The sequence below is a fragment of the Nocardia sp. NPDC005978 genome, from assembly GCF_040614455.1.
Taxonomy (GTDB): Bacteria; Actinomycetota; Actinomycetes; order Mycobacteriales; family Mycobacteriaceae; genus Nocardia.
Genome location: NZ_JBEXUS010000035.1, coordinates 1 through 56,556, shown reverse-complemented (window position 1 = coordinate 56,556; position 56,556 = coordinate 1). Strand labels below are relative to the sequence as shown.

51 protein-coding genes are annotated in these 56,556 nt (G+C 68.8%); 33 read left to right on the top strand and 18 right to left on the bottom strand.

What is annotated here, in order from left to right:
* The first annotated feature begins 136 nt into the window (after positions 1 to 136).
* The 3 genes from ABZ319_RS18070 (at position 137) to ABZ319_RS18060 (ending at position 8,529) form a co-directional block, all read left to right on the top strand.
* Complete coding sequence (locus tag ABZ319_RS18070) at positions 137 to 3,622, top strand: DNA-directed RNA polymerase subunit beta (protein ID WP_354987554.1); 3,486 nt, start codon at positions 137 to 139, stop codon at positions 3,620 to 3,622.
* 137 nt (positions 3,623 to 3,759) lie between these two features.
* Entirely contained in the window at positions 3,760 to 7,713 is a 3,954-nt protein-coding gene (locus tag ABZ319_RS18065) for a DNA-directed RNA polymerase subunit beta' (RefSeq protein ID WP_354987553.1), read from the top strand.
* 219 nt (positions 7,714 to 7,932) lie between these two features.
* The gene (locus tag ABZ319_RS18060; RefSeq protein ID WP_354987552.1) at positions 7,933 to 8,529 is read left to right on the top strand and encodes a Uma2 family endonuclease; all 597 of its coding nucleotides are present in this window, start codon (positions 7,933 to 7,935) and stop codon (positions 8,527 to 8,529) included.
* Between the two features lie 241 nt (positions 8,530 to 8,770).
* Here ABZ319_RS18060 and ABZ319_RS18055 read toward each other — a convergent pair whose 3' ends face one another.
* Positions 8,771 to 8,998: a hypothetical protein gene (locus ABZ319_RS18055; protein ID WP_354987551.1), complete on the bottom strand. Its 228-nt coding sequence runs from the start codon at positions 8,996 to 8,998 to the stop codon at positions 8,771 to 8,773.
* Here ABZ319_RS18055 and ABZ319_RS18050 point away from each other — a divergent pair.
* The gene (locus ABZ319_RS18050) at positions 8,988 to 9,128 is read left to right on the top strand and encodes a hypothetical protein (RefSeq protein ID WP_354987550.1); all 141 of its coding nucleotides are present in this window, start codon (positions 8,988 to 8,990) and stop codon (positions 9,126 to 9,128) included. The two genes, ABZ319_RS18055 and ABZ319_RS18050, sit on opposite strands and share 11 nt — an antisense overlap.
* Positions 9,129 to 9,196: 68 nt before the next feature.
* Here the strand turns inward: ABZ319_RS18050 and ABZ319_RS18045 are convergent, their stop codons facing one another.
* Together ABZ319_RS18045 and ABZ319_RS18040 are read right to left on the bottom strand one after the other, a co-directional pair.
* Positions 9,197 to 9,871, bottom strand: a complete 675-nt coding sequence (locus ABZ319_RS18045) for a hypothetical protein (RefSeq protein ID WP_354987549.1) — start codon at positions 9,869 to 9,871, stop codon at positions 9,197 to 9,199.
* Positions 9,872 to 10,157: 286 nt separating this feature from the next.
* Positions 10,158 to 11,138 carry a YafY family protein gene (locus tag ABZ319_RS18040; protein ID WP_354987548.1) on the bottom strand — a complete coding sequence of 327 codons (981 nt, stop codon included), beginning with the start codon at positions 11,136 to 11,138 and terminating at the stop codon, positions 10,158 to 10,160.
* Between the two features lie 91 nt (positions 11,139 to 11,229).
* On the opposite strand from ABZ319_RS18040, the gene ABZ319_RS18035 reads away from it, so the two are divergent.
* Positions 11,230 to 12,390, top strand: coding sequence for an epoxide hydrolase (locus tag ABZ319_RS18035; protein WP_354987547.1), 1,161 nt, complete (start codon positions 11,230 to 11,232; stop codon positions 12,388 to 12,390).
* A gap of 109 nt (positions 12,391 to 12,499) precedes the next feature.
* Here the strand turns inward: ABZ319_RS18035 and ABZ319_RS18030 are convergent, their stop codons facing one another.
* Positions 12,500 to 13,480, bottom strand: coding sequence for a DMT family transporter (locus ABZ319_RS18030; protein ID WP_354987546.1), 981 nt, complete (start codon positions 13,478 to 13,480; stop codon positions 12,500 to 12,502).
* A gap of 38 nt (positions 13,481 to 13,518) precedes the next feature.
* On the opposite strand from ABZ319_RS18030, the gene ABZ319_RS18025 reads away from it, so the two are divergent.
* Positions 13,519 to 14,049 (top strand): CGNR zinc finger domain-containing protein, encoded by a 531-nt coding sequence (locus tag ABZ319_RS18025; protein WP_354987545.1) that lies wholly within the window; start codon positions 13,519 to 13,521, stop codon positions 14,047 to 14,049.
* A 15-nt stretch (positions 14,050 to 14,064) separates the two neighbouring features.
* Here the strand turns inward: ABZ319_RS18025 and ABZ319_RS18020 are convergent, their stop codons facing one another.
* Positions 14,065 to 14,751 carry a TetR/AcrR family transcriptional regulator C-terminal domain-containing protein gene (locus ABZ319_RS18020; protein WP_354987544.1) on the bottom strand — a complete coding sequence of 229 codons (687 nt, stop codon included), beginning with the start codon at positions 14,749 to 14,751 and terminating at the stop codon, positions 14,065 to 14,067.
* Between the two features lie 145 nt (positions 14,752 to 14,896).
* Here ABZ319_RS18020 and ABZ319_RS18015 point away from each other — a divergent pair, with 145 nt between their 5' ends.
* The 3 genes from ABZ319_RS18015 to ABZ319_RS18005 all read left to right on the top strand — a co-directional run bounded on the left by ABZ319_RS18015 (position 14,897) and on the right by ABZ319_RS18005 (position 17,657).
* Positions 14,897 to 15,415: a hypothetical protein gene (locus tag ABZ319_RS18015; RefSeq protein ID WP_354987543.1), complete on the top strand. Its 519-nt coding sequence runs from the start codon at positions 14,897 to 14,899 to the stop codon at positions 15,413 to 15,415.
* Positions 15,416 to 15,551: 136 nt separating this feature from the next.
* On the top strand, positions 15,552 to 17,060 hold the full coding sequence (gene mqo, locus ABZ319_RS18010) for a malate dehydrogenase (quinone) (protein ID WP_354987542.1): 1,509 nt from the start codon (positions 15,552 to 15,554) through the stop codon (positions 17,058 to 17,060).
* Positions 17,061 to 17,186: 126 nt separating this feature from the next.
* Positions 17,187 to 17,657, top strand: a complete 471-nt coding sequence (locus tag ABZ319_RS18005) for a DUF4442 domain-containing protein (protein ID WP_354987541.1) — start codon at positions 17,187 to 17,189, stop codon at positions 17,655 to 17,657.
* A gap of 393 nt (positions 17,658 to 18,050) precedes the next feature.
* Here ABZ319_RS18005 and ABZ319_RS18000 read toward each other — a convergent pair whose 3' ends face one another.
* On the bottom strand, positions 18,051 to 19,058 hold the full coding sequence (locus ABZ319_RS18000) for an aldo/keto reductase (protein ID WP_354987540.1): 1,008 nt from the start codon (positions 19,056 to 19,058) through the stop codon (positions 18,051 to 18,053).
* A 101-nt stretch (positions 19,059 to 19,159) separates the two neighbouring features.
* Between ABZ319_RS18000 and ABZ319_RS17995 the strand changes: the two genes are divergently transcribed.
* Complete coding sequence (locus ABZ319_RS17995) at positions 19,160 to 20,002, top strand: helix-turn-helix transcriptional regulator (protein ID WP_354987539.1); 843 nt, start codon at positions 19,160 to 19,162, stop codon at positions 20,000 to 20,002.
* A gap of 357 nt (positions 20,003 to 20,359) precedes the next feature.
* On the opposite strand, the gene ABZ319_RS17990 is transcribed toward ABZ319_RS17995, so the two are convergent.
* Genes ABZ319_RS17990 through ABZ319_RS17980 form a run of 3 tightly spaced genes read right to left on the bottom strand, consistent with a single transcriptional unit; the run spans position 20,360 to position 22,140 of the window.
* Positions 20,360 to 21,346 (bottom strand): pirin family protein, encoded by a 987-nt coding sequence (locus ABZ319_RS17990; RefSeq protein ID WP_354987538.1) that lies wholly within the window; start codon positions 21,344 to 21,346, stop codon positions 20,360 to 20,362.
* Positions 21,343 to 21,654 carry a GNAT family N-acetyltransferase gene (locus ABZ319_RS17985; protein ID WP_354987537.1) on the bottom strand — a complete coding sequence of 104 codons (312 nt, stop codon included), beginning with the start codon at positions 21,652 to 21,654 and terminating at the stop codon, positions 21,343 to 21,345. Before ABZ319_RS17985 ends, ABZ319_RS17990 begins: the two co-directional genes overlap by 4 nt.
* A 3-nt stretch (positions 21,655 to 21,657) precedes the next feature.
* On the bottom strand, positions 21,658 to 22,140 hold the full coding sequence (locus ABZ319_RS17980) for a carboxymuconolactone decarboxylase family protein (RefSeq protein ID WP_354987536.1): 483 nt from the start codon (positions 22,138 to 22,140) through the stop codon (positions 21,658 to 21,660).
* Between the two features lie 131 nt (positions 22,141 to 22,271).
* Between ABZ319_RS17980 and ribA the strand changes: the two genes are divergently transcribed.
* On the top strand, positions 22,272 to 22,892 hold the full coding sequence (gene ribA / locus ABZ319_RS17975) for a GTP cyclohydrolase II (protein ID WP_354987535.1): 621 nt from the start codon (positions 22,272 to 22,274) through the stop codon (positions 22,890 to 22,892).
* 276 nt (positions 22,893 to 23,168) lie between these two features.
* Here the strand turns inward: ribA and ABZ319_RS17970 are convergent, their stop codons facing one another.
* Complete coding sequence (locus ABZ319_RS17970) at positions 23,169 to 24,179, bottom strand: aldo/keto reductase (RefSeq protein ID WP_354987534.1); 1,011 nt, start codon at positions 24,177 to 24,179, stop codon at positions 23,169 to 23,171.
* A complete protein-coding gene (locus ABZ319_RS17965; RefSeq protein WP_354987533.1) occupies positions 24,176 to 24,625 on the bottom strand; it encodes a MerR family transcriptional regulator in 450 nt (149 codons plus the stop codon). The genes ABZ319_RS17970 and ABZ319_RS17965 overlap by 4 nt, the downstream gene beginning before the upstream one ends.
* 169 nt (positions 24,626 to 24,794) lie before the next feature.
* Between ABZ319_RS17965 and ABZ319_RS17960 the strand changes: the two genes are divergently transcribed.
* Positions 24,795 to 24,995 carry a hypothetical protein gene (locus ABZ319_RS17960; protein ID WP_354987532.1) on the top strand — a complete coding sequence of 67 codons (201 nt, stop codon included), beginning with the start codon at positions 24,795 to 24,797 and terminating at the stop codon, positions 24,993 to 24,995.
* Positions 24,996 to 25,017: 22 nt separating this feature from the next.
* Here ABZ319_RS17960 and ABZ319_RS17955 read toward each other — a convergent pair whose 3' ends face one another.
* On the bottom strand, positions 25,018 to 25,509 hold the full coding sequence (locus ABZ319_RS17955) for a histidine phosphatase family protein (RefSeq protein ID WP_354987531.1): 492 nt from the start codon (positions 25,507 to 25,509) through the stop codon (positions 25,018 to 25,020).
* Between the two features lie 229 nt (positions 25,510 to 25,738).
* On the opposite strand from ABZ319_RS17955, the gene ABZ319_RS17950 reads away from it, so the two are divergent.
* Positions 25,739 to 27,409 (top strand): FAD-dependent oxidoreductase, encoded by a 1,671-nt coding sequence (locus tag ABZ319_RS17950; protein WP_354987530.1) that lies wholly within the window; start codon positions 25,739 to 25,741, stop codon positions 27,407 to 27,409.
* Positions 27,410 to 27,826: 417 nt separating this feature from the next.
* Here ABZ319_RS17950 and ABZ319_RS17945 read toward each other — a convergent pair whose 3' ends face one another.
* Both ABZ319_RS17945 and ABZ319_RS17940 read right to left on the bottom strand, forming a co-directional pair.
* Positions 27,827 to 28,372, bottom strand: a complete 546-nt coding sequence (locus ABZ319_RS17945) for a hypothetical protein (RefSeq protein ID WP_354987529.1) — start codon at positions 28,370 to 28,372, stop codon at positions 27,827 to 27,829.
* Positions 28,373 to 28,485: 113 nt separating this feature from the next.
* Positions 28,486 to 29,259, bottom strand: coding sequence for an acyl-ACP thioesterase domain-containing protein (locus ABZ319_RS17940; RefSeq protein WP_354987528.1), 774 nt, complete (start codon positions 29,257 to 29,259; stop codon positions 28,486 to 28,488).
* A 183-nt stretch (positions 29,260 to 29,442) separates the two neighbouring features.
* Between ABZ319_RS17940 and ABZ319_RS17935 the strand changes: the two genes are divergently transcribed.
* The 9 genes from ABZ319_RS17935 to ABZ319_RS17895 all read left to right on the top strand — a co-directional run bounded on the left by ABZ319_RS17935 (position 29,443) and on the right by ABZ319_RS17895 (position 40,832).
* Positions 29,443 to 31,599, top strand: a complete 2,157-nt coding sequence (locus tag ABZ319_RS17935) for a protein kinase (RefSeq protein ID WP_354987527.1) — start codon at positions 29,443 to 29,445, stop codon at positions 31,597 to 31,599.
* A 604-nt stretch (positions 31,600 to 32,203) separates the two neighbouring features.
* Positions 32,204 to 33,178: an NADPH:quinone oxidoreductase family protein gene (locus tag ABZ319_RS17930; protein WP_354987526.1), complete on the top strand. Its 975-nt coding sequence runs from the start codon at positions 32,204 to 32,206 to the stop codon at positions 33,176 to 33,178.
* 51 nt (positions 33,179 to 33,229) lie between these two features.
* A complete protein-coding gene (locus ABZ319_RS17925; protein WP_354987525.1) occupies positions 33,230 to 34,342 on the top strand; it encodes a winged helix DNA-binding domain-containing protein in 1,113 nt (370 codons plus the stop codon).
* A 480-nt stretch (positions 34,343 to 34,822) separates the two neighbouring features.
* A complete protein-coding gene (locus tag ABZ319_RS17920; RefSeq protein ID WP_354987576.1) occupies positions 34,823 to 36,187 on the top strand; it encodes an amidohydrolase family protein in 1,365 nt (454 codons plus the stop codon).
* 117 nt (positions 36,188 to 36,304) lie between these two features.
* On the top strand, positions 36,305 to 37,087 hold the full coding sequence (locus tag ABZ319_RS17915; RefSeq protein WP_354987575.1) for an ABC transporter ATP-binding protein: 783 nt from the start codon (positions 36,305 to 36,307) through the stop codon (positions 37,085 to 37,087).
* Complete coding sequence (locus tag ABZ319_RS17910; RefSeq protein WP_354987524.1) at positions 37,087 to 37,929, top strand: ABC transporter permease; 843 nt, start codon at positions 37,087 to 37,089, stop codon at positions 37,927 to 37,929. The genes ABZ319_RS17915 and ABZ319_RS17910 overlap by 1 nt, the downstream gene beginning before the upstream one ends.
* A 58-nt stretch (positions 37,930 to 37,987) precedes the next feature.
* Entirely contained in the window at positions 37,988 to 39,151 is a 1,164-nt protein-coding gene (locus ABZ319_RS17905; protein ID WP_354987523.1) for a nitrate ABC transporter substrate-binding protein, read from the top strand.
* Between the two features lie 23 nt (positions 39,152 to 39,174).
* Positions 39,175 to 40,161 (top strand): 2-oxoglutarate and iron-dependent oxygenase domain-containing protein, encoded by a 987-nt coding sequence (locus ABZ319_RS17900; protein WP_354987522.1) that lies wholly within the window; start codon positions 39,175 to 39,177, stop codon positions 40,159 to 40,161.
* Positions 40,162 to 40,187: 26 nt separating this feature from the next.
* A complete protein-coding gene (locus ABZ319_RS17895; protein ID WP_354987521.1) occupies positions 40,188 to 40,832 on the top strand; it encodes a GntR family transcriptional regulator in 645 nt (214 codons plus the stop codon).
* A gap of 162 nt (positions 40,833 to 40,994) precedes the next feature.
* Here the strand turns inward: ABZ319_RS17895 and ABZ319_RS17890 are convergent, their stop codons facing one another.
* The gene (locus tag ABZ319_RS17890; protein WP_354987520.1) at positions 40,995 to 41,513 is read right to left on the bottom strand and encodes an Lrp/AsnC ligand binding domain-containing protein; all 519 of its coding nucleotides are present in this window, start codon (positions 41,511 to 41,513) and stop codon (positions 40,995 to 40,997) included.
* A 138-nt stretch (positions 41,514 to 41,651) separates the two neighbouring features.
* On the opposite strand from ABZ319_RS17890, the gene hppD reads away from it, so the two are divergent.
* The 7 genes from hppD to tuf all read left to right on the top strand — a co-directional run bounded on the left by hppD (position 41,652) and on the right by tuf (position 48,833).
* Positions 41,652 to 42,866: a 4-hydroxyphenylpyruvate dioxygenase gene (gene hppD / locus ABZ319_RS17885; protein ID WP_354987519.1), complete on the top strand. Its 1,215-nt coding sequence runs from the start codon at positions 41,652 to 41,654 to the stop codon at positions 42,864 to 42,866.
* A gap of 117 nt (positions 42,867 to 42,983) precedes the next feature.
* A complete protein-coding gene (locus ABZ319_RS17880; protein WP_354987518.1) occupies positions 42,984 to 43,514 on the top strand; it encodes a DUF3558 domain-containing protein in 531 nt (176 codons plus the stop codon).
* Positions 43,515 to 43,522: 8 nt separating this feature from the next.
* Complete coding sequence (locus ABZ319_RS17875; RefSeq protein ID WP_354987517.1) at positions 43,523 to 44,098, top strand: DUF3558 domain-containing protein; 576 nt, start codon at positions 43,523 to 43,525, stop codon at positions 44,096 to 44,098.
* 310 nt (positions 44,099 to 44,408) lie between these two features.
* On the top strand, positions 44,409 to 44,783 hold the full coding sequence (gene rpsL, locus ABZ319_RS17870) for a 30S ribosomal protein S12 (protein ID WP_019049359.1): 375 nt from the start codon (positions 44,409 to 44,411) through the stop codon (positions 44,781 to 44,783).
* A gap of 1 nt (position 44,784) precedes the next feature.
* Entirely contained in the window at positions 44,785 to 45,255 is a 471-nt protein-coding gene (gene rpsG, locus ABZ319_RS17865) for a 30S ribosomal protein S7 (RefSeq protein ID WP_030525248.1), read from the top strand.
* Between the two features lie 162 nt (positions 45,256 to 45,417).
* Positions 45,418 to 47,523, top strand: a complete 2,106-nt coding sequence (gene fusA / locus ABZ319_RS17860) for an elongation factor G (protein ID WP_354987516.1) — start codon at positions 45,418 to 45,420, stop codon at positions 47,521 to 47,523.
* Positions 47,524 to 47,642: 119 nt separating this feature from the next.
* Complete coding sequence (gene tuf, locus ABZ319_RS17855) at positions 47,643 to 48,833, top strand: elongation factor Tu (protein WP_354987515.1); 1,191 nt, start codon at positions 47,643 to 47,645, stop codon at positions 48,831 to 48,833.
* Positions 48,834 to 48,923: 90 nt separating this feature from the next.
* On the opposite strand, the gene ABZ319_RS17850 is transcribed toward tuf, so the two are convergent.
* The 3 genes from ABZ319_RS17850 to ABZ319_RS17840 all read right to left on the bottom strand — a co-directional run bounded on the left by ABZ319_RS17850 (position 48,924) and on the right by ABZ319_RS17840 (position 51,536).
* Complete coding sequence (locus ABZ319_RS17850; protein WP_354987514.1) at positions 48,924 to 49,280, bottom strand: hypothetical protein; 357 nt, start codon at positions 49,278 to 49,280, stop codon at positions 48,924 to 48,926.
* Between the two features lie 142 nt (positions 49,281 to 49,422).
* Positions 49,423 to 50,214 (bottom strand): aspartate/glutamate racemase family protein, encoded by a 792-nt coding sequence (locus ABZ319_RS17845; RefSeq protein WP_354987513.1) that lies wholly within the window; start codon positions 50,212 to 50,214, stop codon positions 49,423 to 49,425.
* 134 nt (positions 50,215 to 50,348) lie between these two features.
* Positions 50,349 to 51,536 carry an FAD/NAD(P)-binding oxidoreductase gene (locus ABZ319_RS17840; RefSeq protein WP_354987512.1) on the bottom strand — a complete coding sequence of 396 codons (1,188 nt, stop codon included), beginning with the start codon at positions 51,534 to 51,536 and terminating at the stop codon, positions 50,349 to 50,351.
* A 151-nt stretch (positions 51,537 to 51,687) separates the two neighbouring features.
* Here ABZ319_RS17840 and ABZ319_RS17835 point away from each other — a divergent pair, with 151 nt between their 5' ends.
* From ABZ319_RS17835 to ABZ319_RS17820, 4 genes are all read left to right on the top strand, one after another.
* Positions 51,688 to 52,041 carry an SPW repeat protein gene (locus ABZ319_RS17835; RefSeq protein WP_354987511.1) on the top strand — a complete coding sequence of 118 codons (354 nt, stop codon included), beginning with the start codon at positions 51,688 to 51,690 and terminating at the stop codon, positions 52,039 to 52,041.
* 5 nt (positions 52,042 to 52,046) lie between these two features.
* Complete coding sequence (locus tag ABZ319_RS17830; RefSeq protein WP_354987510.1) at positions 52,047 to 52,664, top strand: helix-turn-helix domain-containing protein; 618 nt, start codon at positions 52,047 to 52,049, stop codon at positions 52,662 to 52,664.
* A 118-nt stretch (positions 52,665 to 52,782) separates the two neighbouring features.
* Positions 52,783 to 53,997: a lipase family protein gene (locus ABZ319_RS17825; RefSeq protein ID WP_354987509.1), complete on the top strand. Its 1,215-nt coding sequence runs from the start codon at positions 52,783 to 52,785 to the stop codon at positions 53,995 to 53,997.
* Positions 53,998 to 54,149: 152 nt separating this feature from the next.
* On the top strand, positions 54,150 to 56,492 hold the full coding sequence (locus ABZ319_RS17820) for a hypothetical protein (protein WP_354987508.1): 2,343 nt from the start codon (positions 54,150 to 54,152) through the stop codon (positions 56,490 to 56,492).
* Positions 56,493 to 56,556: the final 64 nt, after the last annotated feature.

Below are 56,556 nucleotides of genomic sequence, written 5' to 3'. Positions count from 1 at the left end.
CCTCGATCGCATCGTCGAAAGTTCCACCTTCCGGTGTTACTTCCGCTGCTTGCTGTTCGGGTTTCGTTCGGGTAGTCACCAGCGGAATTCGTAGCAGACAAGCGACGGTCGCGGACCACCACGCGACGCGCGTGAGGTGCTGGAAGGACGCATCTTGGCAGTCTCCACCCAGACCAAGGCCGGTATTCCCGGAGCCCCGAAGCGGGTGTCTTTCGCGAAGATTCGTGAGCCCCTCGAGGTTCCGGGTCTTCTCGATCTACAAACCGACTCGTTCGCCTGGCTGATCGGTTCACCGGTATGGCGGGAAAAGGCGATCGCTCGTGGCGATGTCAACCCGTTCGGTGGGCTCGAGGAGGTGCTCGAGGAGCTCTCGCCGATCGAGGACTTCTCCGGTTCCATGTCCCTGTCGTTCTCCGACCCGCGCTTCGAAGAGGTCAAGGCCTCCATCGAAGAGTGCAAGGACAAGGACATGACCTACGCGGCGCCGTTGTTCGTCACCGCGGAGTTCATCAACAACAACACCGGTGAGATCAAGTCTCAGACGGTCTTCATGGGCGATTTCCCGATGATGACCGACAAGGGCACGTTCATCATCAACGGCACCGAGCGCGTCGTCGTTTCGCAGCTGGTTCGTTCGCCGGGCGTGTACTTCGACGACACCATCGACAAGAGCACCGAGAAGACGCTGCACAGCGTCCGGGTGATCCCGTCGCGTGGCGCGTGGCTGGAGTTCGACGTCGACAAGCGCGACACCGTCGGTGTGCGTATCGACCGCAAGCGCCGGCAGCCGGTCACCGTGCTGCTCAAGGCGCTGGGTCTGACCGCCGAGGAGATCGTGGAGCGCTTCGGCTTCTCCGAGATCATGATGTCCACCCTGGAGAAGGACAGCACTCCGGGTCAGGACGAGGCACTCCTCGACATCTACCGCAAGCTGCGTCCGGGCGAGCCGCCGACCAAGGAGTCCGCGCAGACCCTGCTGGAGAACCTGTTCTTCAAGGAGAAGCGCTACGACCTGGCCCGCGTCGGCCGCTACAAGGTCAACAAGAAGCTGGGCCTGAACCTGGACAAGCCGGTCACGGGTTCGGTGCTGACCAAGGAAGACATCGTCGCGACGATCGAGTACCTGGTCCGTCTGCACCAGGGCGATCGCATGATGACCGCGCCGGAGGGCCGCGAGGTTCCGGTCGAGGTCGATGACATCGATCACTTCGGCAACCGTCGTCTGCGCACGGTGGGCGAGCTGATCCAGAACCAGATCCGGGTCGGCCTCTCGCGTATGGAGCGTGTCGTGCGTGAGCGCATGACCACCCAGGACGTCGAGGCCATCACGCCGCAGACCCTGATCAACATCCGTCCCGTCGTGGCCGCGATCAAGGAGTTCTTCGGAACCTCCCAGCTGTCGCAGTTCATGGACCAGAACAACCCGCTCTCGGGTCTGACCCACAAGCGCCGCCTGTCGGCGCTGGGCCCGGGTGGTCTGTCCCGTGAGCGCGCCGGCCTGGAAGTTCGCGACGTCCACCCGTCGCACTACGGCCGCATGTGCCCGATCGAGACCCCGGAAGGCCCGAACATCGGCCTGATCGGTTCGCTCTCGGTGTACGCGCGGGTCAACCCGTTCGGCTTCATCGAGACCCCGTACCGCCGGGTCGTCGACGGCCGCGTCACCGATGAGGTCAAGTACCTCACCGCCGACGAGGAAGACCGCCACATCCGCGCCCAGGCGAACTCGCCGGTGGATCTGGACGGCCGCTTCCTCGAGGAGCGCGTGCTCGCTCGCCACGGCAACGAGGAGATGGAATACGTCGACGCGTCCGCGGTCGACTTCATGGATGTCTCGCCGCGCCAGATGGTGTCGGTCGCGACGGCCATGATCCCGTTCCTCGAGCACGACGACGCCAACCGTGCCCTCATGGGCGCGAACATGCAGCGTCAGGCCGTGCCGCTGGTCCGTTCCGAGTCGCCGCTGGTCGGCACCGGTATGGAGCTGCGCGCCGCGGTCGACGCCGGCGATGTGGTCGTGAACCAGAAGGCCGGTGTGGTGGAAGAGGTTTCGGCCGACTTCATCACCGTCATGCACGACGACGGCACCCGCCGCTCGTACCGCATGCGCAAGTTCGAGCGCTCGAACCAGGGCACCTGTGCCAACCAGCGTCCGATCGTGGACGAGGGTCTGCGGGTCGAGGCCGGGCACGTGCTCGCCGACGGCCCCTGCACCCAGAACGGTGAGATGGCCCTGGGCAAGAACCTGCTCGTGGCGATCATGCCGTGGGAGGGCCACAACTACGAGGACGCGATCATCCTGTCGCAGCGCCTCGTGGAGGATGACGTGCTCACCTCGATTCACATCGAGGAGCACGAGATCGACGCGCGCGACACCAAGCTGGGCGCCGAGGAGATCACCCGGGACATCCCGAACGTCTCCGACGAGGTCCTGGCCGATCTCGACGAGCGCGGCATCGTCCGCATCGGCGCCGAGGTCCGCGACGGCGACATCCTGGTCGGCAAGGTCACCCCGAAGGGCGAGACCGAGCTGACCCCCGAGGAGCGCCTGCTGCGCGCCATCTTCGGCGAGAAGGCCCGCGAAGTTCGCGACACCTCGCTCAAGGTGCCCCACGGTGAGTCCGGCAAGGTCATCGGCGTGCGCGTGTTCTCGCGTGACGACGACGACGATCTGCCCCCGGGCGTCAACGAACTGGTCCGCGTGTACGTGGCGCAGAAGCGCAAGATCCAGGACGGCGACAAGCTCGCCGGCCGCCACGGCAACAAGGGCGTCATCGGCAAGATCCTGCCGCAGGAAGATATGCCCTTCCTGCCGGACGGCACGCCGGTCGACATCATCCTGAACACCCACGGTGTGCCGCGTCGTATGAACATCGGTCAGGTGCTGGAAACCCATCTGGGTTACATCGCCAAGACCGGCTGGCAGGTCGAGGGTGAGCCGGAGTGGGCCAAGCGCCTGCCCGAGGAGATGCTGGGTCAGGTCGCCGACACCAATATCGCCACGCCCGTGTTCGACGGCGCGCGCGAGGAGGAGCTGACGGGTCTGCTGGCCTCGACGCTGCCGAACCGCGACGGCGAGAAGATGATCGACGACAACGGCAAGGCGGTGCTGCTGGACGGCCGCTCCGGTGAGCCGTTCCCGTACCCGGTCTCGGTCGGCTACATGTACATCCTGAAGCTGCACCACCTGGTGGACGACAAGATCCACGCGCGTTCGACGGGTCCGTACTCGATGATCACGCAGCAGCCCCTCGGTGGTAAGGCCCAGTTCGGTGGTCAGCGCTTCGGTGAGATGGAGTGCTGGGCCATGCAGGCGTACGGCGCCGCCTACACCCTGCAGGAACTGCTCACCATCAAGTCGGACGATGTCGTCGGCCGCGTGAAGGTGTACGAGGCGATCGTCAAGGGCGAGAACATCCCGGAGCCGGGTATTCCGGAGTCGTTCAAGGTTCTGCTCAAGGAACTCCAGTCGCTGTGCCTGAACGTCGAGGTGCTGTCCTCGGACGGCGCCGCGATCGAGATGCGCGACGGCGATGATGAGGACCTGGAGCGCGCCGCGGCGAACCTGGGCATCAACCTGTCCCGCAACGAGGCTGCGACGGTCGACGACCTGGCGCAGTAAGAGCGATCGGTCCGGGTGGGTAATTCGTTGAATCACTCACCCGGGCGGACCTTTTCGAGCGACCCGCACACGGTCGCCACGAGATGGATATAGCGACTTTTGCTCATACTCAACCCGTACAGGGGAAAGGAAGTTACGTGCTAGACGTCAACTTCTTCGATGAACTCCGGATCGGCCTGGCTTCCGCCGAAGACATTCGTCAGTGGTCGTTCGGCGAAGTGAAGAAGCCGGAGACCATCAACTACCGCACGCTGAAGCCCGAGAAGGACGGCCTCTTCTGCGAGAAGATCTTCGGTCCCACCCGGGACTGGGAGTGCTACTGCGGTAAGTACAAGCGCGTCCGCTTCAAGGGCATCATCTGTGAGCGCTGTGGCGTCGAGGTCACTCGCGCCAAGGTGCGCCGCGAGCGGATGGGCCACATCGAGCTGGCCGCGCCGGTCACCCACATCTGGTACTTCAAGGGCGTGCCTTCGCGCCTGGGTTACCTGCTCGACCTGGCGCCGAAGGATCTCGAGAAGATCATCTACTTCGCCGCCTACGTCATCACCGAGGTGAACGAGGAGGCTCGCCACAACGAGCTGTCCACCCTCGAAGCCGAGATGGACGTGCGCAAGAAGGTCGTCGCCGATCAGCGTGACGCCGACCTGGAGGCCCGCGCCCAGAAGCTCGAGGCCGACCTGGCCGAGCTCGAGGCCGAGGGCGCCAAGTCCGATGTGCGCCGCAAGGTCAAGGACGGCGGCGAGCGCGAGATGCGTCAGCTGCGCGACCGCGCCCAGCGTGAGCTGGACCGGCTCGACGAGGTCTGGACCACGTTCACCAAGCTGTCGGTCAAGCAGCTCATCGTGGACGAGATGCTGTACCGCGAGCTGCAGGACGAGTACGGCGAGTACTTCACGGGTCACATGGGCGCCGAGGCGATCCAGAAGCTCATGGAGCAGTTCGACATCCCGGCCGAGGCCGAGAACCTGCGTGAGATCATCCGGACGGGCAAGGGCCAGAAGAAGCTTCGCGCGCTGAAGCGTCTCAAGGTCGTCGCCGCGTTCCAGATGAACGGCAACTCGCCCATGGGCATGGTGCTGGACGCTGTCCCGGTGATCCCGCCGGAGCTGCGCCCGATGGTTCAGCTCGACGGTGGCCGCTTCGCGACCTCGGACCTGAACGACCTGTACCGCCGCGTGATCAACCGCAACAACCGTTTGAAGCGACTGATCGATCTGGGTGCGCCCGAGATCATCGTGAACAACGAGAAGCGCATGCTGCAGGAGTCGGTCGACGCGCTGTTCGACAACGGCCGTCGTGGCCGTCCGGTCACCGGTCCGGGTAACCGCCCGCTGAAGTCCCTGAGCGATCTGCTCAAGGGCAAGCAGGGTCGTTTCCGTCAGAACCTGCTCGGTAAGCGCGTGGACTACTCGGGCCGTTCGGTCATCGTGGTCGGTCCGCAGCTCAAGCTGCACCAGTGCGGTCTGCCGAAGCTGATGGCGCTCGAGCTGTTCAAGCCGTTCGTCATGAAGCGTCTGGTCGATCTCAACCACGCGCAGAACATCAAGTCCGCCAAGCGGATGGTCGAGCGTCAGCGTGCGCAGGTGTGGGACGTCCTCGAAGAGGTCATCTCCGAGCACCCGGTGCTGCTGAACCGCGCGCCCACCCTGCACCGCCTGGGTATCCAGGCCTTCGAGCCGCTGCTGGTCGAGGGCAAGGCCATCCAGCTGCACCCGCTCGTGTGTGAGGCGTTCAACGCCGACTTCGACGGTGACCAGATGGCCGTGCACCTGCCGCTGTCCGCGGAGGCGCAGGCCGAGGCCCGCATCCTGATGCTGTCCTCGAACAACATCCTGTCGCCCGCCTCGGGTCGTCCGCTCGCCATGCCGCGTCTGGACATGGTGACCGGCCTGTTCTACCTGACCCGCCTCGAAGAGGGTGGCAAGGGCGAATACCGGGCCGCGACAAAGGATTCCGCCGAGTTCGGCGTGTACTCCTCGCCGGCCGAGGCGCAGATGGCGGTGGACCGCGGTGAGCTCACCGTGCGTTCGCTGATCAAGGTCCGCCTGACCGAGCAGCGCCCGCCGAAGGACACCGAGGCCGAGCTGTTCCCGAACGGCTGGCAGCGGGGCGACGCGTGGACGGTCAAGACCACGCTGGGCCGCGTCATCTTCAACGATCTGCTCCCGGCGGACTACGCGTTCATCGACGAGCCGATGCCGAAGAAGCGGCAGGCGGCGATCATCAACGATCTCGCCGAGCGCTACCCGATGATCGTGGTCGCCCAGACGGTCGACAAGCTGAAGGACGCGGGCTTCTACTGGGCCACCCGTTCCGGCGTCACCGTCTCGATGTCGGACGTTCTGGTTCCGCCGAACAAGTCCGAGATCATGGCGCGCTACGACGAGCAGGCCAATCAGATCGAGAAGAAGTACCAGCGTGGCGCTCTCGATCACCAGGAGCGCAACAACGCCCTGGTCAAGATCTGGCAGGAAGCGACCGAAGAGGTCGGCCGCGCGCTGCGCGACCACTACCCGGCCGACAACCCGATCATCACGATCGTCGACTCGGGCGCGACGGGTAACTTCACCCAGACCCGTACCCTCGCGGGTATGAAGGGCCTGGTGACGAACCCGAAGGGTGAGTTCATCCCGCAGCCGATCAAGTCCTCCTTCCGTGAGGGCCTGACGGTTCTGGAGTACTTCATCAACACGCACGGCGCTCGAAAGGGTCTGGCCGACACCGCGCTTCGTACCGCGGACTCGGGCTACCTGACCCGTCGTCTGGTCGACGTGTCGCAGGACGTCATCGTTCGCGAGACCGACTGTGGCACCGAGCGTGGCATCGTGGTGCCGATCGCGGAGAAGCAGGCCGACGGCTCGCTCATCCGGGACGCGCACGTGGAGACGAGCACCTACGCTCGTACCCTCGCCACCGACGCGCTGGACGCCAACGGCAATGTCGTCATCGAGAAGGGTCACGATCTCGGTGACCCGGCGCTGGACGCGCTGCTCGAGGCCGGCATCACCGAGGTGAAGGTCCGCTCCGTGCTGACCTGCACCACCGGCACCGGCGTGTGTGCGACCTGCTACGGCCGCTCGATGGCGACCGGCAAGCTGGTCGACATCGGTGAGGCCGTCGGTATCGTCGCCGCGCAGTCCATCGGTGAGCCCGGTACCCAGCTGACCATGCGTACCTTCCACCAGGGTGGTGTCGCGGGCGATGACATCACCGGCGGTCTGCCCCGCGTGCAGGAGCTCTTCGAGGCTCGTGTGCCCAAGGGCAAGGCGCCGATCGCGGAGGTCTCGGGTCGCGTGCGGCTCGAGGACGACGACCGCTTCTACAAGATCACGATCATCCCGGACGACGGGTCGGACGAGGTCCTGTACGACAAGCTGTCGAAGCGTCAGCGTCTGCGGGTGTTCAAGCACGAGGACGGCTCGGAGCGCCTGCTCGCCGACGGCGATCACGTCGAGGTCGGCCAGCAGCTGCTGGAGGGTTCGGCTGATCCGCACGAGGTGCTGCGCGTGATGGGCCCCCGTCAGGTGCAGATCCACCTGGTCCACGAGGTCCAGGAGGTCTACCGCTCGCAGGGTGTGTCGATCCACGACAAGCACATCGAGGTCATCGTTCGCCAGATGCTGCGTCGCGTCACCATCATCGACTCGGGTGCGACCGAGTTCCTGCCCGGTTCGCTCGTCGAGCGTGCCGAGTTCGAGAACTCGAACCGCCGCGTGGTCGCCGAGGGTGCCGAGCCGGCGTCGGGTCGTCCGGTGCTGATGGGTATCACCAAGGCGTCGCTCGCGACCGATTCGTGGCTGTCGGCGGCCTCCTTCCAGGAGACCACCCGCGTGCTCACGGACGCCGCGATCAACTGCCGCTCCGACAAGCTGATCGGCTTGAAGGAGAACGTGATCATCGGCAAGCTGATCCCGGCCGGTACCGGTATCAACCGCTACCGCAACATCCAGGTCCAGCCCACCGAGGAGGCCCGTCAGGCCGCGTACGCGGTGCCGTCCTACGACGACACCTACTACACCCCGGACGGCTTCGGCACCACGACCGGTGCCGCGGTTCCGCTGGACGACTACGGCTTCAGCGACTACCGCTAAAGCTTCGGTCCAGGAACAACATTCGGCCCCCGCTCTCCGGAGCGGGGGCCGTTTGCGCTTTTGGGAACTTGCTCCCCCCGCGAGGCCGGCGCGAGAGTTCAAGTCGAGATTTCATGAGACTGGCGTGGTGAGGTAAGGCACCTGGTACAGAATTGGCCGGAGGAGGCCGCCAGGCGGCATTACCTACTCGCATAACGTTATGCAGGTACGCTTCCTGGTATGACCGCCGCTCAGCACATCGATGAGCCGATTCGGAGTCGGCTGGTGTCGCTGCCTATGCCACCTGCGGGTGGATTCACCGCGGTAGACCTTCCTCGTCTGATAGAAGTGGTCGATGGCCGGTTCGAGCTGCTGGACGGTGACGTCGTGATGATGGCTCCCGCCACGCACTGGCACAACGAAGTCATCGATATTCTGAAGCACTCGCTACGTGCCATCGCGCCCGAGGCGTACGTCATCGCGTCGGAACAGGGCATAGATCTGGGTGCCAGTGTGCCGGAGCCGGACGTTCTGGTGGTCTCGCGATCCGCGGTGCGCTCGGACAGCCTGGTGTTCGCCCCTGCGGATGTGCATCTGGCGATCGAGGTCGTTTCGGCCCGGACCAAGACCAAAGATCGCAAATTGCGCCCGTTGCAGTACGCGGAAGCCGGGGTCAAGTGCTTCTGGCGGGTGGAAAACGAGAACGACGCCATGGTCGTCTACACCTTCGAGCTGCTGCCCGAAGGCGGCTACGCCCCGACCGGAGTTCATCGAGTCCGGGTCAAGGTCGATCGCCCGTTCCCCATCGATATCGAGCTTCCCGCCGTCACTTGGTGATTCCGCGGTAGCGGGTAATAGGTTCGGTGAGACCGGCTCGTGGGCCGTGCGAACCTCGTCGATCGAATATCGGTATCTACCTCGAGTGATAGCGTAAAGCTCTGGATCGGTGCTGCGCGAAGGGGTTCCCGATGGTGGCTGGGCGTCGTGTACTTGCCGTAATGCTCTGTGCCGCCGCGTTATCGGTGGGCTCGGCCGGGATCGGCGCCGCCGCGCCGTCGGAGGCGGGGTTGGGCGGGTGCTACCGGGGGAACGTGTTGACCGGGGCGCTGGTGCCGGGGTCGGGGAGCGCGGGGCAGGGGGTGCGGCGGACGGCGGAGGTGTGGGATTGCGTCAGTCCGTTGTTGCCGGGGGTGGTGTCCGGGAGGTTCGAGGCCGAGTTGCCGTGGGTCGGGTTCGGGTCGCGGTCGCAGGCGCGGTTCATCTGGTCGGACGGGAGCGTCAGTACCGCGAGCGGATTGCCCAACACCCTGTGGACGATTGTGGACGGTCCGGCGGCGGGGCATATTTTGCGATTCCAGTTGGCGGGCAACAGGGACGGCGACTGGTACTACCTGACCGGTAGCGCGCAGATCGAGTCGCTGACCTTCATGCGCTAGCCGCGACCGGGATTCGAACACGGTTCATCGATCCCGATGAACTGGTTTTCTGGCTACGGTTCGAGGTGTCAGCGTGGCGGCGGGAGGGCCTCGAAGGCCGGGGCCAGGGCCTGGGAAGCGCCGGGGACCAGGGAATTCGCGTAGGCCAGGGCCGCGTCGACGGCCGGCTGACCGCCCGCCTGCTGGAGGCCGATCGCGCCGCCGAGCAGGGCGCCGACCACCGTCAGGATCGGGACGGTGATGATGTCGAAGACGAAGAGCCCGGCGGGGAAACCGATCAGGAAGCCGATCGCGCCGCCGATGGCCGCGCCGGTGGCGACGGCCGGCAGGTGTGCCTGGACGACGTCGAAGAAATGCTGCTGGGCGTTGACGTCGCGCAGCGCTACCGGGGACGCGGCCTTGGGCGTCAGGGTGAGGCGGCGGCCGTCCTCGTCGATGACCGGCGCGAATTCCAGGTTCTTCCCGGAGATCTTGTATGTCAGTGGGACGGTGGCCAATTCGAGCCCGTCGGCGTCGGTGGCGACGACCGCCTGCCCGTCCCAGGTGGCCAGGAAGCGCCCGGCCGCCAGGGTGCTGACCGTGGCGCGCTTGTCCGCGGACAACTCCACCCGGTAGTCCACGCCGTGATCGGTGCCGCTCACCTGCACGGCGGGCGCCGCTCCGGCCGGATCCGCCACCGCGGGTGTGCTCGCGACGACCGTCGCCGTGAGGCAGAACAGTGTCGGCGCAATGATCCTGGTCATGCCCATGGTGGTGCCCCTAGCGCTGCGAAACGGGTTGTGGCGTGATCTTGCGCAACGACCGTACCGGGCAGCGCGGGGGATAGGAACCCCGCGTCGCATATGCGACGGGCCCGGATGCCGGCGCGGGTGCGCACGCTCGCCGTCGTGGCGACGCTCGAAGTCCGCGCTTCGGAAGCCTGGTGCGACATGCCCGTCGGCGCATGGCGATCCGGGGTCGGCCGCATCGTCGCGGCGATGCCCCTGCTCGCCGGTCCGGCCGAGGGCGTGCCGATGTCGGGACGGGCGCTCAGTTCTCCGATCCGGCGGGCGCGGCCAGGGCCCGGGCGATGCGATCCGCCGCCGCGCGCAATTGCGCCGCCAGTTCTGGAGATTCGCGGACTTCGTACTCGACGCCGAGGGTGATGAGCCGCCCGGCCAGCCACTCGACCGAGTCCTCGCGAATGCCCCGCAGGCGAGAGGTATCGGCATCGACGGCGTTCAGCTCGCCGGGGCTCTCGCCGAGACCGCCGGAAATCCGGTGCAGGGGAGCGTGAATGGTCACATCGACGGCGAAGGGCGTTATGCCCCAGTCGGTGCGAGCGCCTGCCACGTAGGCGGCCGCGTGTTCGGCGGGCAGCTCGCGCGGGGTGAATCGGGCGGCGGTGGGCTGCGGCGCGGTGACGCGGTCGACGCGAAAACTGCGCCAGGCGTTGCGATCCACGTCGTAGGCGACCAGGTACCAGCGTCCACGGGTGGCGCTCAGGCCGTTGGGTTCGACGTTGCGGCGCGATTCGGCCCCCGCGGCGTCGCGATAGGTGAAGCGGACGCGTTCGTGATTGGTGATGGTGGCGGCCAGGGTGGCCAGCACCTCGGGGTCGGCGGTCGGCCCGGTGCCGGTGAACACGGCGGTGGCCGCGCCCAGCACCCGCACGCGGCGGCGGAGTTTGGCGGGCAGCACCTGTTCGAGTTTGGCCAGGGCCCGGACCGAGGATTCCTCGATGCCCGCCACGGCCTGCCCGGCGGCCGCTCGCAACCCGACGGCGATGGCCACGGCCTCGTCGTCGTCGAGCAGCAGCGGCGGCAGTGCCGCTCCGGCGGCCAGCCGGTAGCCGCCGGTCACGCCGAGCGTGGCCTCGACCGGGTAGCCGAGGTCGCGCAGGCGGTCGATGTCGCGGCGCACGGTGCGGTCGCTGACACCGAGCCGTTCGGCCAGTTCGCTGCCCGGCCATTCGCGCGGGGTCTGCAGCAGCGACAGCATGCGCAGCAGTCGCCCGGGTGTGTCGTTCATGCTCGACATCCTCTCGCACAACTAGGCCGCGACCTGTCCTAGATGCTTCCTAACGTGGTCCTCGGTTCGAACGACGACACGAGGAGTTCCCATGACCGCCATCCGCCCCTTCCGCATCGACATCGCGCAGGCCGACCTCGACGACCTGCGGGATCGGCTGGCCCGGACCCGCTGGTCCGCGCAGCTGCCGGGGCAGGACTGGGAGCGCGGCGTGCCGGTCGCCTACCTGCGTGAGCTCGCCGAGTACTGGCGCACCGAATTCGATTGGCGGGCAGTCGAAGCCGAGCTCAACGCCTTCCCGCAGTTCCTGACCGAGATCGACGGCCTGGACGTGCACTTCCTGCACGTGCGCTCGCCCGAGCCGCACGCGGTGCCGCTGCTGCTGACCCACGGCTGGCCGAACTCGTTCGTCGAATTCACCGACACCATCGGCCCGCTGACCGATCCCCGCGCGCACGGCCTCGACCCCGAGCCGGCCTTCCACGTGGTCGTGCCGTCGGTTCCGGGTTTCGCGTTCTCGCAGGCGCCCGGCGCGACCGGTATGACGGTGCGCCGGGTGGCGACCATGTTCGCGGCCCTGATGGACCGCCTCGGCTACGACCGGTACGGCACCCAGGGCGGTGATCTGGGCGCGTACGTCGCTCCCGAAATCGCCTTGGTCGCACCGGAACACGTGATCGGCGTGCACGTCGACGGCGGCCTCGGCATGCCCACCGCGGCCGATGTGCCGGACATGTCGGCGAGCGAGCTGGCCGACTGGGACATGATGCGGGGCTGGATGACCGGCGGCACCGACCATCACTCCCTGCTGCGCGCCGCGCCCCAGTCCCTCGCCCACGCGTGGACCGATTCCCCGGCCGGCCTGCTCGGCTGGTTGATGCAGAAGTTCCACGAGTTCAGCCCGATGGCCGATCACCCCGAGGATGTCATGAAGCGTGACCACCTGCTGACCAACGCCGCCCTGTACTGGTTCACCAACACCGCCGCCACCTCCTCGTGGCCGATGTACGACGGCCTGGTCGACGGCGGCTTCGCCATGCCCAAGGGCCAGAACCTGGTCCCGACGGGCCAGTACGGCGGCGGCATGCCCCTGATGCGCCGCCTGGCCGGCGACCACAACGACATCGTCCACTGGCCCGAGGGCAACCCCGGCAACCACTTCGTGGCCATGGAACAGCCCGCCGCCCACGTGGCCGACATCCGCGCCTTCTTCACGCTGCTGGCAGACCGCCCGGTCGAGCCGGTCGCCTGATCTCGGGTCGCCGAGCCGCGAGTTCCGTTGCCCGCTGCGGCGTCTCGGGGCTGTGCTCCCGGCTCGAGCCGGTGAGTGGCTGTCTCCGCAGTCGGTTCGGCGGGCCGGCTCAGGCCGTGGTCGCCGAGGCCGTGGCCGAGGTGGCGACCGTGGGCCGGGTGGCCGGCTCGCCGAGGCGGACCACCACCACGCCCGCGAGAATCAGTGCGCCGCCGAGCAATTGGATCGGGCCGGGGGTTTCGCCGAGCAGCAGCCAGGCGAAGCCGATGGCGGCCACGACCTCGGTGAGGGCGGCGAAGGAGGCCAGGCGGGAGCCGAGCAGGCGGGTGGCGGCGATCCCGGAGAGGTAGGCCAGGGCCGCGGTGATCACGCCCAGCGCGAGCAGGGGCGTCCACCAGGGGGTGGTGAAGTCGTCGAAGGCCACGGGGTTCGCGGTGATGCGCAGCGGGACGATGCCGAGCAGGCCCGCGGCGAGAATGCCGAGACCGCCGATCAGCAGGCCGCCGGTGGCCAGCACCGCGCCGGGCAGCGCCTCGCCGCTCTGGCCCGACAGCACGAAGTACACGGCGGCGCCGGCCATCGCGCCCAGCGCCCAGAGGATTCCGATCCAGCTGGTGTCGGCCCCGGAGCGCAGATCCAGGACCAGCAGCAGTCCGGCGATGCCGATGACGGCCCCGAGAACCGTTGCGCGCCCGGGCTGCTGGCGGTGCCGCAACCACAGCCACAGCACCACCGCGATGGGCGCGGTGTACTCGATGAGCAGGGCGACGCCGACTTCCATGTGCGCGACGGCGTTGAAGTACGCGAGCTGCGCACCGGCGACGGCGGCCAGGCCGTACATGACGAGCAGCGGGGCGTTCTGCCGCAGCAGTTCCCAGCGCCCGCGTAACTGCACCAGCGCCACCGGCAGCAGCACCAGCGCGCCGAGCAGCACGCGCACGATCACCGTCGAGGCCGGGCTCCACCCCGCGTTCATCATGCCGCGGCCGAGGCTGCCCGAGAGGCCGAAGGAGGCGGCCGACAATGCCGCGAGCAACAGGCCGTTCCGGATCCGGCTCGGCACCGCGGTGTCATGAGTCAAAGTCGCCATGACTAATGACGCTAAGGCTCGTGCGGTAATGTGTCAACATGTCTTTTGCTCATGACACAGTGGCGTCGATGGCCGCCGCGGTCGAGCTGGTGAATTCGGCCGAGGCGCCGGACACGATGACCGATGCCGAGCAGCTCGCGGAGTTCTTCGACCGCCACGGCTACACCGGCGTCCGCACGGGCGACGCGCGGGAACTGGCCGCGGTGCGTGCCCAGCGCGCCCCGATGCGCGAGCTGCTGACCGCCGATCGCGACACCGCGGTGACCCTGGTGAACGAGATCCTGGCCCGCCACCGCGCGGTCCCGCGCCTGGTGCGTCACGACGCCCTGGACTACCACGTGCACGCGGTCCCGCCGGACGCTCCGCTGGATGTGCGCATCGCCGTGGAGACGGCCATGGCGATGATCGACCTGATCCGCGCCGACGAGCTCAGCCGCCTGGCCCTGTGTGCCGATGAGACCTGCGACGGCATCGTTCTGGACCTGTCCCGCAACAGGTCTCGCCGCTACTGCAGCGTGGCGTGCGGCAACCGCAATGCCGTCGCGGCCTATCGCGCTCGGAAGAAGTGATCGGATCGTGAAGCGCTACGGCGTCTCACGATCGGCGAGCTGATCCTGCAACCCCTGTAGCAGCGCGGCCAGCCCGAACTCGAAGCTGCTGTCCGGCGCGGCGTTGTAGTCGGTGGCGGCCTGGCGCTCGATGCGGGCGCGCAGTCGCGGGAACTCCATCGCGACCGCGGTGGCCTCGGACATCGCTTCGCCCAGTTTGGCTTCCGGGTCGCCGCCGTTGCGGCCGAGCCGCCGCTCGATCGAGATGTTCGCCGCGGCGCCGACCGCGTTGCCGAGCACGAACATGAACACGGTCGCCGCGGCCCGGTCGGCCGCGTCGTCGTCGAAGCCCGCGCGCTCGTACACCGTGAGCACGTGCTCGTCGTGGCGAGATTTGTTGGGGCCGTAAAGCAGATAGCCGGCCTGCGCCTGCACGATCCACGGGTGCCGGTTCAGCATCGTGTACATCCCGGTGGCCAGGAGCTCGGCCGCCGCGCGCCAGTCGAGGGCGTCCAGGTCGGGTAGTTCGATCTCGGCCCACACCTCGTCGGTGGCCAGGCGCACCAGATTGTCCTTGTTCCGGACGTGCCAATACATGGCGGTGGCGGCGGCGTCGAGCCGTTTGCCCAGTTCGCGCATGTTCAGTCCGTCCAGGCCCTGTTCGTCGAGCAGGTCGATGGCGGTCCCGATGATCTGTTCGCGGGTGAGCGTTTCGCGCGGCATGCCCCGACTCTAGGTGCTCACCAGGCACTTTCACAAAGTTCAAGAAACTACTTGCACTTAGTTCAAGTATCCGGCTATGGTTCCCTTGTACTTAGTTCAAGTCGGACCCGCCGAGACCGCGGGCCGCGAAGCAGGAGACCGAAACATGAACGCCGTCATCGCCACCAGCGCCCTCGCCATCGCCGCCGCCTTCGTGAGCATGCCGATCGTGCGCAGCCGCTACGGCAAGCCCGCCATGGCCCGCGCCGAGGCCGAACTGGCCCGCCAGGGCGTGCGCACCAGCGTGCTGCGCGAGAACGGGATGCGCTTCGACGCGAGCGGCCACGAGAGCGCGGCCCCGATCGGCATCGCGGCGATCATGATCGCGCTGGCCGGGCTCAACTTCGCCGGCGCGGACCTGGCTCGCCCGCTGAACTGGGTGCTGCTGACCCTGGTGCTGCTCGGCAACGGCGTGATCCTGTACAGCAACCTCACCGCGGTGCAGTCGGTGCGCGCGGCCTTCGCGAAGAAGGGCGACCCGATGCTGGCCCGCATCGACGTCCCCGCCCTGCTGAAGGAGGCCGAAGCGGGCTTCCCGGACTGGACCTGGACGCTGCAGAACATCCGGCACGTGCTGGTCTTCGGCGGCGCCGCCCTGGGCCTGGTTCTCACCGCCCTGATCTGACCGGGTACCCCGGCGCACGCGAGTCGATGCGCACCTGTGGGATAGGGCACCGATCCGGATCCCGCCCCTGCACACGAAGGGGAATCCGGTGCTAGCGTGCCTACGTTCCAGAAGTCCTATGGGGGTCGAGCGGGTAATGACGAAAACGCAAGCGTCGCTGCGGCCCTATGACGTGGTACTGGTCGGCGGCGGAATCATGAGCGCGACCCTGGGTCTGCTGCTCAAACATCTGGAACCGACCTGGACGATCGCGGTGTACGAGCGACTACCCGAATTGGCGGGCGAGGCCTCGGACCCCTGGAACAACGCAGGTACCGGCCATTCCGGGCTGTGCGAACTGAATTACACCGCCGAACTGCCGGACGGCTCGATCGATATCGGCCGGGCGCTCACGGTCAACGAGCAGTTCCAGCAGAGTCGCCAATTGTGGGCGGCGCTGGTGGAGGCCGGAATCCTCGGCAAGCCGGAGACTTTCATCAATCCGGTGCCGCATATGACGCTGGTGCACGGCAAGACCGATGTCGATTATCTCCGGCGCAGATTCGAAACCCTCTCCGAGAACGCTCTTTTCGGCTCCATGAGATTCAGCGACGATCCCGCCGTCATCGGCGAATGGGCCCCGCTGCTCGCGCAATCGCGTGACCCGGGCGAGCCGATCGCCGCCACCCGGGACGTGACCGGCAGCGACGTGAACTTCGGCGCACTCTCCAAACAGATCTTCACCTACCTCAAGAGCGTCGACGTCTCGATCAATCCGCGCTGCGAGGTCCGGGGGATGCGCCGCAACAACGACGGCTCCTGGCAACTGCGCATTCATCAGCACACCGACAACGACCGCTTCACGCACAAGGTCGACGCGCGTTTCGTCTTCGCCGGCGGTGGCGGCTGGGCGCTGAAACTGCTGCAGAAGGCCGGCGTGCCCGAAGCGCGCGGGTACGGGCTGCTTCCGGTGAGCGGGCGGTTCCTGCGCTGCGACAATCCGGAGATCATCGCGCGGCACGACGCGAAGGTGTACGGCAAGGCGCCGGTCGGGGCGCCGCCGATGTCCATGCCGCACTTGGATACTCGTGTCATCGACGGGGAGCGGGCGCTGTTGTTCGGCCCCTACGCGGGGACGAACCCCAAATTCCTGAAGAACGGTTCGATCCTGGACGCGCCGGGTTCGCTGCGCCCGCACAACATCGGGCCGCTGACCTCGATGCTGGCGAGCAATCTGCCGCTGGTCTGGCTGCTCACCAAGCAGCTCACCGCCACGCGCAAGAAGAAGCTGGCCGCGCTGCGCGAATTCGCGCCCGAAGCGGTCATGGACGACTGGACCATGATCACCGCCGGTCAGCGCGCGCAGATCGTCAAGGGGGAACCCGGCCGCCGCGGGGTGCTGGAGTTCGGTACCGAAGTCGTTGCCGCGCACGATGGTTCGATCGCGGCCGTCCTGGGCGCGTCGCCGGGGGCGTCGACCGCACCGGCGATTCTGCTGGAGGTGCTGGCCCGGTGCTTCCCGTCGTATCAGCGCTATTGGGCGCCGAGCCTGCGCGAACTGATCCCCACCCTGGGCTCGAGTCTGGCCGGTGACGCGGCTCTGGCACGGCACACCACCTCCCGCACCGCCGAGATCCTGGGATTGACCGCGCCGCTGCGCGACTGAGGCCGCGCCCGGCGCGACCGAACACGGCAGGTGCCTGCCATCGTGCCGCCGCACCGTGGACAAGCCCCGCCGCACGCGGTATGAAAATGGAACACGTTTCATTTTTCGCGGTCGACAGGAGATGCGATGGACAGCGCCACCATGGGTGATCTGGTGATGGCCGGCTTCAAGAAGCTGGGCTTCATCCAGTTCACCGGTATCGACGCGGTGGACTTCGCCGTCGGCCGCAATGTGGTGAGCATGGCTCCCAAACCGGAGCACCTCAACCACAACGGCGACATCCACGCGGCCCTGCTGTTCGGCATGGCCGAGACCGCCGCGATGGGCGCGTCCATCTCCGGCATCGTGGATCTGATGGGCGACACCTTCATCGTCGCCCGGGACGGGAAGATCGAATACCTGGCCCGCGCGAAGGGCGAGGCCGGGCCGTTCCTGGCCACGTCGGAACTGAGCCCGGAGATCGTCGCGCAGACCCGCGCCGACATCGCGGCGGGCGTGGAGATCGAACTCGTCGTCCCGGTGACCATCACCGACACGACCGGAAAGGCCGTCGCCTCGGCGGCTTTCACCGCCGTGATCCGCCCGCGCCGCAAGTAGTCGGCACGCCGCTGTGCGGTGCACCGGTCTCGAGCCGCCCATCGTGACGGGGCCGGTGGGCGTCGGGCCGAGCCCGCTCGGCGGGTAGCCCCGGGTGCGCTCGGCGAGCGTCGGTCCCCGCAGTGGACTGCTCGTCGGTGCACGTGCCCGCCTCGCAAATTGTTCCGCACGCTGCTGTGCGGTGCGCCCGACCCGGGCAGCGCACTGCGGCCGGGTCGATCAGCGCGTCGGTGCTGATCCCACCCGGCCGCTAGCCCCATTGATCGCCAGGCCCACCTAGTAGTTCGCCGGGTGCGTGGCAAACACCGCCTGAGTCAACGGGTTTGCCCCGTCGCCCTGCGTTGCCGGGTCTGCTGCCCGCGGGCCGCAGGGTCCGCCGCGCGTCGGACGAAGTCAGCGCTCGCTGTCCAGCATCGCCAATTGCGCCGCGGCATAACGATCTCCGGCGACCCGATCGGCCGGCGCCGCGCCCTCGATGGCGGCCAACTCCGCGGCGGTGAGCCGAATATCCAGTGCGCCCAGGGCTTCGGCCCAGCGCTCGGGCCGGCGCGCGCCGATCACCGGCACGATGTCGGAGCCCTGCGCGAGCACCCAGGCGATGGCCAGCTGGGCCACGCTCACCCCGTGCCGTTCGGCGACGGCGGCGAGTTCGGCGACCAGGCGCAGGTTCGCGTCCAGGTTCTCGCCCTGGAAACGCGGGCTGTGCGCCCGGAAGTCGTCGGCGGCCAGCGGTGCGCCGGTGCGCAGCGAATCGCTCAGCAGCCCGCGTGAGAGGACGCCGTAGGCGGTGATGCCCACGCCGAGTTCCCTTGCGGCGGGCAGGATCTCGGACTCGATCCCGCGCGAGATGAGCGAGTACTCAATCTGCAGGTCGGCGATGGGATGCACGGCGGCGGCGCGCCGCAGCGTCTCCGCGCCCACCTCGGAGAGTCCGATGTGCCGCACGTACCCGGCCTCGATCAGCTCCGCGATGGCCCCGACGGTCTCCTCGATGGGCACATTCGGGTCCAGCCGCGCGGGCCGGTAGATGTCGATGTACTCCACGCCCAGTCGCTGCAGCGTATAGGTGAGGAAGTTGCGGATGGCCTCGGGCCGGGTGTCCACGCCCCCGAATCCGCCGCCCGGCGCGCGCAGCGCGCCGAATTTCACGCTCAGCGCGTAGTCCTCGCGCTTGCGCTCCTCCAGCGCGGTCCGCAACAGCTGCTCGTTGTGCCCCGCGCCGTAGAAGTCGCCGGTGTCGATCAGGTTGGCGCCCGAGTCCAGCGCTGCGTGCACGGTGGCGATGGAGACGGCGTCGTCACTGGCCCCGTACATGCCGGACATACCCATGGCCCCGAGCCCGAGGCGGGAGACGGTGGGCCCGGTGCTGCCGAGCCGGACGGTGTCGATGTGCTTGGTCATGGGAACAACTCTGCGCCCGCACGCCCCGGACCGGCAGAGACGCGCTATCGGGGGATAGCGGGTCCCTGGCTGGGGTGGCGCGGGAGGAGGACAGTGGGGGAGTGAACCGCGACGAACTCGCCGACTTCCTGCGCCGCCGGCGCGAGGCCCTGCAACCGGCCGCCGTCGGGCTGCCGCCGGGGCTGCGGCGGCGCACCCCCGGCCTGCGCCGGGACGAGGTCGCGCTGCTCGCGGGCATGTCCACCGACTACTACACGCGTCTCGAGCAGGCGCGCGGCCCGCGCCCGTCCACCCAGGTGCTGGCCGCCCTCGCGCGCGCCCTGCGGCTGTCCGACGGCGAGCGCGACCACCTCTATCACCTGGCCGGGCAGCAGCCGCCCGCCCGCGGCGGCGACACCCACGTCGGGCCCGGCATCCTGCACGTGCTGACCAAGCTGGACGACACCCCCGCCTGCGTCATCTCCGATCTCGGCGAGGTCCTGGTCCAGAACCGGATGCACACCCTGCTCTCCGGGGATTTCTCGCACCGCCGCGGCCTGGACCGCTGCCTGCCCTGGCTCTGGTTCACCGCGCCCGACGAGCGGGGCCGATTCCCGGCCGAGGACCACGACGCCATGGGCCGCCACCACGTGGCCGGCCTGCGCGAGGCCGCCGCCCGCCGCGCGGGCGACGCCGACGTCACCGAACTGGTGACTCGCCTGCACGCCACCGGCCCCGAGTTCGAAGCGCTGTGGAACGAACACGAGATCCGCGATCCGGGCGGCTATGTCAAACGCATGATCCACCCGGAGGTCGGCCTGCTGGAGCTGGTCTGCGAACCCCTGCTCACCCCGAGCTCCACCCGCCAGCTCCTGGTCTACTACCCGAAACCCGGCACCGACACCCAGCAGAAACTCGACCTGCTCCGCGTGATCGGCACCCAAACCCTCACCACCCGAACCTGATTCGACCCGGGCCGCGCCGATGCCGAAGGCTGCTCCGGCGTGTGCGCCCAATCTGACCTGTGCATCCGGTTGTCGCGTGCAAGCAGCCGGTAGGCCGGTTGCGTGAACGTGGCCGAGCACAGTCGTCGCGCCCGTCGTGGAGCGCAGCGACCCGCGCGGCGGCGGCACTTTCCGACGCCTGGCGAGAGTCGAGTCCGCACGGGAGAACACGTGAAGCTCCGGGGCGTGGCATCCCGCACCCGACCTATGTCGGAATTCGCACGATACCTCGCGACGGTGATCGAGCCTGCTTGCGGCGGAACGCATTCGGCCCCGGAGCGCTGCTCCGGGGCCGAAATTTCTTACGCGAGCCAACTCTCAGTCGTGTCGCACGCCCGTGTGCCGCTTACGCGGCTTCAACCGCCCGCCGGGCAGGGGCGGGGCGGGGATCCGCTCATCGGGGGTGTGCCCCGCGATATCGGGGAATCGCCCGAGATCGTGGTTCTCCCAGTCGTTTCGGGCCGCCTCGATCTCATCGTGACTGCGCCCCACGAAGTTCCACCACATGACCAGATCCTCGGCCAGGGGCTCGCCGCCGATCAGCAGCAGGCGCGCGCCCTCGGTCTCGTGCAGCCGCACCTCGGTGCGGTCGCTGCCCAGGTACAGCAGCGCGCCCGGCTCGGCCCGGCTGTCCTGCACCAGCAGCCCGCCCTCGACCACCAGGACCGCGTACTCGAACTCCGGGTTCAGCGGCAGCCGCACGTCCGTGTCCGGGGCCACGCGCAGGTCCGCGCCGACGATCGGGGTGTAGGCGATGGCGGGGGAGGTGACCGCGCCGAGGGTGCCGATCAGCACCGTGCCCCGCACGCCCGGCAGCTCGAACTCCGGCAGCTCCCGATGCTGTTCGAAATGCGGTGCCACCCAGCGACTCTCGTCGGGCAGCGCGATCCACAGCTGCAGACCCGCCCCGGACTCGTGCCCGGCCACCCGGTACTCCGAGTGCGCGATGCCGCGGCCCGAGGTCATGATGTTCAGCTGCCCGGGCGCGATCTCCACATCCGATCCCACCGAATCGCGGTGCCGGATGCGGCCGTCCAAAGGCCAAGTGACCGTTTGCAATCCGATGTGCGGATGCGGTTCGATGTCGTGTCCCGCCGGATTGGCGGCGGAACCGGAGCCGAAATTGTCCAGGAAGCACCACGCGCCGACGGTGGGCAGATCCCGCTGCGGCAGCGTCCGGAACACGGTGACCCCGCGCACCCCGCCGAGCGGAACCTCGCGCGCGGGAAAGAATTCCGCGCGCGGACCCGGCCGCCCGGACGCCTCGCACAGCGCGGCCTCCGGATTCGGCTCCAGGTCACTCATCGTTTGATGCCCTTGCCGACGACGTGCGCGTCGTACTCCGGATGCTTGTCCAGCCACGCCTTGATGAACGGGCAGCGCGGCACGATGACCCGCCCGCGCGCGATCACGTCCTCGATGGCGTCGTGGGCCAGGACGCTGCCCAGTCCCTTCCCGCCGAACGCGGGGTCGATCTCGGTGTGGATGAAGACGGTGTCGTCATCGCGCTCACGGTATTCGGTGAACCCGGCGAGCGAGCTCCCGTACCACACCTCGTATCGGTGTTGTGATTCATTACGGACGACGGCGGCCGCCACGGCCTGTTCGCTCATTGTTCAGTTCTCCTTCCGCACCCGCACCGGATGTTTGCTCAGAATCGATACGCGATTGAACGCGCCGATGGTCGTCGCGGCCCAGATGAGGACAGACATCTGGTCATCCGACAAATGTTGCCGCGCAGCAGCATACTCATCGTCGAGGACTTCCTCGGCCGGTAACGAAGTCACGGTTTCGGAAATGGCGAGCGCCGCGCGCTCCTGCTCGGTATACAGGTGCGGACTGCGCCGCCACGCGGCCAGCACCGACAATTGCTGCGGGGTGACGCCCGCCTCGAGCGCGGCCCGGGAATGGACGTCGAGGCAGTAGGCGCAGCCATTGAGCTGGGATACCCGCATATTCACCAGCTCCATCACCGCCCGCCCCAATTCGACCGCCGCGGCGGCATTGCGGACCGCCACCGCGACGCTGTTCAACGCGTGAAAGACCTCGGGCGTCTGCTTGTCCAGCCAGACGCGGTCGTGAAGTACAGGGGACTGCATAGTGGGGGAATCGTAAGCCGAGAAGCTGAACCGTGCCCTCCGGTCTGGAAATTGCGCGTGGCGTGGAATATCGGCGGTCGCCGCGCGGTTGCGAACCGAACGGAATGACTCACTCTCAGTTCGGAGCGGACATGGGCCCCTTCTCGACCGGTGACGCGCAGGTCCGCACGCGGGTACGCATACCGCTGACCTTCGCGGACGGCTACGCCACCACCGCCGAGGCGGTGACTTTCCGGGGGCTGGCCGACGATCGCGAACACCTCGCGCTCGTGCTGGGCGAGTCCGCCGAGACGCCGCTGGTGCGCCTGCATTCGGAATGCCTCACCGGCGACGTGTTCGGCTCGGCGCGCTGTGACTGCGGACCGCAGTTGCGCGAGGCCGTGGAGTTGATCAGCACGCGCGGCGGCATCCTGCTGTACCTGCGCCAGGAAGGCCGCGACATCGGGCTGTACAACAAGCTCGACGCGTACGCGCTGCAGGATCAGGGCCTGAACACCTACGAGGCCAACGCCGCGCTGGGCCTGCCCGAGGACGCTCGCGACTACACCGCCGCGGCGCAGATGCTCGCCGCGCTCGGTGCCGGCGAGCTGGATCTGCTCACCAACAACCCGGAGAAGGCGCGCCAGCTGCGCGCCCTCGGGGTGGCGGTCCGCGAGACGGTCCCCACCGGCGTCCACGAGACGCCGGACAACCTGCGCTACCTGCGCGCGAAGATCGAGCACACCGGGCACACGATCAGCCTGGCGGGCTGAACACCGCATCGCGCCGCGAGCCCGCCCCCGCCGGAAACGGCTGGGGGCGGGCTCGATTCGTGGGTGCGGTGCGGTGTGGAGGATCGGTGAGGCGAACCGCAGTTCGGCGTGTTGTCGCGATGGACGGCCCATGCCGCCGCAGCCACAAGGCGGCCCGCCTGCTCGACGCGGTCATACGTGACCGGGCGGTCATGCGCGACCGACCGGCGAAGTGGGGGACCGGGCGGCCACGCGCGACCGTGCCCCGCTCAGCCGGTCAGCGCCCGGCGCACAACGCTATTCGCGTCCGGCGGAGGTGAAGCTCATGTCCGCGTAGCGATCTCCAGCGACCTGCCCGGCGATCGGCTCCAGGGCCGCGAGCTCGCCGGCCGTGAGGACGACCGTCGCCGCGCCCACGTTCTCCGCGACGCGGGTGCGGCTGCGGGTGCCCGGGATCGGCACCACGGGGAGCCCGTGCACCCGCGCGCGCGAGTGCACCCAGGCCAGCGCGACCTGTGCCGGGGTGATCCCCTTCGCCTCGGCGATCGCCCGCAGCGGGGCCAGCAGCTCGAAGTTGCGCTCCGCGTTCTCCCCCGCCAGGCGCGGGAAGATCCGGCGGATATCACCCTGTGCCAGTTCACCGTTGGTGGACACCCCGCCGGTGAGGAAGCCGCGCCCGAGCGGCGAGTACGGCACGAAGGTGACCCCGAGCTCGGCGGCCGCGGGCACCACGGTGTTCTCCACGTCGCGGGAGAACAGCGACCACTCCGACTGCACGGCGGCGATCGGGTGCACGGCGTATCCCTCGCGCAGTTCCGCGCCGGTCACCTCGGACAGGCCGAGCTGACGCACCTTGCCCGCCGCGACCAATTCCGCCAGGACGCCGACGGTGTCGGCCACCGGCACGCCGTCCTGCTTGCGGTGCATGTAGTACAGGTCGATCACGTCGACGCCGAGCCGGCGCAGGCTCGCGTCGACGGCCCGGCGGATGTAGTCGGGGGAGTTGTCGACACCCCGGTAGGCGGGGTCGTCGGCCTTGCGGACGATGCCGAACTTCGTTGCCAGCGTGATCTTCTCGCGATTCGCCGCGACGAAATCGGCGAGGAATTCCTCGTTGTGCCCGCTGCCGTAGATGTCGGCGGTGTCGAACAGCGTCACCCCGAGCTCCAGGGCCCGCTCCAGGGTGGCCCGGGCCTCGGCGGCGTCGGTGGGTCCGTAGAACTCGCTGATCCCCATGGCGCCGTAGCCCTGCGCGCCGACCTGGATCTCGCCGAGGGCGGTGGTGGGCAGAATCTGGGTGTCGGTCATGCCGGTTTCCCTTCGCTAGCGCGCGTTGCCGTCACGGTCCGCCAGTCGGCTCCGGGATTGCCCTCGTAGAGGGCGATCTTGCAGTCGAGGACGGCCACGGTCTGTCGGAGTTCCTCGATCCGGTCGAGCACCTCGGCCCGGGTGCGCCGGAACATGTCCAGGCGTTGCGGGAAGGTGTGATCCCCGGCGCGCACCAGCTCGGCGTAGGACACCATGTCCGCCACCGGCATTCCGGTGCGGCGCAGCTTCCCGATGAGAGCCAGCCAGTCCAGATCGCGCGCGCTGAAGCGGCGCTGCCCGGAATGATCGCGGCCCACGTAATCCATCAGGCCGATGCGCTCGTACCAGCGCAGGGTGTCCCGGGTGAGCCCGCACCGCTCGGAGACCTCTCCGATGGAATACCGCGGTCGCTCGTAGTCGGGGGCTTCCCACGCTGGTGCGTTCACCGGTCTCGCCTTTCTCTCGGAACAACAACGACGCTAGCCACCTGGAGTGCACTCCAAGCAAGCCCGATTCTGCCGAGATTTCCGCGCCGTGGCGACCCGCCGGGGCAGCGGGGGTGCGAGGTTCTCCTGTGCACGGCTGTGGATGGATTCCGCGCCTACTCTGGTGAACATGTCCAAAGAGATTGATCGGGTCCGGGCGCGATCGGCGCTGGCGACCGTCAAGGAACAGCCGGTCATCGCCGCCATCGCGGCGCTACCGGTCGTGGTTGTCCTGGGTGTGGTGTGGGCGCTGCTGGGGTTCTTCCCGGCGCTACTGCTCCTGCTCGTGTTCGGCGGCGTGGTCGTGGTGCGCGGCAAGCTGCTGAAGTAGCCCGGCCCGTGTCCGGCGTGCGCTAGCGCGCGATGTGGAAGCGCACCAGCTCGCCCGTGCCCGGGTCGATCGCTGCCCAATCACGGTCGAATTCCAGGACCGCCAGCGCGGAGGTGGGGAACTTCCGGCTCAGCTCCTCGGCGGCCGCGGAGTCGCGATTGCTCGCCAATTCCCATGCCGTCCACGGCATTCCGGGGGAGTGGCCGACGATCAGCAGCGTCTGCACCGCCGGATCGGTGAGCTGCGCCAGTTCGATGAGCGTGTGCGGGGACGCCTCGTAGATGGACTCCTCGAACGTCACCGGGGCGTCGATGCCGGTGGCCGTCAGGGTTTCGCGCGTGCGCTGCGCGGTCGAACAGCACACCGCGTCGATACGCGGCTGGGTCTCGCGCAGCCAGTCGCCCGCGATCGCCGCCTCGCGCAGCCCGCGCGGAGCGAGCGGCCGCTCATGGTCCGCCACGCCCTCCGGGTAGCCGGATTTGCCGTGACGCATCAGGATGAGGGTCCGTGCCATGGCCACAACGGTAAGCCCACCCGCGCGGAGTCCGGCCGAGACGGGGCCAGGAACACCGGATTCCGCTCCCGGCGAGAGACGGGACTCACACTCGAGGCACACTAGGGGAGGCGTCACACCTAGTGCGTACTGGCGCTCAACCCCCGCATATATTAGAACGTGTTCTACCCGCCCTGCTCGAACCCCGAGCGGAGTAGCACCACGCGACTGTTTCGAGGATCTGCGAGATATGGCCTATGTGATCACGCAGCGTTGTTGCAACGACGCCAGCTGCGTTCCCGAGTGTCCGGTCGATTGCATTCGTCCCACTCCCGAGCAACGGGAGTTCGCGTCGACCGAGCAGCTCTATATCGACCCCGATACCTGTATCGACTGTGGCGCGTGTGTGGACGCCTGCCCGGTCGACGCGATCTTCTCGGAAGATGATCTGCTCTCGTCTCTGGCCCGGTTCCGCGACATCAACGCTTCCTACTTCGTCCGGCATCCGCTGGAGTCGAACTTCGAGCCCCTGGTGCCGCCCACCCGCGCGCCCAAGGATCGCGGCACCCTGCGCGTCGCCATCGTCGGCGCGGGCCCGGCCGCCTGCTACGCGGCCGAGGAACTGCTGCGCCGCGCCGACGTCGAGGTGGAGCTGTTCGACCGGCTTCCCACCCCGTACGGCCTGGTGCGCGCGGGCGTCGCGCCGGACCACCCGGGCACCAAAGCGGTAGCGGGCCTGTTCGAGTCGGCGTTCCGGCGCGACGCGCTGCAGTACCGGCTGAACGTCGAGGTCGGCAAGCACATCAGCCACGACGAGCTGGTGGCCCATCACCACGCGGTGATCTACGCGCACGGCGCGTCCACCGATCGCCGCCTGAACGTGCCCGGCGAGGATCTGCCCGGTTCGCACTCGGCCACCGAGTTCGTGGCCTGGTACAACGGGCATCCGGATTTCGCGGATCGCGAATTCGACCTCTCGGGCGAGCGCGCGATCATCGTCGGCAACGGCAACGTGGCGCTGGACGTGGCGCGCGTGCTCACCGTCGATCCGGATGTGCTGGCCAAGACCGACATCGCCGATCACGCCCTGGACGCGCTGCGCCGCAGCAACATCCAGGAGGTGGTGGTGCTCGGCCGCCGCGGCCCGCTGCAGGCGGCGTACACCTCGCCGGAGTTCCTGGCGCTCGCGCACCTGAAGAACGTCGACATCATCGTCGATCCGGACGAGCTGGCGCTGGATCCGTCCAGCCAGGCCGAGCTGGACGATCCCGAGGTCGAGCCCTCGCTCCAGCTCAAGTACACCCTGGCGCAGGAGTACGCCGCCCTCGCGCCCACCCCGGGCCGCAAGCGGATCGTGTTCCGGTACCTGGTCTCGCCGACCGCCGTCACCGGCGACGGCAAGGTCGAGGGCCTCGAGTACGTGCACAACGAGCTGGTCGAGGAGAACGGCCGCCCGGTGGCCTACGCCTCCGAGCGCACCGGCAGCCTGGACGCCTCGCTGGTGCTGCGCTCGATCGGCTACAAGGGCAAGGCCATCGCCGACATCCCGTTCGACGAGAGCAACGGCGTGGTGCCCAACGAGCACGGCCGGGTCGTCGACGCCGACGGGCAGCCGCTGCAGGGCATCTATGTCTCCGGCTGGATCAAGCGCGGCCCGCGCGGCGTGATCGGCTCCAATCGGGTCGATTCCCAGGAGACCGTGGATCAGCTCATCGCCGACTTCTCGGCGGGCACGCTGGCCGCGCCCCAGGCGGATCGCGCCGCCCTGGACGCGCTGCTGGCCCAGCGCCAGCCCGAGGCCATCGGCCGCGACGGCTGGAAGGCGATCGACGCGGCCGAGCGCACCGCGGGCAAGGCCGCCGGCCGCCCCCGCGTGAAGTTCACCAGCCTCGAGGATCTCCTCAAGGCCGCCAAGGGCTGACGCCCCCGGCACGAACACGACTGTGGCCCACCGGTTTCCCGGTGGGCCACAGTGCTGTCCGCGCTCGCCCCGAAATTTCGCCCGCCCGGCGGCCGCCCCATAGAACGGCCGTGCCCATCGGCCGCGGACTCGAGATGCCCTGCCGAACCACGGGTTTCGGTTGGACCCGAGACGCGGTCGGCAACCGGCCGACGCGGGGATCCGGCCGATCTCGGGCCTCGGCCGCCGCAAGCGACCGATCGATCGAGCCGGCATTTCCGGTCGAACTGGGTCTAGGCAGCCGCGGGTGACCGATCAACCTGCGGTTTCGGACGAGCCCGAGGCGCGGGCGACCCGAGGGATCCGACCTGACCGCGAACCCGGTTGACGGCGCGACGAAGGCCACCGAACCTGGCGCGCCGCAGGGGAGTTCGGGCGTCAGTTCGCGCGCAAGGCGATCACCAGGCCGTCCTTCGCACACATCGACGGCACGGCCGGATCGGGCTGGGCGTTGCAGTTCCAGCCGTCGATCGTCGCCACGTCGGTGTCGCTGATGTTCTGGGCGTACTCGCTCGCCACGTCGATGGCCTCGGTGCAGCCGACCCGGCCCGCCTCGGTGCCCACCGCGATGACGTGCCGGGTGCCGCCGCCCGCGTCGGTGACCGGGCCGCAGTTCACGTCGTCGATGATCGGGCTGGGCACGGGGGAAGTCGTCACCGGCGCCGTGGTGGGGACGGGTTCGGTCGTGGTCGCCGGTGGGCTGGTCGTCACGGGTGGATGGGTCGGGCTCGGCGGCGGCAGCGGGGCCGCGGACGGGCCGACCAGTTTCGTCGCGCTCGCGGGGGCGGTCGTCGTGGTGGTGGTGATCGTGGTGCTCGCGCCGGTGGTCCGGCTGTCCGCGGAATCGCTGTCCGAGCCGCAGGCCGTGAGCGTGACGACGAGCGCGGGGGCGGCCGCGAGCAGAGCGAGGTGAGCGAGGCGCATGGGCGATCTCCTGTTCCCGATCACCGGATGCGATCGGCTCGCCGCAGAGTGTGTCAGGCAAACTCTTGGCTACCGAGCCTTTCGGCGGGCATGTCCCGGAGATGTCGCGCCGCTCAGCTCGGCAGCGGCCCGATCCGCACCGTCGTGGTGGTGACCCCGCCGACCACGAACCACAGTCGCAGCACCGGATGCCCGGTGCGGTCACCCGCTTCGTAGCGCGACCGCACGCTGATGTGCTGGCGCGCGAGCACCGGCGCGATGTACTCGATCACCGCGCGGTGCGGCCCGGCCACCAGCTTCGGGTAATCCACCAGGTACTGCTCGATGGCCTGCCAGTACGCGGCGTTGTTCACGTGGTTGTACTGGTCGATATCGGTGGCGCGCACCGGGAACGGCATATCGGTGTCGGACTCGGGCGGGGTGTGGTCGACCAGCCACGGCCGCCAGCGCAGCCGGTGTTCCTGGGTGGTGCGGGCCAGCTCGGCCAGGCCCTCGTCGCTGATGCGGGTGGGCATGTTGGTGAATTCGTTGATATTGATCCAGAAGCCCTCGGTCTCGATGAGACCGCCGTTCTCACTGGTGATCCGCACCCGCATGTTGGTCCAGCGCGTCGACATCGCCGAGCACCAGCGGCGCAGCTCGATCCGGTCCGGCCAGTGGATCGGACGCACCACGTCCACGACCGTCCGGCGCACGATCCAGGCCGGATCGGTGCGATGGAAGAACCCGGAATGCATTTCCTCCCAGGCGATGTCCTGCAGATAGCGGGCCACGGCGTCGAACCGCAAGCGCTGATAGGGATCCACGTCGCCGGCCCGGACGGGCCACGCCGAGGCGAAGCCCATGCCCTCCTGGGGAAGCGGGGCGAGCGGCTGATCGTGTGACACTGGTGCTCCTCGCGCTGCATCGCCGCGGATCCTGTGAACCCGGGCGTGCCGCGTTTCGTGCGGTGCTTGCTGAGACATGACTTTACGCAGGGCACGGCCGGTGCGCGCGCGGCCCCGTAGCCTTTGCCGTTGCGGCCCCGTAGCCTTTGCTGTTGTAGATCCACGGCAGGGGAGGCGACGCCGGTGCCCGCAGGCGCTAGGGCTGGTTCGCGGTTCGGACAGTACGAGTTGCGACGGCTGCTCGGTGTGGGCGGAATGGGCGAGGTCTACGAGGCCTACGACACCGTCCGCGACCGCGTGGTGGCCCTGAAACTGCTCGCCGTCGAACTCGCCGGCTCACCCACCTATGTGGAGCGCTTCCGCCGCGAATCCCGCACCGCCGCACGCCTGCAGGAGCCGCACGTCATCCCCGTGCACGACTGGGGCGAGGTCGACGGCGTGCTCTACATCGACATGCGCCTGGTGCGCGGGCGCGATCTCAAGGCGCACCTGCACGAGCGGGGACCGCTCACCCCGGCGCAGGCCGTGGCCGTGGTGGAGCAGATCGCCGCCGCCCTGGACGCCGCGCACGAGAGCGGACTGGTGCATCGCGACATCAAGCCCGCCAACATCCTGCTGACCGGCGATTTCTTCGCCTACCTCGTCGATTTCGGCATCGCGCACACCGACTCGGACGCACAGCTCACCGTCACCGGCAGCGCCATCGGCTCCTTCGCCTACATGGCCCCCGAACGCTTCGAGCACGACGCCGCGGTCACGACCTCCGCCGACATCTACGCGCTGGCCTGCGTCTTGTACGAAAGCCTCACCGGCCGAATCCCGTTCACCACCGACAGCAACCTGGCCACCATCCGTGCCCACATGCTGACCCCGCCCCCGCGCCCCAGCCACCGCCCCGGCGTCCCGGCCTCCTTCGATCGTGTCATCGCGACCGGTATGGCCAAGGACGTGCCCGACCGCTACATCTCGGCCGGTCAACTGGCCCGCGCCGCCCGCGCGGCCCTGCTCGGCGCCGATCCGGGCGACGCCACCCGCGCCACCCCGCCCGGCCCGCCCCCGGCCCCGCCGCGCGCGCACCCCACGCGCGTGCAGGACCCGTCCGGGCCGTTCGCAACTCCAACGGGCGTTCGTCCGGCAGGCGCCGGTACGGCAGGCGCCGGTACGGCAAGCGCCGGTACGGCAAGCGCCGGTACGGCCGGTGCGGGTGCGGCAGGCGCCGCCCCCGCAGGTGTGGGTCCGGCAGGTTCCAGGCCGGCAGGTGTGGGGTCGGCAGGTTCCGGTCCGACAGGTGGGGGTCCGGCAGGTTCCGGTCCGACAGGTGGGGGTCCGGCAGGTTCCGGTCCCGTCGCCGGTGGTCCCGAGGGCTTCCGCCCGGGCGGGGTGGACCACACGCCGCGACCCGGCGCCGGTCGAGCTCCGGGCGCAAGGGACTCTCCCGAGCGGCCCGGCGCCGGCCCCGTTCGGGGGTCGGATGCCCTCGGCAGGCAACCCGCTGCGGCGGAACAGGTTCCGGGACCGGCCGGGTACGGGCCACCACCGGGCGGCGTCGGCCGAATCACGCGCCAGGGCGGCGCGGCCGGTTCGGAGTTCGGCGGTCAGCCCGCGCGGTCCGGCGAATACCGCACGCCGCCGGGAGATTACGCGCGCTCGGACACACGATCCGCTCCCGCGCCGGGCGGCGCTCCCGCCCGGGCGCCGGGGGAGTACGACGTCACCCTGCACCGGGCGTCGGGGTACTCCGCGCCGATTCCGCTCGCGCGGCCCGAACACCCCTCCGCGCCATTGCCGTTGCCGCCGCGGGAGCGCGGGTCGATGCCGCTGATCGTCGGCATGCTGGCCGCGGTCGTGGTGCTGCTGCTGGCGGCGGTGGGCTGGTTGCTGCTGTCCGGCGGCGGGGACGGGCCCGGCGGGTCCGGCGGCACCTCGGAGATCGCGCAGCCCGGGCAGAGCACCGGGCCGGGGCGGCCCACGGCGGTGGTCCCCACCACCCTGGCCCCGTTCACCGGGTCCGTGTCCGGCTCGGACGCACAGGGTTTCGTCGGCACCGCGGGCGCGCGCTGCAACGCCGACAACCCCGCCATGGCGGTCGGACGCACCGCGTCCTCCCGAATCGTGGTGTGCCGCACCGGCGCCGGTCGGTTCTACTACAAGGGCGTGCGGATCAGCGACGGTGCGGGCATCGCCCTGGACGATCCGGTCCCGGACGGCTCCGGCGGCTACACCGTCGTCAACCCGGTCGACGACACCCGCTACCGGATCACCCCCTCGGCCCTGACGATCTCCCGCGACGGCGCCACCCTCGCCGACGAGGCGATGATCGAATACTCCTATCGCGGCTGAACCCCCGCGCCTCGTGAAATAGGTCCGCTGCCCGCCCCGCCCCGGTAGCGGACGCCGGCGCAATGACCCGGGTCGGCCGATTCCGCTTGCCCGTTTGCGCGCTCGGCCGTTTGCCCGCTCGCCCGTTTGCCCGCTCGCCCGCTTGCGCGCTCGGCCGCTTGCCCGTTCGCCCGCCCGCCTTCGTCGGCTCCCGGCGGCCGTGTGACTGCCCGTCCGCACCTGCCATCGGCTCGTAGCGACCGCGCATCCATCGGCCCGCGCGGGCGCGGCCGCCTCCGCTTGCCCGCTTACTCGCTCGGCCGCCTCCGCTTGCCCGCTTACTCGCTCGGCCGCTTGCTCGCTTGGCTGTTCGCTCGTTCGCCCGCTTGCCAATTCGCCCGCCCGTCTTCGTCGGCTCCCGGCGGCCGTGTGACTGCCCGTCCGCACCTGCCATCGGCTCGTAGCGACCGCGCCTCCGCCGGCCCGCGCGGGCGCGGCCGCCTCCACCGAACCCCTCTTCCGCGCGGCCGAACGCGTGAACGTGCCCGGCCGCTGTTGTGTGAACCCCGGTATCGGTTAGGTTCGGGTGAGTACCCGCAAGTGGGATTGATCGGAGTTGATCGGTATGCGCGCAGCCGTGGTGAGCAAGCTCGAAGGCCCGGAGTCCATCGAGGTTCTCGATGTGCCGGAGCCCGCGGCCTATCCCGGAGGGGTCGTCATCGACGTCCACGCGGCGGGGATCGCGTTCCCGGATGTGCTCATGACCCGCGGCCTGTACCAGATGAAGCCGGCGCTGCCCTACGTCGTGGGCTGCGAGGTCGCGGGCATCGTGCGCGAGGCCCCCGAGGGCGCGCACGTCAAGGCGGGCGACCGCGTGGTGGCGCTGACCCTGCTCGGCAACGCGGCCGCCGAGGTCGCCGTCGCACCGGTCGACATGGTGTTCGAGCTGCCGGACAACGTCTCCCTGGAGGCCGGCGCGGGCGTGCTGTTCAACGACCTGACCGTGCACTTCTGCCTGACCAAGCGGGGCAGGCTGGCCCCGGGCGAGACCGTGCTGGTGCACGGCGCGGCGGGCGGCATCGGCACCTCGACGCTGCGCATGGCGCAGGCGCTGGGCGCGGACCGGGTGATCGCGGTGGTGAGCACCGAGGAGAAGGCCGAGGTGGCCCGCGCCAACGGCGCGACCGACGTGGTGCTGACCGACGGCTGGCTGGCGGCGGTCAAGGAACTCACCGGCGGCCGTGGCGTGGACATCGTGCTCGATCCGGTCGGCGGCGACCGCTTCACCGACAGCATCCGCTCGCTGGCCTCGGGCGGCCGCGTCCTGGTGGTCGGCTTCACCGCCGGTGACATCCCCACCGTCAAGGTCAACCGGCTGCTGCTCAAGAACGTCGAGGTCGTGGGCGCGGCCTGGGGCGAATGGGTGATGACCCATCCGGGCTACCTGCGCGAGCAGTGGGCCGAGGTCGCCCCGCTGCTTGCCAACGGCAAGGTCGCGCCGCCGGAGCCCGCGCTCTACACCCTCGCGCACACGGCCGAGGCCGTCTCGGCCCTGGACAAGCGCACCGCCACCGGCAAGGTCGTCATCACCCTGCGCTGACGGTGCGGTGGGCACGACACTCGCGCCGCGGTCCCGTAACGTGCCGCAATTGTGAAGCTGTCCACCCGGGTTCTGAATCGCACACTGCTGGCGCGCCAGCACCTGCTCGAGCGGGCCCCGCTCACCGCGCCGCAGCTGTGCGATCACCTCGTCGGCCTGCAGGCCCAGGACACCCTGCCGCCGTTCCTCGCACTGTGGAGTCGCACAGCCGATTTCGACCCGGCCACGGTCACCGCCGGGCTCGAGGATCGCTCCCTGGTCCGAATCACCCTGATGCGCGGCACCATTCACCTGGTCACCCCGCCGGACGCGCTGCGCATCGCCCCGCACATCCAGCCCGAGCTCGAAAAGATCCCGTTCCGTAAGGGATTCAACTTCGGCGCGATGGTCGGGCTGGACCCCGCCGAGGTGCGCGCGCACGGCGAGGCGCTGCTCGGCGACGAGCCCATGTCCGCCGCCGACATGCGCGCGCACGCCGCCGCCCTCTACCCCGACCGGAACGCGGGCGCGGTCCTGCAGACCTGGCTGTACCAGCTGCCGGTCCTGCAGACGCCGCCGCGCGGGCGCTGGAAGGACAGCAGCCGCCCCGTCTGGTCCCGCGTCGAACCCTGGCTCGGCGCACCGCCGGACCCCGACTACCCGCTCGAGGAACTCCTGCTGCGCTACCTGCGCGCCTTCGGTCCCGCCACCACGATGGACATGCAGACCTGGTCCAAGCTCACCGGCATCAAACCCGCCGTGGACCGCCTGGGCGACCGCGTGCGCACCTACACCGACGACCGCGGCCGCACCCTCTACGACGCCGCCGACGCGGAACTGACCGACCCGGACCACCCCGCCCCGGTCCGCCTGCTCGGCTGGTACGACAACCTCCTGCTCTCCCACCAGGACCGCACCCGCGTCATCCCCGACGGCGCGCCCCCACCCCTGCGCGAGGCCGCCAACCAGGTCTCCCCGGTCCTGATAGACGGCTTCCTCCAGGGCATCTACAAGATCTTCACCACCGCCACCACCGCCCGCCTCCGCATCATCCCACGCTCGACATGGACCGCCGCGCAACGCACCGAGGTGGAATCCGAGGCCGCGTCCCTGCTCGCCTTCACCGACCCCGACCGAACCCCCAGCATCGAGATCCTCACGCCCGGTGCGGCTCTCAAACCCTGACCGGCGCCGCGTCCCTCGAATCCCGCCCGCCGCCACAGTTCTCGGGCCCCGGCCGCCGCGACGCCCGTGAACTGTGGCCGGGGCCGGGGCTTTGCGACCCGTGCTGCCGCGACGCCGGCCCGGTGTCCGGCGGACGTTCCCTCCGAAGCCCGTCCGTCGCTACAGTTCTCGAGACTCGGCCGCCGCGGCCGGTTGTGAGATCCGACAGCCGCCCCATCTCGAGCTCCGGCCTGCATGGTCGAGTCTCGAACTCTCGGGCCGCACGGTTTGTGCACAACTCTCCCCAGCTGTGGATGCCTGTGCACAACGGCGCGCACCGATCCGTCCGCCGGCACCCGGCGGTAACCCCCGGGAAACACGGCCTCGCTACGCTCGCGGGCACGGCGTTCATGGCTGCAACGGACGTCGCGCACCGTCGGCACCCGGCGGGCTAACCAGCCGCATTTCCTGGAGGAATGCCGCATGGGCAGCCGTATTTCCATGTCCGCCGTCATCGGGGACGTCACCGTGTACGCCGCGACCCCCGCCGGACCGCAATGGTTGCCGGGGCAGGACGTCGTCGTGCGCGACGGCCGGATCGTGGCCATCGGCCCGAACACGGGCCGGAACTCCGTCGCCACCGCGAACCACGGCTTCGCCGGCGCGGCGGCGACTCTGCCCCGAATCGACGGGGGCGGTGGGTATCTCGTCCCCGGGTTCGTCAACACGCACACGCACCTGCAGCAGTCGATCCTGCGCGGGGCGGGGGAGGGTCTGCCGCTGCTCGAATGGCTGCACTGCGTGGGTGAGTTCACCGTCGCCGCCACGCCGGAGCAGACCTATCTCGCGGCGCTCGCGGGCGGGCTGGAGCTGCTGCGCAGCGGAGTCACCACGGTCGTCGAGCACATGTGGCCGAGCGGCTCCGAGGCCGTGCACGACGCTGCCCTGCGCGCCCTGGACGAGCTCGGCATCCGGGTGGTGTTCGGGCGCGGCGTCGCCGACCGCGCCGACCCCACCCGCAAGTGGGGGATGGATCCGCGCCTGCTGCAACCGCTTCCGGAGGTGCTCGCGCACATCGACGAACTGGATCGGCGCTGGGCGGGCACCCGCATCGGCATCGCGCACGCCGTGCCGAACCCGCGCTGCCTCACCCCGGACGGCATGGCGGCCGTGCGCGAGCACGCCGACCGCACCGGCAAGACCATCTCCATCCACCTGCTCGAGACCGACACCGACGAGGACATGTGCCGCCTGCACGCGGGCCGCTCGGCCGTCGACTACCTCGACGACGGCGGCCTGCTCGGACCGCGCACGCTGGCCGTGCACTGCTGCCGCCTGGACGCGCACGGCCGCGCGGTCTTCGCCGAACGCGGCGTCGCGGTCTCCTACAACCCGCTGAGCAATATGCGCCTGGGCAGCGGCGTCGCCCCGGTTCCGGACATGCTGGCCGCCGGCATCGGCGTCGGGCTGGGCGTGGACGGCGCGGCCAGCAACGACACCCAGGACATGCTGCTGGCCCTGCGCATGGGCGCCTACCTGCAGCGGGTGACGCACCGGCGCGCCGATCTGCTGGGCTTCCACGACATGATGCACATGGCCACCCGCGGTGCGGCCCGCGCGCTCGGCGATCCGGCCACGCATTCCGGGGTGGCGGTGGGCGATCCCGCCGATCTCACCCTCGTGCGCTTCGACCGCGACTTCGCCTGCCTGCCGGTCCGCGACCCGGGCGCCGCGCTGCTCACCACCGCGTCCCCGCGCGTGGTGGACACGGTCTGGGTGGCGGGGGAGGCCGTGATCCGCGACGGCCGCAGCACCCGCGTCGACGAACGCGAACTGACTAGGCAGCTGAATAACATGCAGTACTAGTTAATAAACTGGAAACAGCGACACGATTGCATGTAATCCACATCGACAACACTGATCTCACGCACACGATGCACGCAGTACGAGTGAGAGAAGGTGGGTGCGATGGTCCTACGGGACATGGTGCGCGATCCGGCCGGAGCTCCGGCCCGGCCGCGACCGGATACGGAGATTTCCTTCGCCGGAATCGGAAAGCGCTACCCCGGTGCGGGTTCCGGTGAGGTGGTCGCACTCACCGATATCGACCTCGAGGTCGGGCGCGGCGAATTCGTCGCCGTCGTAGGCCCTTCCGGCTGCGGCAAGTCCACGCTGCTGCGCCTGGCCGCCGGTCTGGAGCAGCCCAGCGCGGGAACCGTTGCCGTGCACTCGGATTCGGTCGGCTTCATCTTCCAGGAAGCCACCCTGCTGCCGTGGCGCAAGGTGCTGCGCAACGTCGAGCTCAGCGCCGAGCTGAGCGGAATCGACCGCGCCACCCGGCGCGAGCGCGCCACCCGCGCCCTGCACGCGGTCGGCCTGGCCGATTTCGCGGGCACACTGCCCGGCCGGCTCTCCGGCGGTATGCGGATGCGGGTCTCGCTGGCCCGCGCGCTCGCCCTCGAGCCCCGGGTGATGCTGCTCGACGAACCCTTCGGCGCCCTGGACGAGATCACCCGCCTGCACATGCAGGAGGAACTGCTGCGCCTGTACCGCGACAACGCCTTCAGCGCCCTGTTCATCACGCATTCGGTGTCCGAGGCGGTGTTCCTGGCGAACCGCGTGGTGGTCATGTCCGCCCGGCCCGGTCGCGTCCACGAGGTCATCGACATCGAGCTGCCGTATCCGCGCGAGCGCGATCTGCGGTTCGAGCCCGCCTACACCGACCTGGTGTCACACGTGTCCCGTTCCCTGAAAGAAGCCTGCTGATGGTCGGTCTCGCCGTTTCCGCCGCCCCGGCGCGCACCCGGACCGTGCGCCGCGTCCCCGTCCCGCGAATTCTGGGCCGCCTGCTGGCGCCCCTGGTCTCGGCCGGTCTCGCCCTGTCCGCCTGGTATCTGGTCTCGCTGGTGCTGCTGGCGCCGGACCGCCGCTTCCTGCTGCCGCCCCCGCACGCCGTCTTCGCCGAATCCCTCAGCGACCCGGCGAAACTGGAGGTCATGCTGCGCGCGCTGGCGGTCACCGCCCGGGTCGCGGTGACCGGGCTGCTGTTCGCCGCGCTGATCGGCGTCGCGATCGGGGTGCTGATGAGTCAGGCCAAGGTCGTCGAACGCGTCGTGTACCCGTACGCGGTTGTACTGCAAGCCGTTCCGGTGCTGGCGGTGGTGCCGCTCATCGGCCTGTGGTTCGGCTACGGCCTCACCGCCCGCACCATGGTCTGCGTCCTGATCGCCGTGCACCCGATCATCGCCATGACCCTGTTCGGCATCCAATCGGTCGATCGCAACCTGCGCGAGTTGTTCGCCCTGGGCCGCGCGAATCGACTGCGGCGCTTGATCTCCCTGGAACTGCCCGCCGCCCTGCCCTCCATCATGGCGAGCCTGCGCACCGCCGCGGGCCTCGCGGTGACCGGCGCGGTCATCGGCGACATGTTCTTCGCCAAGGGCCAACCCGGCATCGGCACGCTGCTCGACAACTACCGCTCCCGCCTGCAATCGGAGGACCTGCTCGCGGCCCTGCTGCTGGCCGCCCTCTTCGGCGTCGCGGTATTCGCGATCTTCACCGCCGCCCAGCGCCTCACCGTCGGCCGCTGGCACGCCTCGGGGCGCTGAACGAACCCGGCGCACAACCGCTTTCCGCACCACCCTGTCGAAACCCCCTGGAGAACCCATGCACAACCGTCTACAACGCCTGGGGACGACCGCGCTCGCGGCACTGGTCGTCGCCACCGGCGCCGCCTGTTCGAGCACCGAATCCGACGTCGCGGCGGTGCAACTCCCGCCCGCGCCCGCCGAACAGCAGCTGGCCGGGCTCTGCCCCGCCACCGTGGCGGTCCAGCTGCAATGGGAACCCGAGACCGATTCCGGCCCGCTCTTCGGCCTGCTCGGTCCCGGCTATCGCGTCGACTCCGACGCCAACAAGGTCACCGGCCCGCTCGTGGTGGACGGCAAGGACACCGGCGTCGACCTCGAACTGCGCGCCGGCGGCCCGGCCATCGGTTTCCAGACCGTCCCCTCGCAGATGTACGTCGACTCCTCGATCACCCTGGGCCTGACCCACTCCGAACACGCCATCGCCGCGGCCGCCGCGCAGCCCATCGTCGCGGTCACCACCCTGCTGCGCTACAGCCCGCAGATGCTCATGTGGGATCCGGCCACCCGGTCCGGCTGGCGCGGCATCGCCGACATCGGCAAATCCGGTGCGCCCGTGGTGGTCTCGCAGGGCCAGCTTTACCCCGAATGGCTGGTCGCACGCGGCCTGCTGCAGGCGAATCAGATCGACACCTCCTACGACAACGGCCCCTCGCGCTTCGTCTCGGATCCCTCCTTCGCCCAGCAGGGCTTCGCCAACTCCGAGCCCTACGTCTACGAACACGAGGTGCGCGCCTGGAACAAGCCCGTCGCCTACCAACTGCTGCGCGATGTCGGCTACGAGGGCTACGCCCGCACCGTGAACGTGCGCGCCGACAAACTGAACGAACTGCGGCCCTGCCTGCAGCGCCTCGTGCCCATGATCCAGCGCGCCACCGCGCAGTTCCGCGCCGATCCGGGGCCGGTGAACGACGTCGTCGTCGACGTCGTCGCCAAGAGCGCCAACTTCGCGCCCTACAGCGCGGAACTGGCCGCCTTCGGCTCCCGCGTGCTCATCGACAACGGCCTGATCGGCAACGACACCGACGGCGTCACCGGCAGTTTCGACGAAGCCCGCGTACAGCGCGTCATCGACGAGTTCGCGCCCATCCTGCGCCGCGGCGGCGCGAAGGTGCCGGACGGGCTCACCGCCCGCGACCTCGTCACCAAAGAATTCCTCGACCCGGCCATCTCCGCAGACTGAACACCCGATCGGACAGGACAGCCATGACCAGCCAGGAAACCACCGAGGTCGCCCGCGAAATGCGGATGGGCGGACTCGGCGCCGAAACCACCCGCGACATCCGCGTCATCGACCTCACCGACTTCGAGGATCGCCGCGCCGAGATCACCGATCAGCTCTGGACCGCCGCCACCGAGATCGGCTTCTTCCAGCTCTCCGGGCACGGCATCCCGCAATCGCAGATCGACGCCGTATTCGGGCACACCGCAAGGTTTTTCGCCCTCCCGGAACCGGTGAAAGCCCAGTACCCCCTCGTGAAGGCGGACAACGCGGGCTGGGAGAGCCTGAGCCAGGTGCGGCCCTCCATCGGCGTCCCCGACCAGAAGGAGTCCTACCAGGTCACCCGGCCGCATATGGACGGCCGCTGGCCCACCGCCGCCGAGCTGACCGGATTCACCGGCGCCGTACTGGATTTCGAGCACGCGTGCTGGACCGTGGCCATGCGGGTGCTGTCCTGCTTCGCCGAGCGCCTCGGCTTCGATCGCGACTACTTCACCCGCGCCCACGACCCCGCCTCCGCGCACTACCAGTCCACCCTGCGCCTGCTGCACTACTTCGCCGTGCCACCCGAACTGCGGCATGTCCCCGGCCGCTGGCGCGCCGGCGCGCACACCGACTTCGACTGCCTCACACTGCTTTTCCAGCGCGACGGCCAGGGCGGACTCCAGGTGTGCCCCGGCAAGGAGATGGACGAACAGCAGTGGACCTCGATCACCCCGTCGTCCGCGCTGATCACTTGCAACATCGGCGACATGCTCACCCGCTGGAGCGATGACCTGCTGCCGTCGAACTTCCATCGCGTGCGCGGCCCCGGCCCCGACGAGTACCAGGGCGAGCGCTACAGCATCGCCTATTTCGCCCAGGCCGACCGCGACGCGGTCATCCAGGGCCCGCGCGCCGCCTATCCGCCCGTGACCGCCGCCGACTTCCTGGCCGAGCGCGTGCGGGCCAACTACCGCCCGCGCGGGTAATTTCGAACCGATCAGAGAGGACCACCATGAGCGAACCGGACAGCGCGCTGCTCGGCCCGTCCGTGCATCGGCAACTCCGCGGGCTCGTGCTGTCCGGCGAACTCGCACCCGGCGCGCCGCTGAGCGTGCTCGCGCTGTCCGCGCGCCTGGGCGTGAGTCGCAGCCCGGTGCGCGAAGCGGTGCAGCAGCTCATCTACGAGGGCCTGGCGGTCAACGTCCCGCACGCGGGAGCCCGCGTCGCGAGCATGGACGACACCCAGATCCGCGACGTGCTCGCCGTGCGCACCGTGCTGGACGGCCTGGCCGCCGCCACGGCCGCCACCCGCCTGACCGAAGCCGACCTGAGCAAACTCACCACCCTGCTCGTCACTCAGGAAGATCACTTGCGCGAGCCCGCGGACCCCGCCCGCGACTCCGAACTGGACCTCGAATTCCACACGTTCATTCGCGAGCGCTCCGGAAACCGCACGCTCGCCGAGGAACTCGCGCGCCTGGACGCCCAGGCCCACCTCTACCGCGGCGACCTGTGGCGGCACCCCCGCAACCGCAGCATCGCCCTGCGCGAGCACCGCCGCATCCTGGACGCCCTCGAATCCGGCCACGCGCCCGACGCCCGGGCGGCCGCGGAAGCCCACGTCTGCGGGCTCATCACCCGCCTCGGCCGCGACTGACGACATCGCGTCGTCGTGTGCCCGCCGGTGTCAAGGCGGGTGCGGACCCGAGTCCGGTCTTCGAGGCGCGGGCAGGTGCGTGTCCACGGCGACCGCGCTCGGCGGCGAACGAGACCTGTCGCGCGAACGCTCCCGGGAGTGCGGCCGCGGCCCGAGCGCCGTTCAGTGCGCGTTGCGGTACGCCGGAGCCTTGCTCGACGTGGACGGGGTCAGCGTGCGCAGCAGCGGCAGCGTGCGCTGGGCCACCACCGTCGACAGCACGATCACGCTGTGCGAACGCACCACCGTCGCACTGCGGTCGATACTCAGCAGCACATGCTGCAACCCCGCGTGCGAATCCGCGCCGATGCGGCACAGCACGTCCCCGGAACCGGTGGTGGCGTAGGCCTCCAGGACACCCGGAATCGCTTCGAGATCCGCGGCCACCGCGTCCAGCTGCCCCTGCGCGATCTCCAGCGTCACGAACGCCTGCACGTCGAATCCCGCCGCGGTGACGTCCACGTGCGGGTCGTAGGAGGAGATCACGCCCGCCTCCTCCATCCGCGCGATGCGCGACTGCACCGTCGCGCGCGCGACCCGGGTCCGCCGCGACAGCTCCAGGATTCCGGCCTTCTGGTACTCGTGCATGGCGGCCAGGATGGCCAGATCGAGTTCATCCAACTTGGCGGGCGTGCGAGCCATGGCGGGACCTCCGCTCGGGAGTGATGCTGCTATTCAAATTGTCCAGCACCGAGCGGGCGTTGGTGGCCCAATTCGCCAGGGTGTCTACTCGAAATCGCCGATATTGCTCAGCTGCCGTCCGCGTCGTTCTCTTACAGAATGACCATCGAGGTTGCTCCCGCGTGGCCGGCCGATCGACCCGACCGATCCGAGCGGGAGGAGCAGGAGCTCCGCAGGCTCGTCGGACTCGTCGATCACGACCCCTCCGCCGACCCCTTCCCCGTGCTCGGCTGGGACGCGCTGGTCTGGGCCGTCGGCAACGCCACCCAGACGGCCCACTTCCTGGAATCGGCGTTCGGCATGCGCCTCGAGGCGTACTCCGGGCCCGAGACCGGCAACCGCGACCACAAGGCGTTCGTATTGCGCAGCGGCGGCGCCCGATTCGTCGTTCAGGGCGCCGTGGACCCCGCCAGTTCCCTTGTTGCACACCATGATCTGCACGGCGACGGCATCACCGACATCGCCCTCGAGGTGCCCGACGTCGACCGCTGCATCGCCTGGGCCCGTGCCCACGGCGCCACCGTCCTGATCGAACCGCACGACGACACCGACGAATTCGGCACCGTCCGTTCGGCCGCCATCGCCACCTACGGCGACACCCGGCACAGCCTCGTCGACCGCTCCGCGTACGACGGCCCCTACCTGCCCGGCTTCGTCCCGCGCCGCTCGGCCTACGAACCCCGGCCCGGCGCGCCCCGGCGGGTGTTCCAGGCCATCGACCACGTCGTGGGCAACGTGGAACTGGGCCGCATGGACCACTGGGTCGAGTTCTACCGCCGCGTCATGGGATTCGAGAACATGGCCGAGTTCGTCGGCGACGACATCGCCACCGACTACTCCGCCCTGATGAGCAAGGTCGTGGCCAGCGGCAACCATCGGGTCAAATTCCCGCTCAACGAGCCCGCGCCGAGCCGCAAGCGCTCCCAGATCGACGAATACCTCGAGTTCTATCGCGGCCCCGGCGTCCAGCACATCGCCCTGGCCACCGGCGACATCCTCACCGCCGTGGACACCCTGCGCCGCGAGGGCATCGAATTCCTGGACACCCCCGACACCTATTACGACGACCCCGAACTGCGCGCCCGCATCGGCCACGTGCGCGTCCCCGTCGCCGAACTGCGCGCCCGCGGCATCCTGGTCGACCGCGACGAGGACGGGTATCTCCTGCAGATCTTCTGCAAACCCGTCACCGACCGCCCCACCGTCTTCTTCGAACTCATCGAACGCCACGGCTCGCTCGGCTTCGGCAAGGGCAACTTCAAAGCCCTGTTCCAGGCGATCGAACGCGAACAGGAGTCCCGCGGAAACCTCTGAGCCGGATCGGTTTCGCGCCGCATCGGCCGAAGCGCCGGACGCGTGTCATCGGGAATTCGAACGCGCGGCGATTGCTGTGACGGGCTCGACTCCGGCCTGCACAGTAGAGTTCTGGGCATGCGTATGACGTCGGCGATCGTCACGGGGTTGAGCCTCGCGCTGCTGCTGTCGGCGTGTGGGGGAAGCGATGACGACGCTCCGACCGGGCCCCTGCGACCACCCCCGAAGGTGGCGACGCTGGGCCCGTTCGTCGGCGAATGCGGTCACCTCACCGACGACGAGGTGCGCGACATCGGGGGACTGGGCGCCATCTTCCGGGTCTTCAAGAATTCGACCGGCTGCAACTGGCAGGGCGGCGGGGTCGGCGCGGCGAGCGTGACCTTCGCGTCCTACCGCGGCAGTCCCATCGATCGGGAGAAGGCCTGGGTGGCGAGCGTGGGACGCGAGCCCGAGGCCATCGAGGTCGGGGGCAAGAAGGGCTTCCAGGCCCTGGATCCGCGCGGGCAGGTGTGCGACCTGGCCATCCAGCTCGACGACGATTTCTTCGAGTGGTCCATGTCCTTCGGTGTCTTCGGCGGCGCGAACCAGGGCAATCCGTGTGACCGCACGCGGCGCATGGCCGAACTGACAGTGCAGCGACTCGGATGAGGGCGACCATGCGGACCTCCGCGACCCGACGGCGCGCCCGCGGCGCGGCCCTGCTCGCCATCGTGGCCGTCACGGCCGCGGTCGGTGGTTGCGGCAAGACGATCCCCGGCACGGCGCTGCCCGCCGGCGGCACCGAATCCGACGGCGGCGGCCGCCTCAACACCAATTTCGACAAGCTGTTGCGCGAATGCGAGGTCGTCTCGCTCGACGACATCGGCAAGGTCGTCGGCGAGGGCACCTACCCGAGCCCCTCGTTCAACGGCGCGGTCTGCATGTGGGATCTGGAGGGCGGCGCGTCCGGCAGCGGCATGGTGACGCTCAGCTGGTACGAACTCGGTTCGCTCAAGAACGAGAAGGCGAACAACGATCGCCTCGGATATGTGACGAACGACATCTCGGTGCAGGGCAGGCGATCACTGGAGACCCGCCGTCCCGGTGACGCCGATTCCTGCGGGGTGAGCGCACCGGCCGCGGACACCGGAATCGTCGGGTGGTGGGTGAACTTCCGGGCGGGCTCGAGCCATCCGGATCCGTGCGAAGCGGCCCGCAAGCTGGTCGAGTTGACCCTGAACCTGGCGCGCTAGGTCCTCTACCAGCCCCGGTGCGGGGACCCCTTTTTGCCCCCTGTAAACGGTGCGGGTATCGTGGACCGCTGTGCCCGGAAGCATTCGGGCAGGTTTGTGCGCAGTACGTAGGCCAGCGAGAGCGGCTGACCGCTCCAGCGTGCCCGTGATTCGGTGCACACGCTGCGTATGACACGCCCGACCTCGTGGCAAGGAAATGCCGTGGGAACTGGGCGGAAAGCTCGAATGGCCGCGGTGTGAACAACGACGCCGCAAACGAATTACAGACATGAAGTTCCAGACACCTGGTTACTAAAAGGAAAGCCGGTCTATGCCAACCATCAACCAGCTGGTCCGCAAGGGTCGCCGCGACAAGGTCTCCAAGACCAAGACTGCGGCCCTGAAGGGGAGCCCGCAGCGTCGTGGCGTGTGCACTCGCGTGTACACCACGACCCCGAAGAAGCCGAACTCCGCGCTGCGTAAGGTCGCGCGTGTTCGCCTGACCAGCGCGGTCGAGGTCACGGCGTACATCCCCGGTGAGGGCCACAACCTGCAGGAGCACTCGATGGTGCTCGTTCGCGGCGGTCGTGTGAAGGACCTCCCGGGTGTGCGCTACAAGATCATCCGCGGCTCGCTCGACACCCAGGGCGTGAAGAACCGCAAGCAGGCTCGCAGCCGTTACGGCGCCAAGAAGGAGAAGAGCTGATATGCCACGCAAGGGCCCCGCACCCAAGCGTCCGCTGATCAACGACCCGGTCTACGGGTCCCCGCTGGTCACTCAGCTGGTCAACAAGATCCTGCTGGACGGCAAGAAGTCCACCGCCGAGCGCATCGTCTACGGTGCCCTCGAGCAGGCGCGCGAGAAGACCGGCACCGATCCGGTCGTCACCCTCAAGCGCGCGCTGGACAACGTCAAGCCCGCCCTCGAGGTGAAGCCTCGTCGTGTCGGTGGCGCCACCTACCAGGTGCCGGTCGAGGTCCGTCCGGGCCGCTCCAACACCCTCGCGCTGCGCTGGCTGGTCAACTACTCCCGCGCGCGTCGTGAGAAGACCATGATCGAGCGTCTGGCCAACGAGCTGCTCGACGCCAGCAACGGTCTGGGCGCTTCGGTGAAGCGTCGCGAGGACACCCACAAGATGGCCGAGTCCAACCGGGCGTTCGCGCACTACCGCTGGTGATTCGAAGCCCGGCTCTCCGAAGCTCTTTCGGCGATCCGGGCCCCGAGTCGCTGTCCGGCGTGGCACCTACGCGCCGCGCCGGGCGTTGACACAGTGATGACCGCTGGAGAAGCCAGGGTCGTTCCCGAAGTTCCCAACTAGCACCGAGCGGGGAAGATTTCCGTGGCACAGGAAGTGCTCACAGACCTGAACAAGGTCCGCAACATCGGCATCATGGCCCACATCGATGCGGGTAAGACGACCACTACCGAACGCATCCTCTTCTACACCGGCATCACGTACAAGATCGGTGAAGTTCATGATGGCGCCGCCACCATGGACTGGATGGCGCAGGAACAGGAACGCGGCATCACGATCACGTCGGCCGCGACGACCTGTTACTGGAACAACAACCAGATCAACATCATCGACACCCCCGGGCACGTCGACTTCACCGTCGAGGTGGAGCGTTCGCTCCGCGTCCTCGACGGCGCCGTCGCGGTGTTCGACGGTAAAGAGGGCGTCGAGCCGCAGTCCGAGCAGGTGTGGCGTCAGGCCGACAAGTACGACGTGCCGCGCATCTGCTTCGTCAACAAGATGGACAAGCTCGGTGCGGACTTCTACTTCACCGTGCAGACCATCAAGGACCGCCTGGGCGCGCGCCCGCTGGTGATCCAGCTGCCGATCGGCGCCGAGGACACCTTCGAGGGCATCGTCGACCTGGTCGAGAACAACGCCAAGGTGTGGCGTGGTGAGACCAAGCTCGGCGAGCAGTACGAGGTCGTCGAGATCCCGGCCGATCTCCAGGAGAAGGCCGCGCAGTACCGCCAGGAGCTGCTCGAGACCGTCGCCGAGTCCGACGAGGCGCTGCTCGAGAAGTTCTTCGGTGGCGAGGAGCTCTCCCTCGAGGAGATCAAGGGCGCCATCCGCAAGATGACCGTCAACTCCGAGCTCTACCCGGTGCTGTGTGGTTCGGCGTTCAAGAACAAGGGCGTTCAGCCCATGCTCGACGCCGTCGTGGACTACCTTCCGACCCCGCTGGACGTCGAGTCCGTGCAGGGCCACGTGCCCAACAAGGAAGAGGAAGTCCTCACCCGCAAGCCGTCTTCGGACGAGCCGTTCGCGGCGCTGGCGTTCAAGATCGCCACGCACCCGTTCTTCGGCAAGCTGACCTACGTGCGCGTGTACTCGGGCAAGGTCGACTCCGGCGCCCAGGTCATGAACGCGACCAAGGGCAAGAAGGAGCGTCTGGGCAAGCTGTTCCAGATGCACTCGAACAAGGAGAACCCGGTTCCCGAGGCCGTGGCCGGCCACATCTACGCGGTCATCGGTCTGAAGGACACCACCACCGGCGACACCCTGTGCGATCCGCAGAACCAGATCGTGCTCGAGTCCATGACCTTCCCGGACCCGGTTATCCAGGTCGCGATCGAGCCGAAGACCAAGGCCGATCAGGAGAAGCTGGGCTCGGCGATCCAGAAGTTCGCCGAAGAGGATCCGACCTTCAATGTGAAGCTGGATCAGGAGACCGGCCAGACCATCATCGGTGGTATGGGCGAGCTCCAGCTCGACATCTACGTGGACCGCATGAAGCGCGAGTTCAAGGTCGAGGCGAACATCGGCAAGCCGCAGGTCGCGTACCGCGAGACCATCACCAAGCCGGTCGAGAAGCACGAGTACACCCACAAGAAGCAGACCGGTGGCTCGGGCCAGTTCGCCCGCGTGATCATCGCTCTGGCCCCGCTGGTCGATGCCGAGGACGGCGCGACCTACGAGTTCCAGAACAAGGTCACCGGTGGTCGCGTTCCGCGTGAGTACATCCCTTCGGTGGATGCCGGCATCCAGGACGCCATGCAGTACGGCGTGCTCGCGGGCTTCCCGTTGGTGAACGTGAGCGCCTCGCTGCTCGACGGCGCCTACCACGAGGTCGACTCCTCGGAAATGGCGTTCAAGATCGCGGGCGCCATGGCCCTCAAGGAAGCGGCCCGCAAGGCCGGTCCGGTGATCCTCGAGCCGCTCATGGCGGTGGAGGTCACCACGCCCGAGGACTACATGGGCGAAGTGATCGGCGACCTGAATTCCCGCCGTGGCCAGATCCAGGCCATGGAGGAGCGCAGTGGTGCCCGTGTCGTCAAGGCGCTGGTTCCGCTTTCGGAGATGTTCGGTTACATCGGTGACCTGCGGTCCAAGACCCAGGGCCGGGCGAACTTCTCCATGGTGTTCAATTCGTACGCAGAGGTTCCGGCCAATGTGTCGAAGGAGATCATCGCCAAGGCGACCGGAGAGTAATCAGCGCGCCCGGGTAACCGGGCACGGTGTGACCTCGATCGGTTTTCTGATCGACCCCCAGTTATTCAAACCTGCACTGCTGCAAAAAAGCACGCACTAACTAGTCCAGGAGGACCACAGTGGCGAAGGCGAAGTTCGAGCGGACGAAGCCCCACGTCAACATCGGCACCATCGGTCACGTCGACCATGGCAAGACCACGCTGACCGCGGCGATCACCAAGGTGCTGGCTGACACCTACCCGGACGTGAACGCTGCGTTCGCGTTCGACCAGATCGACAAGGCGCCGGAGGAGAAGGCTCGTGGTATCACGATCAACATCTCCCACGTCGAGTACCAGACCGAGAAGCGTCACTACGCCCACGTAGACGCCCCCGGCCACGCCGACTACATCAAGAACATGATCACCGGTGCCGCCCAGATGGACGGCGCGATCCTGGTCGTGGCCGCCACCGACGGCCCGATGCCCCAGACCCGTGAGCACGTGCTGCTCGCCCGTCAGGTCGGCGTGCCCTACATCCTGGTCGCGCTGAACAAGGCCGACATGGTCGACGACGACGAGATCCTCGAGCTGGTCGAGATGGAGGTCCGCGAGCTGCTGGCCTCGCAGGAGTTCGACGAGGATGCCCCCGTCGTGCGCGTCTCCGGCCTGAAGGCCCTCGAGGGCGACCCGAAGTGGGCCGCCTCGGTTCTCGAGCTCATGAACGCCGTCGACGAGTCGATCCCGGACCCGGTCCGTGAGACCGACAAGCCCTTCCTGATGCCGATCGAGGACGTCTTCACGATCACCGGTCGTGGCACCGTCGTCACCGGTCGCATCGAGCGCGGTGTGGTCAACGTGAACGAGGAAGTCGAGATCGTCGGCATCCGCGAGAAGTCGCAGAAGACCACCATCACCGGTGTCGAGATGTTCCGCAAGCTGCTGGACCAGGGCCAGGCGGGCGACAACGTCGGTCTGCTGGTTCGTGGTCTGAAGCGTGACGACGTCGAGCGTGGTCAGGTCGTCGTGAAGCCGGGCACCACCACCCCGCACACCGAGTTCGAGGGCCAGGCGTACATCCTGTCGAAGGACGAGGGCGGCCGCCACACCCCGTTCTTCAACAACTACCGCCCGCAGTTCTACTTCCGTACCACGGACGTGACCGGCGTCGTTACCCTCCCCGAGGGCACCGAGATGGTCATGCCCGGCGACAACACCGAGATGAGCGTCAAGCTGATCCAGCCGGTCGCCATGGACGAGGGCCTGCGTTTCGCGATCCGTGAGGGTGGCCGCACCGTCGGTGCCGGTCGCGTCACCAAGATCATCAAGTGATTTGATCCCCTGAATCACTGATCAGGGCCGTTCCCTTCGGGGAGCGGCCCTTTTCGCTTGTCCGGGGACGGTTTTCGCGCTGCGGGGCGGTTACTCGCGGGTGTGCTGCTCGCGCTCGGCGGCGGTGCGGGTATCGAATTTCGGCCGCCCCCGGTCATCGAGCCAATCGTGTACGGCGGTGCCCGCGACCATGCCGTCGCTACCCGGCAGCACGGTGTGCGGACGGCCGTCCTCGTAGGATTCGGCCATCCGCCGCGCCTGCTCCCGATGCTCGGGCAGCACCTCGGGCTCGGGGAGGGCGGTGGTTTCGGCGGGTGGGGCGGTGGTTTCGGCGGGTGGGGCGGCCGGGCGCCCCGCGTTCGTCCCGCCTGCGGGGTCGATCGGCTCGGCGCCGTCTTCCGGTGCCGGTTCCGAATCTCTGTGCGCTGGTTCGTCGAATGCGGTCATGATGTCGGCCTGCCCGGATCCGCCCCGGGAAAACCGCTGCCGGGCGGGTGTTGCCCGACCGTGTCAATCGCGCCGAATTCGCTCGGGCCGTGGCAGACCGGCGGGCTAGTTCTCGGTGAGTTCGTGGTCCGCGCGCGGTGTTTCAGGGCGCCGGGACGGCGCTGAATTCCCCGGTGCCGGTCGCTCCGAGTAGTCGGCCGGAGTCGAAAGCGGCTGCGGCGTAGGGTAGTTCGGCAGCCCGGCCGCTGGCCAGGACGCGGACCGTTCCGGCGCCCGCGGCGGGTCTGCCGAGTGCGTCGATGCGGCGCAGGGTCTGGGCCGCGACGGCTTCGGCGCTGTCGAAGACCCGGATGCCGGCCGGTAGCGCGGCCAGGATGTCGTCCAGGACCAGGGGGTAGTGGGTGCAGCCCAGGACGATGCCCTCGGTGTCGGGCGGGGTGCGTTCGGCGGCGCCGGCGATGGCTTCGGCGATGGCGGGCAGGTCGCCGCGGTCGATCGCGTCGGCGAGGCCGTGGCAGGCGACGCCGGTGATGTCGGCGCTGCCGCCGAAGCGGGCGATCAGGTCGGCCTGGTAGGCGCTGGCGGTGGTGGCGGCGGTGGCCCAGACCGCGACCGTGCGGCAGGCGGCGGCGGCCGGCTTGATGGCGGGCACGGTGCCGATGACCGGAATTTCCGGGCCGACGGCGGCGCGCACCGGCTCCAGGGCCGAGACGCTCGCCGTATTGCACGGCAGCACAATGACTTCCGCGCCTTCACGCAGCGAGGTGCGCACGGTGTCGAGCACACGGTCGATGACCCACCGCTCGGGCTTGGGCCCCCACGGCGCACCGTCGGGATCCATTTGCAGCAGCAGGTCGATATCGGGCCGCAGCTTCCGCAACCACGCCCCGGTGGGCAGTAACCCCAGTCCGGAATCAATGAGCGCGACGATCACACCCGCAACGGTAGTGAACACCCCGCCCGATTCGCGAACCGTGGTCCCGTGACCCGCCGCCCCACCCCTCGTGACCTGGCCCGATATCGGTTCGGGCCGAAAGGTGAAGCCCGATGATCCGGTTCCGGGCCGGTTCAGGAGACCGGCTGCGCGGCCTCGGCGAGCTGTCCGCGCATCTTCATGACCTTGCCGGTCATGCCGGCGCCGACCACCGCGACGAGCGTGCCCGCCCGGAACAGGTGGGCCAGGAACTTGCGTCCCTTGTCCTCCACGATCTGCACGTCGTCGGCGAGCGCGGGCACGCCCAGCACCTGGATCTTGGTGTCGTACTGGTCGCTCCACACGTAGGGAACACGCACGGCGGCAGGCGCTTCGGCGCCCAGCATGGCGGCGACGAGCAGCTGCGCCTGTTCCCCGGCGTTGGTCCAGTGCTCGACCCGCTTGGTACGCCCGTCGTCCAGCAGCCAGGCCGCGACGTCGCCGGCGGCCCAGACGTCCGGGGTGGCGGTGCGCCCGGTCGCGTCGGTGCGGACGCCGCCGCCGTCGGCGGGATCCAGCAGGTCGATGCCGGAGTCGGCGAGCCATTCGGTGACCGGGGTCGAGCCCACGCCCACCACGACGAGGTCGGCGTCGATCTCGGTGCCGTCGGTCAGCCGCACCCCGCGCACGGTGTCGTCCGCGGTGAGCAGCTCGCTCACCCCGGCTCCGCAGCGCACGTCCACGCCCTCCTCGCGGTGCATCCGGGCCACGAGCTCCCCGATCCGCTCGCCCAGCGCGGCGTACAGGGGAGTGGGCTGCGGTTCGACGAGCACCGTCTCCAGCCCTTGCGCCCGGAAGCTCGCCGCGAGTTCGCAGCCGATGAATCCGGCGCCGATGATGACCGCGCGCCGCGCGCTGCCCAGGTGCTCGCGGAGTCCGGCGGCGTCGTCGTGGCTGCGCAGCACGTGGACCCCGCGCACGTCGGGGAAGCTCGGAATGCGCCGGGGCCGCAGGCCGGTGGCGATGACGAGCCGGTCGTAGCCGATCTCGGCGCCGTCGTCGAGCCGTACCCGTCGCGCCGCGGTGTCCACGCCGGTGGCGGTGACCCCGAGTCGCAGGTCGATGCCCTTTTCCTCGAAGAATTCGGCGGGCCGCAGCGCGGTGTCGTCGATCTCGCCGCGAATGAACTGTTTGGACAGCGGCGGCCGGTCGTACGGCGCGTGTTCTTCCGCGCCGATCAGGGTCACTCGCCCCTCGTAACCTGCGCGGCGCAGTTCTTCGGCGGTGCGGAGACCCGCCAGCCCGGCACCGACAATTAGAACGTGTTCTACCGACAACGACATAGGGCAACCTTAGTCGTTCGGCAGGTCCCGTGCCGCTGTGTCACGCGCCACATTCAACTAGCCGCTGAATCGTAGCCGAGACTTTATTGATCGGGCGGTCAGTCAGCGTAGAACGGAAATCAGAACATATTCTCAGCCCTAGGAGGCACCCATGTTCACCGAGAGCCGCGTTCAAGACGTTGTGGCTGTCGTACTCGGCGTCATCGCCGCGTTGTCACCCCTCTGGGTCGCTCATAGCGACAATGCACAGTGGTCCCTTATCGTTGGAGGCGTGCTCATCGCCCTGATCGGTCTGGGTCACGCCGCCAAGAAGGTCGGCGCCGCCGCCGACTACGCCTTGGTTCTGGTCGGCGCCCTGCTCTTCGTCTCGCCGTGGGTGCTGGACTTCGACTCCTACAGCGGCGCAACCTGGACCGCCTGGGTGGCCGGCGGCGTGACCGCCGTGCTCGCCCTGGTCGCGCTGCCCGCGGTGTCGGATCGACTGGGCGCGGTGACGCGCCGCTGATGCAGATGCACCGGCCCCAGGGAGCGGGGCGTCGCCGGAGTAAGAAAATCGACGGCGACGCCCGTCAGCTCATCCTGGACGCCGCGGAATCCCTTTTCGCGGCACAGGGTTTCGATGCGACCCCGACGGCCGCGATCGCGGCTGGGGCCGGTGTTCCCAAGGGACTCGTCTTCTACTACTTTCCGACCAAGGACGCGATTCTGTCGGCCCTGATGGCCGAGCGCGTGCCGCCGCATCCCATCGATGACATCGAATCCGTCGTCGCCCCCGGTGATCCGGCGAAGAGTCTGGTGAATCTCGATGCCGCGCTGAATCTGCGCGATCATCACTCCTCCGTCCTGCGGGTCATCATGTGGCGCGAGGCCGACACCCATCCCGATGTGCGAAAGCAATTGCGCCATATGCGCGATCAGTTGCTGGAGATCACCGCGCGCGTGCTGCAGGCCAGCGCGCCCGGCCCGGTGCGGCCCGGCACCCTGCGGGCCTGCGCCTCGGCGTGGGTGTCGGCGATGCTCGCCATCGCCAGCACCGATCGGCTGCGGACCCTGGACGGTCTGCAGAACGGTGACGAGATGCTCGATGTGGCCCAGGTGGTGGCCGCGGGCATGACCCAAATGGGCTGACGCAGGTCAGCCCTGCATTTCGGATCTGGGCGGCGTGTCTTCCACATTTCCGGGCGATCGCTAGCAGACTCGTGGGGTTCGTAATAGCTGAGTGTTCGCTATACGCCCTGGAGGACCGATGAAGGCTGGCCGAATACTCAGCGTGCTCGGTATCGCGAGCACGCTGATCCTGGGCTGCACCATCACCACGGCCGCAGCCGAACCCGCTTATCCCGCACCGGATCCCGATCCGTTCTACGCCGCACCGGCGAACATCGCGGACTACGAGCCCGGCGACGTGCTCGCGGTCCGCGCCATGCCGCCGCTCCCGCTGTTCCCCGCGACCACCTTCACCCTGGTCAAATTCCGTTCCACCAATTCCCAGGGCGGTCCGATCGCGGCCACCACCACGGTGCTGACTCCGCAGGAGCACCGTCCGGGTGGCCCGCTGCTGTCCTACCAGCACATCATCAACGGCTTGGGTGCTGAGTGCGCGGTCTCCCGGGTGCTGTTCACCGCGGATCCGAATCTCGCGGTGCGCGAGGCCCCGGTGCTCAACGTGGCGCTGCGGCGCGGCTGGTCGGTGGCGCTGCCGGATCATCTGGGCCCGCAATTCGCCTATGGCGCGGCACGTTTGGGCGGCCAGATCACCCTGGACGGGGTGCGCGCCGCCCAGCGCGTCGGCGAACTGGGCCTCGCGCAGAGCCCGGTGGTGATGGCCGGGTACTCCGGCGGCGGCATGGCCACCGCCTGGGCGGCCGCGCTGGCGCCGACCTACGCGCCGGAACTGACGCTCGCCGGGGCGGCCTACGGCGGCGTCCCGATGAATCTGCTGACCATGGTGCGCGCGCTGGGCACCTCCTCCCATCCGGCCTTCGGCCTGGCCATGGCCGCGGCCATCGGGCTGGAGCGCGAGTACCCGGATCGTCTGCCGCTGAGTACGCAATTGAACACGCGCGGCCTGGCCCTGCGGGACGCCATGGCCAACGGCTGCACCAACGAGATCATGGCGCTCGGCGCGGGGAAGAGCGCGCCGGAGCTGGCGGCGAGCATGTCGCTGCTGGAGAGCCCGGACGCCTGGTCGGTGGTGGAGGCGAACAGCCTGCAGCTCTACGGCGGCGTGCCGGAAATACCGGTGTTCGAATGGCATTCGCCCACGGACCCCTTGATTCCGGTGGACGCCATCATCGACACCAATCGCCGGTATTGCGCCGCGGGTGCGCGATTGCAGATGGACCAGAACATCTCACCCGAACATCTCTCCGCCGCGGTGCTGGGCATGCCCGCCGCCCTGGCCTGGGTCGATGCCCGTTTCCGGGGTGAACCCGCGCCGTCGAATTGCCATTCGGTGTAAATGCCCCAATACCGTTGCTCATGAATCGCTTTCGCCTCGCCGCGGCCCGGTGTGACGGTCTGCACCGTGGCCGCGGGAAGGGGTGTGCCGCACCCGCCGAAGTGTGCGACCCGAGTCGCACGGCGGGGTGCGGAGCGGTAAGAATGGCGGCCATGGATGCCGAATTCACCACCGGTTTGGGCTCGTCCCTGAACTCGCGTCAGGACAGCTACCGTTTGACCAATCCGGAGACTTCGGGTCCGGGCTCCGCCTCGCACCCCGTGCTCACCGGTGACACCGGCGCGCACGCCACCCTCGGCCGCACCAGCCTCGATCAGCCCGAGCAGCCGTTGCAGTGGTCCGCGCCGCCGGTGCGCCGGAGTGTGCCGGAAGTCTCGGAGGGCAGGCTCTCCGGTGGCAACGGGCTGCCCAATCGCACTGCCGGTGAGCTGGATTCCCGCTTCGAAGCGCCGCCCCGCACCACGTCGGACCACGGCGCCACCTCGGAGCCCAGGTCCTACGGCGCCACCTCGGAGCCCAGGTCCTACGGCACCACCTCGGAGCCCGGGTCCTACGGCGCCGCTCCGGAATCCGGCGGATACGGCGCCACCACCGGTTCTGCTTCGCTGCGAACAGGTTCGGCTTCGCTGCGCACCGGCTCCGACCCGCAGTCCGATCGCTATCGCATCACCGGCGATCCGGCCGTGAACGGATATCGCCCGGGCACGGAACCGGAGGCGAACGGCTTCCACCCGACCCCCGGTTCGGGCCTCGAGGCCTATCGCCTCACCCCCGATCCGGAGGTGAGCCCCTACCGCACGACCGCTGAGCCGGAATCGAATTCGCGCTGGACGACCACCGATCCCGGCGTGAATTCCAATCGGACAACCGGCGACCCGGAAGTGAATCCGTATCGCACGACGGCCGATTCGGAGGTGAATTCGTACGGCACAACCGGTGAGCCCGCGATGAGCCCGTACGGCACAACCGATGACTCCGGTCTCAATTCGTACCGTACAACCGGTGATCCGGCCGTGAATTCGCGCCGGACCATTACCGGCCCCGGCGTGAATTCGTATCGCACCACCGGTGAGCCGGGCGCGAGCTCGTATCGCGCCGAGACCGATTCGGAGGTGAGTTCGTACCGGACCACCGGTGAGCCGGGCGTGAATTCGTACCGGATAAACGGTGAGCCGGTGGCGAATCCGTACCGGTCCACATCCGACCCGGAGGTCAATTCCCATCGGCCGACACCGGATTCGGGTGCGAGCTCGTTCGGTACGACCGCCGAGCCCGAGGTCAACTCGCACCGCACAACCGGCGAGCCGGTGGTGAATTCCTATCGGCCCACGTCCGAGCCGGACGTCAACACCTTCCGGACAACATCCGAGCCGGACGTGAATTCGTACCGGACGACTTCAGAGACCGTCGCGGGCTCGTACCGGACAACCGGCGAGCCCGGCGTGAATTCCTACCGCACGTCCTCCGATCCGGACACCGGTGCCTTCGGGACAACGTCCGAGCCGGACGTGAATTCGTACCGGACGACTTCCGAACCCGATGCGAACCCGTACCGGACGACCGCCGACCCCGGCGTGAATTCCTATCGGACGACATCGGAGCCGGACGCCGGTGTGTTCGGGACAACGTCCGAGCCCGATGCGAACCCGTACCGGACGACCGCCGACCCCGGCGTGAATTCCTATCGGACGACATCGGAGCCGGACGCCGGTGTGTTCGGGACAACGTCCGAGCCCGATGCGAACCCGTACCGGACGACCGCCGACCCCGGCGTGAATTCCTACCGCACGACCTCCGAGCCGGACGCCGACGGCTATCGGGCGACCCCCGATCCGGGGGCGAATCCCTACCGCCCCACGCCGGATCAGGAAGTCGACACCTACCGCATCAAGCCGGATCCGGTGGCCAGGGCCTTCCGCACCACCACCGGTCCGGAACTCTCCGTGTCGCGCCCGGCGGCCGCGCCCGCGGTCAACGGCTTCCGGCTACCGTCGGATCCCGACGCGTCCGCGGCTCGCCCCGTATCGGAATTCGCCGCCGTGACAGTACAACCGGCCCCCGTGGTGAGCACCGGCCGCCGGGCCGCGCCCGAGACGGAAGCGCCCGCGCGCCTGCCCGAGCTCGCACCGGAGCCCGCGCCGGCGTCCACGTCGCGCCGTGCCGCGGCGGAGCCCGTGGTCACCCTCGCCCCCGTATCACTGCGTGCCGCTGCCCCAGATCCCGACGCCGCGCCGGCGTCGGGAGCGCGACGTGCGTTGCCGGACAGCGAGATCGACGCCACCCTGCTCGGCGCGTTGACGGATGTGGAAGTCGCGCCCGCCGCCGCGCCGCGGCGCGCCGCCTCGGATTCCGAGGTCGCGCCCGCGACGTCACATCGTGCCGTGGATTCCGAGGTCGCATCCGACGCCGCGTCGCGCCGTGCCGTGGATTCCGGGGCGGCATCCGGTGCGGTGTCGCGTCGTGCCGTGGATTCCGAGGCGGCATGGCCAGCATGAACTCGGTGTTCTGGAACGACGCGATCGTCTTGCCGAACTGCTTGCGGTCCTTGGTGTAGGCGAT

Excerpts from the sequence above, each read along its gene's own strand:
- ABZ319_RS18060 (WP_354987552.1), top strand. The coding sequence starts at position 7,933 with ATGACCGCCGCTCAGCACATCGATGAGCCGATTCGGAGTCGGCTGGTG.
- ABZ319_RS18045 (WP_354987549.1), bottom strand. The coding sequence starts at position 9,871 with ATGACCAGGATCATTGCGCCGACACTGTTCTGCCTCACGGCGACGGTC.
- ABZ319_RS18040 (WP_354987548.1), bottom strand. The coding sequence starts at position 11,138 with ATGAACGACACACCCGGGCGACTGCTGCGCATGCTGTCGCTGCTGCAG.
- ABZ319_RS18035 (WP_354987547.1), top strand. The coding sequence starts at position 11,230 with ATGACCGCCATCCGCCCCTTCCGCATCGACATCGCGCAGGCCGACCTC.
- ABZ319_RS18030 (WP_354987546.1), bottom strand. The coding sequence starts at position 13,480 with ATGGCGACTTTGACTCATGACACCGCGGTGCCGAGCCGGATCCGGAAC.
- ABZ319_RS18025 (WP_354987545.1), top strand. The coding sequence starts at position 13,519 with ATGTCTTTTGCTCATGACACAGTGGCGTCGATGGCCGCCGCGGTCGAG.
- ABZ319_RS18020 (WP_354987544.1), bottom strand. The coding sequence starts at position 14,751 with ATGCCGCGCGAAACGCTCACCCGCGAACAGATCATCGGGACCGCCATC.
- ABZ319_RS18015 (WP_354987543.1), top strand. The coding sequence starts at position 14,897 with ATGAACGCCGTCATCGCCACCAGCGCCCTCGCCATCGCCGCCGCCTTC.
- mqo (WP_354987542.1), top strand. The coding sequence starts at position 15,552 with ATGACGAAAACGCAAGCGTCGCTGCGGCCCTATGACGTGGTACTGGTC.
- ABZ319_RS18005 (WP_354987541.1), top strand. The coding sequence starts at position 17,187 with ATGGACAGCGCCACCATGGGTGATCTGGTGATGGCCGGCTTCAAGAAG.
- ABZ319_RS18000 (WP_354987540.1), bottom strand. The coding sequence starts at position 19,058 with ATGACCAAGCACATCGACACCGTCCGGCTCGGCAGCACCGGGCCCACC.
- ABZ319_RS17990 (WP_354987538.1), bottom strand. The coding sequence starts at position 21,346 with ATGAGTGACCTGGAGCCGAATCCGGAGGCCGCGCTGTGCGAGGCGTCC.
- ABZ319_RS17985 (WP_354987537.1), bottom strand. The coding sequence starts at position 21,654 with ATGAGCGAACAGGCCGTGGCGGCCGCCGTCGTCCGTAATGAATCACAA.
- ABZ319_RS17980 (WP_354987536.1), bottom strand. The coding sequence starts at position 22,140 with ATGCAGTCCCCTGTACTTCACGACCGCGTCTGGCTGGACAAGCAGACG.
- ribA (WP_354987535.1), top strand. The coding sequence starts at position 22,272 with ATGGGCCCCTTCTCGACCGGTGACGCGCAGGTCCGCACGCGGGTACGC.
- ABZ319_RS17970 (WP_354987534.1), bottom strand. The coding sequence starts at position 24,179 with ATGACCGACACCCAGATTCTGCCCACCACCGCCCTCGGCGAGATCCAG.
- ABZ319_RS17960 (WP_354987532.1), top strand. The coding sequence starts at position 24,795 with ATGTCCAAAGAGATTGATCGGGTCCGGGCGCGATCGGCGCTGGCGACC.
- ABZ319_RS17955 (WP_354987531.1), bottom strand. The coding sequence starts at position 25,509 with ATGGCACGGACCCTCATCCTGATGCGTCACGGCAAATCCGGCTACCCG.
- ABZ319_RS17950 (WP_354987530.1), top strand. The coding sequence starts at position 25,739 with ATGGCCTATGTGATCACGCAGCGTTGTTGCAACGACGCCAGCTGCGTT.
- ABZ319_RS17945 (WP_354987529.1), bottom strand. The coding sequence starts at position 28,372 with ATGCGCCTCGCTCACCTCGCTCTGCTCGCGGCCGCCCCCGCGCTCGTC.
- ABZ319_RS17930 (WP_354987526.1), top strand. The coding sequence starts at position 32,204 with ATGCGCGCAGCCGTGGTGAGCAAGCTCGAAGGCCCGGAGTCCATCGAG.
- ABZ319_RS17920 (WP_354987576.1), top strand. The coding sequence starts at position 34,823 with ATGTCCGCCGTCATCGGGGACGTCACCGTGTACGCCGCGACCCCCGCC.
- ABZ319_RS17915 (WP_354987575.1), top strand. The coding sequence starts at position 36,305 with ATGGTGCGCGATCCGGCCGGAGCTCCGGCCCGGCCGCGACCGGATACG.
- ABZ319_RS17910 (WP_354987524.1), top strand. The coding sequence starts at position 37,087 with ATGGTCGGTCTCGCCGTTTCCGCCGCCCCGGCGCGCACCCGGACCGTG.
- ABZ319_RS17905 (WP_354987523.1), top strand. The coding sequence starts at position 37,988 with ATGCACAACCGTCTACAACGCCTGGGGACGACCGCGCTCGCGGCACTG.
- ABZ319_RS17900 (WP_354987522.1), top strand. The coding sequence starts at position 39,175 with ATGACCAGCCAGGAAACCACCGAGGTCGCCCGCGAAATGCGGATGGGC.
- ABZ319_RS17895 (WP_354987521.1), top strand. The coding sequence starts at position 40,188 with ATGAGCGAACCGGACAGCGCGCTGCTCGGCCCGTCCGTGCATCGGCAA.
- ABZ319_RS17890 (WP_354987520.1), bottom strand. The coding sequence starts at position 41,513 with ATGGCTCGCACGCCCGCCAAGTTGGATGAACTCGATCTGGCCATCCTG.
- hppD (WP_354987519.1), top strand. The coding sequence starts at position 41,652 with ATGACCATCGAGGTTGCTCCCGCGTGGCCGGCCGATCGACCCGACCGA.
- ABZ319_RS17880 (WP_354987518.1), top strand. The coding sequence starts at position 42,984 with ATGCGTATGACGTCGGCGATCGTCACGGGGTTGAGCCTCGCGCTGCTG.
- ABZ319_RS17875 (WP_354987517.1), top strand. The coding sequence starts at position 43,523 with ATGCGGACCTCCGCGACCCGACGGCGCGCCCGCGGCGCGGCCCTGCTC.
- rpsL (WP_019049359.1), top strand. The coding sequence starts at position 44,409 with ATGCCAACCATCAACCAGCTGGTCCGCAAGGGTCGCCGCGACAAGGTC.
- rpsG (WP_030525248.1), top strand. The coding sequence starts at position 44,785 with ATGCCACGCAAGGGCCCCGCACCCAAGCGTCCGCTGATCAACGACCCG.
- ABZ319_RS17850 (WP_354987514.1), bottom strand. The coding sequence starts at position 49,280 with ATGACCGCATTCGACGAACCAGCGCACAGAGATTCGGAACCGGCACCG.
- ABZ319_RS17840 (WP_354987512.1), bottom strand. The coding sequence starts at position 51,536 with ATGTCGTTGTCGGTAGAACACGTTCTAATTGTCGGTGCCGGGCTGGCG.
- ABZ319_RS17835 (WP_354987511.1), top strand. The coding sequence starts at position 51,688 with ATGTTCACCGAGAGCCGCGTTCAAGACGTTGTGGCTGTCGTACTCGGC.
- ABZ319_RS17830 (WP_354987510.1), top strand. The coding sequence starts at position 52,047 with ATGCACCGGCCCCAGGGAGCGGGGCGTCGCCGGAGTAAGAAAATCGAC.
- ABZ319_RS17825 (WP_354987509.1), top strand. The coding sequence starts at position 52,783 with ATGAAGGCTGGCCGAATACTCAGCGTGCTCGGTATCGCGAGCACGCTG.
- ABZ319_RS17820 (WP_354987508.1), top strand. The coding sequence starts at position 54,150 with ATGGATGCCGAATTCACCACCGGTTTGGGCTCGTCCCTGAACTCGCGT.